The organism is Shewanella sp. 10N.286.52.A9 (assembly GCF_041468985.1).
Lineage (GTDB): Bacteria > Pseudomonadota > Gammaproteobacteria > Enterobacterales > Shewanellaceae > Shewanella > Shewanella japonica.
Genome location: NZ_JBFRJQ010000010.1, coordinates 1 through 57,671, shown reverse-complemented (window position 1 = coordinate 57,671; position 57,671 = coordinate 1). Strand labels below are relative to the sequence as shown.

At 41.3% G+C, this 57,671-nt stretch carries 51 protein-coding genes and 1 other RNA gene (1 of these 52 running past the window's edge); 18 read left to right on the top strand and 34 right to left on the bottom strand.

The features are described 5' to 3' along the window. Nucleotides 1-218: the start of an FAD-binding protein gene (locus tag AB4128_RS09245; protein ID WP_055025565.1), read on the bottom strand. Its footprint begins 1,444 nt before the window's first position; 218 of the gene's 1,662 nt are visible here — the first part of the coding sequence; the start codon lies at nt 216-218; its stop codon lies beyond the left edge, outside the window. Between the two features lie 685 nt (nt 219-903). Here AB4128_RS09245 and AB4128_RS09240 point away from each other — a divergent pair. The 4 genes from AB4128_RS09240 to AB4128_RS09225 all read left to right on the top strand — a co-directional run bounded on the left by AB4128_RS09240 (nt 904) and on the right by AB4128_RS09225 (nt 7,073). Then, on the top strand, nt 904-1,614 hold the full coding sequence (locus AB4128_RS09240) for a FadR/GntR family transcriptional regulator (protein WP_055025566.1): 711 nt from the start codon (nt 904-906) through the stop codon (nt 1,612-1,614). Nucleotides 1,615-1,896: 282 nt separating this feature from the next. Next, the gene (locus AB4128_RS09235) at nt 1,897-2,577 is read left to right on the top strand and encodes a response regulator transcription factor (protein WP_055025567.1); all 681 of its coding nucleotides are present in this window, start codon (nt 1,897-1,899) and stop codon (nt 2,575-2,577) included. Next, nucleotides 2,574-3,965 (top strand): sensor histidine kinase, encoded by a 1,392-nt coding sequence (locus AB4128_RS09230; protein ID WP_372037506.1) that lies wholly within the window; start codon nt 2,574-2,576, stop codon nt 3,963-3,965. Before AB4128_RS09235 ends, AB4128_RS09230 begins: the two co-directional genes overlap by 4 nt. Nucleotides 3,966-4,037: 72 nt before the next feature. Further along, nucleotides 4,038-7,073 carry a DUF1566 domain-containing protein gene (locus tag AB4128_RS09225; protein ID WP_372037505.1) on the top strand — a complete coding sequence of 1,012 codons (3,036 nt, stop codon included), beginning with the start codon at nt 4,038-4,040 and terminating at the stop codon, nt 7,071-7,073. A 161-nt stretch (nt 7,074-7,234) separates the two neighbouring features. On the opposite strand, the gene AB4128_RS09220 is transcribed toward AB4128_RS09225, so the two are convergent. The 5 genes from AB4128_RS09220 to AB4128_RS09200 all read right to left on the bottom strand — a co-directional run bounded on the left by AB4128_RS09220 (nt 7,235) and on the right by AB4128_RS09200 (nt 12,825). Continuing rightward, nucleotides 7,235-8,428 (bottom strand): OmpP1/FadL family transporter, encoded by a 1,194-nt coding sequence (locus AB4128_RS09220; RefSeq protein ID WP_372037504.1) that lies wholly within the window; start codon nt 8,426-8,428, stop codon nt 7,235-7,237. A 71-nt stretch (nt 8,429-8,499) separates the two neighbouring features. Next, on the bottom strand, nt 8,500-9,489 hold the full coding sequence (locus tag AB4128_RS09215; RefSeq protein WP_282167181.1) for an efflux RND transporter periplasmic adaptor subunit: 990 nt from the start codon (nt 9,487-9,489) through the stop codon (nt 8,500-8,502). A 4-nt stretch (nt 9,490-9,493) separates the two neighbouring features. Continuing rightward, nucleotides 9,494-10,000: a hypothetical protein gene (locus AB4128_RS09210; protein ID WP_055025572.1), complete on the bottom strand. Its 507-nt coding sequence runs from the start codon at nt 9,998-10,000 to the stop codon at nt 9,494-9,496. Nucleotides 10,001-10,292: 292 nt separating this feature from the next. Then, nucleotides 10,293-10,790 (bottom strand): hypothetical protein, encoded by a 498-nt coding sequence (locus tag AB4128_RS09205; protein WP_055025573.1) that lies wholly within the window; start codon nt 10,788-10,790, stop codon nt 10,293-10,295. Nucleotides 10,791-10,854: 64 nt separating this feature from the next. Then, nucleotides 10,855-12,825 carry an alkyl sulfatase dimerization domain-containing protein gene (locus AB4128_RS09200; protein ID WP_372037503.1) on the bottom strand — a complete coding sequence of 657 codons (1,971 nt, stop codon included), beginning with the start codon at nt 12,823-12,825 and terminating at the stop codon, nt 10,855-10,857. Between the two features lie 164 nt (nt 12,826-12,989). Here AB4128_RS09200 and AB4128_RS09195 point away from each other — a divergent pair, with 164 nt between their 5' ends. Beyond that, entirely contained in the window at nt 12,990-13,922 is a 933-nt protein-coding gene (locus tag AB4128_RS09195) for a LysR family transcriptional regulator (protein ID WP_055025574.1), read from the top strand. A gap of 95 nt (nt 13,923-14,017) precedes the next feature. Here the strand turns inward: AB4128_RS09195 and AB4128_RS09190 are convergent, their stop codons facing one another. The 7 genes from AB4128_RS09190 to rsmI form a co-directional block, all read right to left on the bottom strand. Further along, nucleotides 14,018-14,758 carry a GDYXXLXY domain-containing protein gene (locus tag AB4128_RS09190; protein ID WP_372037502.1) on the bottom strand — a complete coding sequence of 247 codons (741 nt, stop codon included), beginning with the start codon at nt 14,756-14,758 and terminating at the stop codon, nt 14,018-14,020. Further along, nucleotides 14,751-15,881, bottom strand: a complete 1,131-nt coding sequence (locus tag AB4128_RS09185) for a DUF4401 domain-containing protein (protein WP_372037501.1) — start codon at nt 15,879-15,881, stop codon at nt 14,751-14,753. Before AB4128_RS09185 ends, AB4128_RS09190 begins: the two co-directional genes overlap by 8 nt. Further along, the gene (locus AB4128_RS09180; protein WP_372037499.1) at nt 15,878-16,963 is read right to left on the bottom strand and encodes a DUF2157 domain-containing protein; all 1,086 of its coding nucleotides are present in this window, start codon (nt 16,961-16,963) and stop codon (nt 15,878-15,880) included. The genes AB4128_RS09185 and AB4128_RS09180 overlap by 4 nt, the downstream gene beginning before the upstream one ends. Before the next feature lie 210 nt (nt 16,964-17,173). After that, complete coding sequence (rbsK, locus tag AB4128_RS09175; protein WP_372037498.1) at nt 17,174-18,091, bottom strand: ribokinase; 918 nt, start codon at nt 18,089-18,091, stop codon at nt 17,174-17,176. A gap of 70 nt (nt 18,092-18,161) precedes the next feature. After that, nucleotides 18,162-19,103 (bottom strand): pyrimidine-specific ribonucleoside hydrolase RihA, encoded by a 942-nt coding sequence (gene rihA, locus AB4128_RS09170; protein WP_372037497.1) that lies wholly within the window; start codon nt 19,101-19,103, stop codon nt 18,162-18,164. A gap of 162 nt (nt 19,104-19,265) precedes the next feature. After that, nucleotides 19,266-19,609: RNase P RNA component class A (gene rnpB, locus AB4128_RS09165), an RNA gene on the bottom strand. A gap of 108 nt (nt 19,610-19,717) precedes the next feature. Then, nucleotides 19,718-20,560 carry a 16S rRNA (cytidine(1402)-2'-O)-methyltransferase gene (gene rsmI / locus AB4128_RS09160; RefSeq protein WP_055026213.1) on the bottom strand — a complete coding sequence of 281 codons (843 nt, stop codon included), beginning with the start codon at nt 20,558-20,560 and terminating at the stop codon, nt 19,718-19,720. Between the two features lie 89 nt (nt 20,561-20,649). Between rsmI and AB4128_RS09155 the strand changes: the two genes are divergently transcribed. The 4 genes from AB4128_RS09155 (at nt 20,650) to AB4128_RS09140 (ending at nt 24,063) form a co-directional block, all read left to right on the top strand. Next, the gene (locus AB4128_RS09155; protein ID WP_372037496.1) at nt 20,650-22,473 is read left to right on the top strand and encodes a penicillin-binding protein activator; all 1,824 of its coding nucleotides are present in this window, start codon (nt 20,650-20,652) and stop codon (nt 22,471-22,473) included. Between the two features lie 25 nt (nt 22,474-22,498). After that, complete coding sequence (locus tag AB4128_RS09150) at nt 22,499-22,825, top strand: YraN family protein (protein ID WP_372037546.1); 327 nt, start codon at nt 22,499-22,501, stop codon at nt 22,823-22,825. 78 nt (nt 22,826-22,903) lie between these two features. Then, the gene (locus AB4128_RS09145; RefSeq protein ID WP_055026216.1) at nt 22,904-23,497 is read left to right on the top strand and encodes a phosphoheptose isomerase; all 594 of its coding nucleotides are present in this window, start codon (nt 22,904-22,906) and stop codon (nt 23,495-23,497) included. Beyond that, nucleotides 23,494-24,063: a BON domain-containing protein gene (locus AB4128_RS09140; protein ID WP_055026217.1), complete on the top strand. Its 570-nt coding sequence runs from the start codon at nt 23,494-23,496 to the stop codon at nt 24,061-24,063. The genes AB4128_RS09145 and AB4128_RS09140 overlap by 4 nt, the downstream gene beginning before the upstream one ends. A gap of 101 nt (nt 24,064-24,164) precedes the next feature. Here the strand turns inward: AB4128_RS09140 and AB4128_RS09135 are convergent, their stop codons facing one another. Further along, nucleotides 24,165-25,043, bottom strand: coding sequence for a DMT family transporter (locus AB4128_RS09135; RefSeq protein WP_372037495.1), 879 nt, complete (start codon nt 25,041-25,043; stop codon nt 24,165-24,167). A 120-nt stretch (nt 25,044-25,163) separates the two neighbouring features. On the opposite strand from AB4128_RS09135, the gene AB4128_RS09130 reads away from it, so the two are divergent. Further along, complete coding sequence (locus AB4128_RS09130; protein WP_080917132.1) at nt 25,164-26,072, top strand: LysR substrate-binding domain-containing protein; 909 nt, start codon at nt 25,164-25,166, stop codon at nt 26,070-26,072. Nucleotides 26,073-26,122: 50 nt separating this feature from the next. Here the strand turns inward: AB4128_RS09130 and trpS are convergent, their stop codons facing one another. From trpS to rpe, 3 genes are read right to left on the bottom strand one after another with little or no spacing between them, the layout of a single operon-like run. Continuing rightward, the gene (gene trpS, locus AB4128_RS09125) at nt 26,123-27,124 is read right to left on the bottom strand and encodes a tryptophan--tRNA ligase (RefSeq protein ID WP_065110433.1); all 1,002 of its coding nucleotides are present in this window, start codon (nt 27,122-27,124) and stop codon (nt 26,123-26,125) included. Between the two features lie 5 nt (nt 27,125-27,129). After that, on the bottom strand, nt 27,130-27,846 hold the full coding sequence (locus AB4128_RS09120; protein WP_119969287.1) for a phosphoglycolate phosphatase: 717 nt from the start codon (nt 27,844-27,846) through the stop codon (nt 27,130-27,132). A gap of 1 nt (nt 27,847) precedes the next feature. Then, complete coding sequence (gene rpe, locus AB4128_RS09115) at nt 27,848-28,522, bottom strand: ribulose-phosphate 3-epimerase (protein ID WP_055026222.1); 675 nt, start codon at nt 28,520-28,522, stop codon at nt 27,848-27,850. A 318-nt stretch (nt 28,523-28,840) separates the two neighbouring features. Between rpe and AB4128_RS09110 the strand changes: the two genes are divergently transcribed. Next, nucleotides 28,841-29,209: a hypothetical protein gene (locus tag AB4128_RS09110; RefSeq protein WP_055026223.1), complete on the top strand. Its 369-nt coding sequence runs from the start codon at nt 28,841-28,843 to the stop codon at nt 29,207-29,209. Further along, nucleotides 29,209-29,391 (top strand): DUF2970 domain-containing protein, encoded by a 183-nt coding sequence (locus AB4128_RS09105; RefSeq protein WP_055026224.1) that lies wholly within the window; start codon nt 29,209-29,211, stop codon nt 29,389-29,391. The genes AB4128_RS09110 and AB4128_RS09105 overlap by 1 nt, the downstream gene beginning before the upstream one ends. A gap of 89 nt (nt 29,392-29,480) precedes the next feature. Here AB4128_RS09105 and AB4128_RS09100 read toward each other — a convergent pair whose 3' ends face one another. The 9 genes from AB4128_RS09100 to AB4128_RS09060 form a co-directional block, all read right to left on the bottom strand. Beyond that, nucleotides 29,481-30,320, bottom strand: coding sequence for a Dam family site-specific DNA-(adenine-N6)-methyltransferase (locus tag AB4128_RS09100; RefSeq protein ID WP_192021731.1), 840 nt, complete (start codon nt 30,318-30,320; stop codon nt 29,481-29,483). A gap of 98 nt (nt 30,321-30,418) precedes the next feature. Next, nucleotides 30,419-31,939 carry an AAA family ATPase gene (locus AB4128_RS09095; RefSeq protein WP_372037494.1) on the bottom strand — a complete coding sequence of 507 codons (1,521 nt, stop codon included), beginning with the start codon at nt 31,937-31,939 and terminating at the stop codon, nt 30,419-30,421. Nucleotides 31,940-31,966: 27 nt separating this feature from the next. Beyond that, entirely contained in the window at nt 31,967-33,043 is a 1,077-nt protein-coding gene (gene aroB / locus AB4128_RS09090) for a 3-dehydroquinate synthase (protein WP_372037492.1), read from the bottom strand. An 8-nt stretch (nt 33,044-33,051) separates the two neighbouring features. Then, nucleotides 33,052-33,567, bottom strand: a complete 516-nt coding sequence (aroK, locus tag AB4128_RS09085; RefSeq protein ID WP_055026228.1) for a shikimate kinase AroK — start codon at nt 33,565-33,567, stop codon at nt 33,052-33,054. A gap of 322 nt (nt 33,568-33,889) precedes the next feature. After that, nucleotides 33,890-35,938: a type IV pilus secretin PilQ gene (locus tag AB4128_RS09080; RefSeq protein ID WP_192021733.1), complete on the bottom strand. Its 2,049-nt coding sequence runs from the start codon at nt 35,936-35,938 to the stop codon at nt 33,890-33,892. Nucleotides 35,939-35,959: 21 nt separating this feature from the next. Further along, nucleotides 35,960-36,475, bottom strand: a complete 516-nt coding sequence (locus AB4128_RS09075) for a pilus assembly protein PilP (RefSeq protein WP_119969284.1) — start codon at nt 36,473-36,475, stop codon at nt 35,960-35,962. After that, nucleotides 36,475-37,089: a type 4a pilus biogenesis protein PilO gene (locus AB4128_RS09070; protein WP_119969283.1), complete on the bottom strand. Its 615-nt coding sequence runs from the start codon at nt 37,087-37,089 to the stop codon at nt 36,475-36,477. Before AB4128_RS09070 ends, AB4128_RS09075 begins: the two co-directional genes overlap by 1 nt. Beyond that, nucleotides 37,089-37,661, bottom strand: a complete 573-nt coding sequence (locus tag AB4128_RS09065; protein ID WP_119969282.1) for a PilN domain-containing protein — start codon at nt 37,659-37,661, stop codon at nt 37,089-37,091. Before AB4128_RS09065 ends, AB4128_RS09070 begins: the two co-directional genes overlap by 1 nt. After that, complete coding sequence (locus tag AB4128_RS09060) at nt 37,649-38,728, bottom strand: pilus assembly protein PilM (RefSeq protein WP_055026233.1); 1,080 nt, start codon at nt 38,726-38,728, stop codon at nt 37,649-37,651. The genes AB4128_RS09065 and AB4128_RS09060 overlap by 13 nt, the downstream gene beginning before the upstream one ends. 188 nt (nt 38,729-38,916) lie before the next feature. Between AB4128_RS09060 and AB4128_RS09055 the strand changes: the two genes are divergently transcribed. Next, complete coding sequence (locus AB4128_RS09055; RefSeq protein ID WP_372037491.1) at nt 38,917-41,526, top strand: penicillin-binding protein 1A; 2,610 nt, start codon at nt 38,917-38,919, stop codon at nt 41,524-41,526. Between the two features lie 105 nt (nt 41,527-41,631). On the opposite strand, the gene argH is transcribed toward AB4128_RS09055, so the two are convergent. The 5 genes from argH to argC all read right to left on the bottom strand — a co-directional run bounded on the left by argH (nt 41,632) and on the right by argC (nt 47,072). Continuing rightward, nucleotides 41,632-42,999 (bottom strand): argininosuccinate lyase, encoded by a 1,368-nt coding sequence (gene argH / locus AB4128_RS09050; protein WP_372037490.1) that lies wholly within the window; start codon nt 42,997-42,999, stop codon nt 41,632-41,634. Nucleotides 43,000-43,081: 82 nt separating this feature from the next. Continuing rightward, entirely contained in the window at nt 43,082-44,302 is a 1,221-nt protein-coding gene (locus AB4128_RS09045) for an argininosuccinate synthase (RefSeq protein WP_372037489.1), read from the bottom strand. Between the two features lie 75 nt (nt 44,303-44,377). Further along, on the bottom strand, nt 44,378-45,283 hold the full coding sequence (locus AB4128_RS09040) for an ornithine carbamoyltransferase (RefSeq protein ID WP_055026237.1): 906 nt from the start codon (nt 45,281-45,283) through the stop codon (nt 44,378-44,380). Nucleotides 45,284-45,296: 13 nt separating this feature from the next. After that, nucleotides 45,297-46,079, bottom strand: a complete 783-nt coding sequence (gene argB / locus AB4128_RS09035) for an acetylglutamate kinase (RefSeq protein ID WP_372037488.1) — start codon at nt 46,077-46,079, stop codon at nt 45,297-45,299. Between the two features lie 12 nt (nt 46,080-46,091). Continuing rightward, a complete protein-coding gene (argC, locus tag AB4128_RS09030) occupies nt 46,092-47,072 on the bottom strand; it encodes an N-acetyl-gamma-glutamyl-phosphate reductase (protein ID WP_372037487.1) in 981 nt (326 codons plus the stop codon). A 257-nt stretch (nt 47,073-47,329) separates the two neighbouring features. On the opposite strand from argC, the gene argE reads away from it, so the two are divergent. From argE to AB4128_RS09015, 3 genes are all read left to right on the top strand, one after another. After that, nucleotides 47,330-48,481 (top strand): acetylornithine deacetylase, encoded by a 1,152-nt coding sequence (argE, locus tag AB4128_RS09025; protein ID WP_055026240.1) that lies wholly within the window; start codon nt 47,330-47,332, stop codon nt 48,479-48,481. Between the two features lie 151 nt (nt 48,482-48,632). Continuing rightward, nucleotides 48,633-51,281 (top strand): phosphoenolpyruvate carboxylase, encoded by a 2,649-nt coding sequence (gene ppc / locus AB4128_RS09020; protein WP_372037486.1) that lies wholly within the window; start codon nt 48,633-48,635, stop codon nt 51,279-51,281. After that, nucleotides 51,281-51,817: a DUF1439 domain-containing protein gene (locus tag AB4128_RS09015; protein WP_055026242.1), complete on the top strand. Its 537-nt coding sequence runs from the start codon at nt 51,281-51,283 to the stop codon at nt 51,815-51,817. Before ppc ends, AB4128_RS09015 begins: the two co-directional genes overlap by 1 nt. Nucleotides 51,818-51,865: 48 nt before the next feature. On the opposite strand, the gene AB4128_RS09010 is transcribed toward AB4128_RS09015, so the two are convergent. Both AB4128_RS09010 and AB4128_RS09005 read right to left on the bottom strand, forming a co-directional pair. Then, a complete protein-coding gene (locus AB4128_RS09010) occupies nt 51,866-52,321 on the bottom strand; it encodes an LPP20 family lipoprotein (protein ID WP_055026243.1) in 456 nt (151 codons plus the stop codon). A gap of 60 nt (nt 52,322-52,381) precedes the next feature. After that, nucleotides 52,382-53,149, bottom strand: a complete 768-nt coding sequence (locus AB4128_RS09005; protein WP_055026244.1) for a hypothetical protein — start codon at nt 53,147-53,149, stop codon at nt 52,382-52,384. Between the two features lie 430 nt (nt 53,150-53,579). Here AB4128_RS09005 and AB4128_RS09000 point away from each other — a divergent pair, with 430 nt between their 5' ends. Both AB4128_RS09000 and AB4128_RS08995 read left to right on the top strand, forming a co-directional pair. Further along, nucleotides 53,580-54,305: a flagellar basal body L-ring protein FlgH gene (locus AB4128_RS09000; protein WP_119969274.1), complete on the top strand. Its 726-nt coding sequence runs from the start codon at nt 53,580-53,582 to the stop codon at nt 54,303-54,305. A gap of 3 nt (nt 54,306-54,308) precedes the next feature. Then, a complete protein-coding gene (locus AB4128_RS08995) occupies nt 54,309-55,490 on the top strand; it encodes a flagella assembly protein FlgT middle domain-containing protein (RefSeq protein ID WP_119969273.1) in 1,182 nt (393 codons plus the stop codon). 61 nt (nt 55,491-55,551) lie between these two features. On the opposite strand, the gene AB4128_RS08990 is transcribed toward AB4128_RS08995, so the two are convergent. After that, nucleotides 55,552-56,826, bottom strand: a complete 1,275-nt coding sequence (locus AB4128_RS08990; RefSeq protein ID WP_055026246.1) for a CinA family nicotinamide mononucleotide deamidase-related protein — start codon at nt 56,824-56,826, stop codon at nt 55,552-55,554. Nucleotides 56,827-57,671 lie beyond the last annotated feature (845 nt).

Here is a 57,671-nt window from a genome sequence, read left to right as displayed (position 1 = left end):
GGTTTTGGTTTCGGCATGAAATCTAATGTCGCACCACCGACAGACGCATGAGCTGCTTCAGCTCCTGACTCTGCAGCAGTTGCACTTGCCATCCCCCCTAATCCAGCAAAAGCCACGGCGCCAGTACCTTGTACTGCACGTGTCATAAAACTACGACGAGAAATACCATTTTGAAGCACATTCGCAGTGTACTGATCTATAACGTTGTCTTTACTCATTTTAAAACTCCATTTGCATTCGCCGTAAATGAGAAGCTCCACGCTGCCACCAGCAACAATGAACTCTGTCAAAACAGCAAAGGCTACTTACTTATCAAAGTAGGGTTAGTGTGTTTGCGTCAGAAAAGGAGTAAGCCGCACTTTGATAGAAACGAAATTTGCTATGTCCCACCCCTTTAGGGCTAATGTATGACATATAACATTTAACCAAAAGGATCTAAGGTGACATTTATGCGGTCGATCTCAAAAAAAAGTTATTTTGTGATCCATTAAGTAACAAGGTTGTAAAAGGCTAATATACGTATTAGGCAAGATGATGGGGGCAGTGAGAAAGGAGCATTACAACAAGTGTTTTACCTATTAAAAACAGGGTCATACTTACTATTTATCAAAGGCTTAAAAATAAAAGGTGTATTTTTACATCGCATTATCCTTAACTAAAATGGAGCAAAAAATTCGCTTCTAGCAACCTGGTCAAGTATCCGAAATTATCCTTTTCGTAACAAAGCAAGAAGAAAAAAAAGCCAAAAGATCTCCCATGTTTATAGAAGAAACATAGACTTAAAAACACCAAGCAGATCAGTTTTTTTGCCAATTTACCCCAAAACCAACACGATATCCTGAGGCGATGGCCTATCGCCCATGCTATGATAATTGCCATAGTAAACTTCAGGAAAAATGTGTGATGGATTTTAAGCCAGTCAAACAACTTAAAGCGTCAAATGAAATAAGTAATCAGCTTAAAGATGCCATATTTCAAGGAAAATATATCGCTGGTGACAAGTTACCCTCTGAACGAGAGCTTGTAGAATCTTTTCAAGTCAGTCGCACCGTTGTTCGTGAAGCTATCAGAGGATTAGAAGCAAGCGGGCTTGTTGAAATCAAACAAGGCGCTATGGGCGGCGCATTTGTTAAAAGCATCACCTTCGAGCGTTTAATCAATGTGTGCCAAGAACTTTTTCTGATGGATCAAATGTCTTTTTCAGAAGTGTGTAATGCCAGACAAATGATTGAGCCAATGGTGGCGGGTTTAGCGGCCAAAAATTGTACCCCTGAAATGGCTGAAAAACTGCTTGAAGCCTGTGCTAATGAAACCCAAATACTTAGTTATGAAGAAACAGTCAAATTACGCCAAAATGTGCACTACCTGCTAGCTGACATGTCCAACAACCGCTTCTTAGCGGCTATTGTGAAATCCTTACTCAAAGTGATCAGTAATACCGCACAAGAGTTCGAACCAGACCATGATGAAATGCACCCTGCTGGTTTACATGATCCTATTGTTAAAGCTGTCATCGCAAATGATGAAGAATTAGCAAAAGCAGAAATGCATAAACATTTATTAGATTTCACCTTTAGACTTGATCAAGTTGAAACTAATTTCAGAAATAAATAATTTCAGTTAGCACTCACTTCAACAAACCTTACACATCACCTAACACAGCAGTGATGGTAAGGTTGCCGAGCAAATCCCTTCTTCAACAACAGTGAGGGCTCTCACAACCTAAATAGGCTAAGGATATAGAGTAATTTAAGTAAGATTATTCCGTGTTCACCTTCTGCTCATGTTACCTTTAGTATATTGATTATAATCACCCCTGCTCGAACATTGTGGTAACGGTAAAGACCTAAGTGATTGACTTCATTAATGTCACTTTCATCAATAAGAGAATGTAATATGAAATTATTATTGGTCGAGGACTCAGAAGCCTTACGTCGACCTGTGATCAAAGCGCTTAAAGCATCGGGTTTTGCCGTTGATGCCACAGGTGATGGCCAAGAAGGTTTATGGATGGCGCTTGAGCACGATTATGATGTCATTATTCTCGATATTATGCTGCCAAGTTTAGATGGCCGAGACGTATTAAAGCAGTTACGCGAAGCCAATAATGAATCTCCGGTTTTATTCCTTACCGCTAAAGACGCCATTGAAGATCGTGTTGCAGGTTTGCGCTTGGGCGCCGATGATTACTTAGTCAAATCCTTTGCCATTGAAGAGCTCATCGCACGTGTCGAGGCCCTAGCAAGGCGTAAATACCAAAACCGCTCGCCAAAACTTGTTGTCGCCGATTTGGAATTGGACCGCTCAGCGAAAACCGTAATGCGAGCACAACAATCGATATCATTACCATCGCAGTTATTTGCTTTATTGGAATATTTGATGCTGAACACCAATAAGGTTATTTCTCGAACTCAAATAGAACAACATATCTATGACGAACAAGTCTCACCTAGCAGCAATGTGGTCGATACCGCTGTCTGCGCCTTACGAAAAGCGATTAGTGTATCAAGCAACAGCGCCCCGCTTATCCACACTCGTCGAGGAATGGGCTACATGATCAGTGCAGAAAAACCATGACCAGCATTCGCGCCAAGTTACTATTTTGGCTAGTTCCCTGCTTTGTGATCATCGCCATATTAGCGATATCTGCTCTGTACCTTTCTGAGCAGCGTCGATTGAATGCCAGCCTCACTAATGAGTTGAATGAATTTGCTCGCATCATAAAACTCACGCTTAAAAGACCGCCTAACCGGTTCACTCCACCTGCGGCGTTAAATCAAGATTTTAGCGCTAATATCATGTCAAAACTCGACAATGAAAATAGCAATTACTATCTACAATCTTGGGACAAACAAGGTCAAACACTGCGTAAGTCCATCAGTCTTGGTGATAATCACCTGCCTGCCCCCAGCAGTTTACAACAAACCATTCATTCAGATGATGTCGAATATAACAGTCAGTTAAGTAACGGCGATGCTATTCGTATGTATTCATTTACCGTTCAAGGTGGCCTAAGAAAACCAGCAGCAAACATATCAGTGGCCATAAATCGAGAAGAGATAAATCAACAGTTGTCCACATATGCACTGCAATTGATTGCTGGCGGGTTATTTTTTTGCACCTTATTATCAGTCATGTTGGTATTTGCTATTCGTAAAGCATTAACGCCAATACAGAACTTGTCTGAACAGGTTGCAAAAGTCGAAGCGGGTTCGTTGCACAATCGACTAATTGCAACCAATGTCCCTTCTGAGATCAGCCCATTAGTCGACAGGCTTAACCAACTGCTCGCAAGGCTAGAACAAAGCTTTGCCAGAGAACGTCAATTTAATAATGACTTAGCCCACGAGCTACGCACCCCATTGGCCGCAATGCGAACCACCAGCGAGGTTGCTTTGAAATGGCCAGAGCAATCCTCATCTGAAGATTTTCAGTATATTGCTGAGTCATCAGCTCAATTACAGCAAACCATTGATAGCTTGCTGTCGTTAGCACGAATCGAAAACTCAAGCGCTGAAACATTACTGGAACAAGTCAATATAACCACGCTTATTGAAGAGTGTTTATCATTGCAGACCAACCAAATACAGCAGCGAAATATCACCATCAGTCAATTAGTCATTCAAGATCAATACATAGTGAGTGATCCTCGCTTACTGCGCGTTATTTTTTCAAATTTAATCAGCAATGCCATCGCCTATGCCCCGGTCAATAGTGACGTCATCATTGACAGTGTAAGCCAACAATCAGTCATTCGAGTCAGCAACCATGCACCTCATCTCAATCAAGATGACTTAACAACCATGTTTGATCGCCTCTGGCGAAAAGACAAAGCAAGAACGGATAACCAACATGTCGGTTTAGGCCTATCTATTGCCCATAGTGCTGCCCAAGCGCTATCGCTTGAGTTGCACGCCAAGCTTTATGAAGCGCAATTACACATGTCACTTAACTACGGAAAATAACACTCGCTCATCTTCTGCTCATCTTTGGTTAATTATGCTACCCCTGTATGAACAACTCATAAGGGAAGCACAGTGATAATTAAACTAAAAACAAACCACACGCTGCGTATACTTTGCTCAATGTTAATCAGTCTCATGTTATTGGGTTGCGGCGGCGATAGCACGGATAGCCATCAAGACGAAACAGACATTGGCGAAACCCCCATCGATTCTGGCGGAGATTCTGGCGGCGATGATGATAGTGATGATAATGGTGATGATGGAGACGACGGCGACTCAGGCACCGGTGAAGATGATGACGGTAGCGGCGAAGACGGTGAAACACCCCCAGTGAGTTTCAATCTCGGTACGGCAGCCCTTAACGATACCGGCATTACCTTTGGTGCAGACTACAACCGAAATGGTTTTGACTGCAGTACGACACTCACTGCAAGTGATAACACAACGCTCGCTCAAGATTGTAATCAAGGCCGAAGTGCTAGTACGAGTCAAAGCGGTTTTGATTTTACCCGTATCAATGCAGATGGCACTGAATATAACGGCAGTGGTGACTATCAAACCGCACCTTGGGCATGTGTTAGGGATAATCGCACAGGCTTAATGTGGGAGGTAAAAACTCAGGATGGTGGCATTCACGATGCCAATAAAACCTACCGCTGGGGAGGATTAACTGCGCTCGAAAGAGAGCAGCCCGAACGTCAAGGAGATTACTATGATGATTGGAACAGCTTAATCATTGGCACCAATGAAGCTAACCTTTGTGGCTACAGTGACTGGCGAGTACCGAGTAATCATCAGTTAATGTCAATTGCCCATTTCGGTTCCACCTTTACCGATAGCAATGGCAATCTTGCGTCTAAAATTGACGGGCAATATTTTCCCAATACGGTTAGCGAGTTTTACTGGAGCTCAATGCCTTATTACGGCGAACATCAAGCGTTTTATGCATGGGCGTTTCAATTCGTATTCGGCAATAACAAAAATATTCAGCGTTACCAGCCAGCAGCATTACGTTTAGTGCGAGTGATTGACCCTATCGCCACCACCAATAGTGCGCAGCAAACCCTAGATGAACGTTACACCGTACATGATGACGGTACCGTTACCGATTTAGCCACTGGCCTAATGTGGGCACAATGTGTTGCTGGCCTTAATGGGCTTAACTGCGATAATGGCTCAGCAGAAGCGATGGACTGGGGCCTAGCACTTGAATACGCACAAAATACTCAACTGGCAGGCTACAGCGATTGGCGTTTACCTAATAATAAAGAGCTATTTTCACTGATAGATTTTAGCACTGTCTCCCCTGCCATTAACCTCACCATTTTCCCTTCAACCACCAATGATTACACCTGGAGCTCGTCGCCTATGATCGAGTTCTCACAAGACTCATGGTTTATCAATTTCAAAACAGGGTTAAATTGGTTTAAAGGGCGAAGTGATAACATGTTAGTCAGAGTAGTGCGGGCTGGTACGTCAGACTCGCAACTGGCAGCTATTGATATTCAAGATGGCGAGGCGATAACCTTTGATGACGGTTTAGGTACTATCGAAGGTGATGTTGCGCCAGTAGATGTGCATGCTCAAGTGCTTATTAATGAGCAAGGATTAACGGGTGATCCTACAACTGGTCGCAATTTACCTGATATTAATGATGCTAAAGCCCAGTTAGGTAAAGCGCTGTTTTATTCAAAACGATTAAGCGGTGAATACGATACAGCCTGCGCCTCTTGTCATCATCCAGCGCTCGGTGGTGGTGACAATTTATCATGGCCTGTGGGATATGATGCCGTTGATGTATTTCACGACTTTGCGCCTAACTTACTCGGTTCAGGTCGATACTTTAACGGCAGTGATAGTGATGAACTTGCGGGTTACCCTGTGATAGGTCGCAATGCGCCAACCGTGTTTAATCTAGGTCTGCTAGATCGAGGGCTGTTTTGGGATGGCCGTATCGAGAGTATCAGCGGTACACCGAATGCCCGTGGTACTGATGCAGGCATCATCACCCCTGACTCCGCTAACTTCAGCAGCGCAGATAGTAGCATCCCGTTAGGTGCATCATTGGCCAATGCGCAATCTCGTTTCCCCACTATTACTCATAACGAAATGCGTGGCGACGAGCCGCTAGGTGACAGTCATCAAGCATATCGCTCAATGTTAGCAGCTCGCTTTGAAGGTCATGCAGAATGGGAAGCACTATTCCTAGCGGCCTATGGCAATAACACGGTGACATTTGATCGTATTGCTGAAGCTCTGGCCGCCTTTGAAGAGTCAATGGTCTTTGCAAACAACCCATGGAAAGAGTATGTCGCAGCGCTGCGTGGTGAAGCCAATAACAACATCGATAGTCTCAGCTTTAATCAAAAAGTCGGTGCAGTATTGTTCATGACAGCAGGTGACGAAGGTGGCGCAGCTTGCAGCCAATGCCATACTGGAGATGCGTTTACTGACGGTAAATTCCACGCCATCGGTCTAGGCCAAGTTGGCCCGGGTAATGGTGACAGTAATCAGTTTGTCATCGACAGCGATTTTGGACGCCAAAATATTACAGGTGATATAGGCGATGCTTATCATTTTCGCACCTCGCCATTACTGAACATTGCGGTAACTGGACCATATATGCATAACGGCGCTCTATCTACGTTAGCTCAAGTCATGGATGTTTATGGTAATCCTGGTGGCGCCATGAATGACCTGTTAGGCATTAGCTCAATACTCAATGCCGACTCACAATTTAATGAGCTCAATAATGCCGATTATTGCCAGCTAACCTCTGTAGTCGATTTAATGAACAAGTATGGTGAAAGCTGTGAGCAGGTTTACTACAATATGAACCCATACGCATTTGAAAATACACGCTTCTTGTTCCGTCAAAGCTTTGATGAATCAACTTCCCATTCACCAGCGCCAGAAATCGATATCAATATTGAGCAATCCGATAAAGTCGTTGAATTTATGGAGGCACAAACCGATCCCTGTGTGACCGATAGAGCCTGTTTACAACCATGGATTATCGATAGCAGTAATTGGCAACAACACCCTGATTATGCTGACAACCCTAGTTTGATATTAATCGGTGAGGACAGTCATGGCATAAAGCATTAATGCTTTGGCGCATTTAGCTTTTTAAGTACTTTAGTACATGAAGTCATACTTACACTTCAACAATATACGTTCAGCCCCTTAATGTGCAAAATGCTTGTAAACGGCATTTTCGGCCAAAAAGGGGTTGAACACATATTAATCATCTGGCGATTGACCCACTGCTAAAAACGATAGTTAGTCATCACTCCAAAGAAGTGAATATTGGCATTATATTCACCACGTAATGTTGAATCCGCTAACGCATATTCAATACTCGGTTGACCAACATCAAGGTACTCATAGTACACATTAAAGCGCCAATGATGATTCATCTCATACGTGGCACCTACGGCATACTTCCAAAGTTCGCCCGTTGGCACATCAGGATATTGCATGGTGGGATCATCTTGTGGTGACGTTTCATAAGACACCCCGCCCTCAAGACGCCATTGCTCATTAAGCCGATAATAACCACCGATACTGGCGGTGACTGTATCTTCCCACTGACGTTGAATGTCGAATACGCCAGAATCTAACGTAATATTTGTCGTCTCAACACTGCTAAATTGCATCCAGCCTAAGCTCCATAACAAGCTCGCTTTATCAGTCAGCTGATGAAAACCGCTCATTGTGGCGTTAGCTGGCATGATGATACCGACGCTTGAATCAACCCCTTGGTTAGACAGAGTTAAGTCGCCGTCCATGTCGTGTTCAATTTCAGAACGGTACGAAAATCCCACACGATGCTTGTCATTAAACTCGTATAAAGCACTTGCTGTATAACCAAATTCAAGGCTGCTGCCTGTGGCTTCAATTTGAAATTTATCGGTTCCTGCAAATCGTTGTTCGAGCATGCCATATTCGGCGACGGCCCCAACACCCAAGGACAAATTATCATTCACTTTATACGCGATACTTGGATTTAATTGCGCTGTGATAAGCATGGCATCTTGCAATAAGATAGCGCCAGAAAAGTCAGCGCCATAGTCAATCACCGACCCACCTGCAGACACTAACGCAATACCAGCACTCCACTTATCATTAAGTGGCGCAACATAGTAAACCGATCCCGCAGGCATGGCGCTACCTGCCTGTGTACTTGATTCACCACCAGCAAATAATCCATCCGAACCTGTATCGGTAAATTGAATATCTGACACCATGCCTTGCACATTAAATGCAATGGTTGGCTCGCTCATTTTGGTCATTGCTGCCGAGTTTGCATAAGCAGTTTCAGCGCCTTCTGCGACGGCCTGTGCACCCGCACCAGCGGTACTGATGTTTGCTCCCCCAAGTTCTGGGAACATGTATGCGCCTGCCAAGGCATTGTTTGCGACGAGCAAAGATATAAGCAGCAGGGATAATGTAGTTTTCATATAACACCTTAATAATCATCTTAACAATTAACAAGAGCCGCCCCAGCTATCAGTGAGGCAACTTAATCACGTTAGATTGCGTTTAGGTAAGACTTGTAAGAGTGAAGACGAACCGTTGCGGCGCCAATCACATCGATGAAACCGAAAAATGGGTGTGGCTTATTGGCTGCAATCCAAGCTGAGCCTGTCGCACCAATCGGAATAACCTTGCCTTCTGGTTCAAATATTTCTAGCACGACAGTACGACCATGGCTGCTGGTATTTGAGCCAACATGTTGACGCACACTTTGCGGGCCTTGCATTGGTGAAATCGATGCTTCACCTGTGCCTGTGGTAATACTGTGAACACGTGCACGGAAGACTTCACCAGGGTAAGCATCCACATAAAACTCTGAAAACTGTCCTTTCTCAACATATCTATATGTTTGATCAGGAATGCGCATTTCCAAGAATTTTCGGCTGGTATCGTAGATATGCATATTACCGATACGGCTACCATCAGCGACATTGACCACCGCAACTTGACCGTCAAACTGTGCTCGCACCGTTTTGCGGTTCTGTTCAAAATGGGTTTTATCTAAGTCTGCATGCAGTGAACTCAGTGCAGCTTCTGCAATACGACGTTGTGAGCGGTAATACTCAACATCACGCTTTTTAAAGATATCAGGTGACGCTTTCGCACGTGCTAAGTCGCGATCAATTTGCGCGATATCTTCTTCATTGGTGACAATCGATGCTTTGATTTTTTCGACATCCGCTTTTGACTTAGTATCAACCAAGGTATAAATCACCTCACCTTGTTTAACGGTTTGGTTGTGCCCGACATGAATTTGCTCAATCTCTTCACCTAGCAAAGGAGATAACACTGCATGTGGCGCTTTAATGGTCGAAGAATAAGTAAGATCGACCGGAGCCCAAAGTCGAGACAATATCCCTAGTACAACAAGAATAAATACCCCGCCAGACACAATCCAAAAACCGCTACGTAATGTCCACTTTATTGCCCCTGTCGATACTAAGATCCACATCAGCAAAATATAAGGAATCATGACTTCTTTCATTGTATTACTCCTCTACTTTTTTAATCGCATCATTGGGGGATTTCAACTCATCAATCTTGTTACGACTATTGCGTAACACACCACTCAGCGATTCGCCGATGTGAGCCCAATTTGCAAAGGCAATAATGATTGCTAATACCCACCACGCCTTGTGAATAAACAGGCCACATAAAGACAATGCAAACACCAATTGGACATGTGAGCTGCGCTTTTCTTCTGCACGATGAACGGCAAGTTCATGCACTGTCCAAAGTAGGTATAAAACAAAGACCACCAACGCGATGGTGACCGAGAACAAATAACCACTGAAATACTCTGAATTGAAAATGAGCATCATGGTTTCGTTTGGGGTATTGGTGAAAAGACTCATATCGATATCTTTAGAATTCACCTCGCCCATTGGAGCGAGTAAGTAGGCACCGAATAACATCAATGCCATAAAGGAGATGAACTTGATAAGCACTAATAAAATCGTGCCTATTTTGGATAAAACGGTTTTGAATACGTTCATAACATTCCTCAAAAATGTGATTGGATATTAGGGTCTGTTGATCTTTGCTGATTAGAATTTGTTCGAATTAAAAGCACTTTAATCGCGGCGTGAGCGATGACGTCTAGTCATCTAAACCAACTCGCTCGCAACAAAGAGAAAAGTCCTTTTAAACGAACCTTACAGGCAGCACTTGTTGTCATTTCTACTGCGTTAACGACTTATCATGTGGAATAACCACACATCAAAGTCGTCGCCTTGTATAAATTTTCAACAAGTTGCTGCAAAAACAATCTTGAAAGATCGACAGACCCTAATTAACGCGATCTGATGGAAACAGGTCAGAGAACCATTTATCGAGCATGGCAATGTCTTGTGGCAGTCCATTGATGCGAACTAAACCCTGACTTTTTGCATCTGGCCAGCTCAGTTGTTTGCTAGCCAATGCATCGAGTACGTCTAACTCGGAAATGAGTAACAGGTCGCTAGACGACGGCATTGACGCCCGCTCTTGCACAACAATCATTTCAGAAAATAGTATTTCGCTATAATGTCCTTTAACGGCTTCAAACAGGCTAAATGACATTTGTTGATCGCTTTTAGATAACGCATTGGTGAACGAGTAGAGTTTGAAATGTTCAGGCTTATCCAGGTTACTGAACGTGCCATGTTGCCTTTCATGAATAATGCGTTCAAATATCGGTAGCGAGCCCGGTTCAGATACAAAGCTAAATCCTGCATCTTGATGTACTCCGCAAGCATTAACGTAAAGTGGCATCCCACATAGAAGCAAAAATAAAAGACGAGACATAATGATCACTCCAAACTCTGAGGGACTAAGCTTTTGTCACTTAGTCCCTTGTGGTGTTAACGAATTATCGAACGATTAATTGAAGCTCTTGAGGTGTCATTGGCTTATCAAAGTAGCTCATGAATAATCCAAAGGCTTGCACATCACCATTGGCAAAACTGAACTTACCTGAAGCTAAACTCTCACCAATTACCTGCTGTGAATTAGGGCCAGCAATCAAGATTTGATTTAACACAGCGCGTGTAGTGTTAATTTGAATATCCGCATCGACATATGGCTGCGTATGTAACTGAGCAATACCATTACGAATTTCAATGGTGATTGACTCTTTGGTGTCAGCAAAGTTGTATGTCATCGCCATTTCAACATCGAGCGTTTTTTCAGCGATAAGCGTGGCTGTCATCATGTCAAAGATCTGTTCGCTTGGAAGTGCAGTAAGCACGTCAACTGATGCAAAGCTAATCATGTTAGAGAAGTCACGTGTGCCTTCTAATTCCGCAGCGGCATTCAGTCCCCAGTTACGCCAGTTAATATTGACTTGATTAGCCGACCAGGTTTTATAGGCTTGCGCCTTTAACTCACGTGCTTCAGTATCTTGCTTATTCACTGTGATTGGGTATGACAGGATTTCAGCTGCAAAGGTGTAGTTTTCAGCTTTAATCGCCGCTTTCGCCGTGTTAATAATGTTGTCACGACCGCCCATTAGCTCAACAAATGCTTTAGCACGTTGCTCATATGCCATAGGCTCTAGTTGCCATGGATCTGCTTCAAAAAAGCCAACATATCCCACGTAAATCTGACGAACAGCATGAGCAACGGTGCCGTAGTGCTCACCTAACCAAGGGTGCTCAGCTAAATGCTTAGGTAACTTAACCACCTCAACCAACTCATCAGGTGTCATGCCTTTATTCATGTAGCGAATAGATTGGTCATGGGTGTACTGAATCGCATCACGATAAGCGGTTAATACATTTTCTACCGCGGCTTTACCTTCAACAGGGCGACCGTGAGAGTTAATCATCACTTCGGTGTCAAACTTGCGCATAACATCGATGCCCTTGAACCACATTGCTGGGTCGCGGAATTTAGTACCACGAATGGTGTGCAAGTTAGGGAAGTTCTCACCTTGTAATACTTCAGCTGCGTGAAGGATTTTTTGCTTAGGTAAGTAAACAACCACCTCATCTTTGGTTTCTGATGGCACATTGACAATTTGCAGTTCAACACCTGCAATGGTGATGTCTAAGCGATCTTTTAAGGTGAGGTTTGGCTCAATAAATGAAATATCGCCTTGCATAAAGCGAGGACCTAAACCATCGTTCACGGTACCGTGTTCACCTTCTTCAACGTGCTTAGCACCGGTGTAAGATGTTCTGTGCCCAAACAATGTACCTAGGTTTGAAGACCAGTTAGCCACAGCAGCCGTTAAGCCTTCCTGTGCAATAATGAGTATTTCACCAGAGTCGACTTGTTCGTCAGTCGCCCAAGCACGAACACCTGAGATATGGTCAATATGGTTGTGTGAGTAAATGATGGCTTTAACAGGCTTGTCAGTGATTTTTCTAAACTGCGCCTTAACTGATTCAGCCATTTGCACTGACTCACCGGGATCAACGATGATAATACCGTCATCACCTTCAATCATAACGGGAGTATCAAGACCAAAACCGTAACCAAGGTAGACGTTGTCATCGACTTGGATAATTGCTTGATCCATCTTGCGACTGTGCTTAGTTAGTGCATCATGAACATGCGAAGATGCTTCGACAAAAGCCAGAGTTTCACCTGTGGTAGAAAGCACTTTGATGCGCTCGCCTTTACCCCAGAATAGATTAGATTCATGCTCAAATAACACGCCATTGTTGTAACGTTTATCAAAGTTAATATTTTGGTAATGAGCAGCAGAGCTAGTTTGTAATGCTTGGCCTGTTGTAGATGTAGCTTCAACGGTAGGGGTAGCAAAGGCGGCAGATACAGGAACTAAAGCTGCACTTATCGCTACAGGAAGTAAGAACTTTTTCAACTTAGAAGTCATACGATACCTCAATTTTTGTATTTAAATGAACTTTCCTTTTACTAAATATTAATTCAGGCATAATGATTGATATATAAGCTGTTACGATTTCATAATATCGTAATTACGATATATCATTGGTGATGTGTTAGTGATGATGTGTTAAAAGAGAGAGCTTGAAAAACATGAATAATGATATTCCTAACTTCAATTTACTCGCCGTGTTTTCTAAAGTGATGGAACATGGCAGCTTGAGTAAAGCAGCAGAGCATCTGAACACCAATCAATCAACGGTGAGCACCATGTTAGGCCGACTGAAAGAAGAAGTTGGGCAAGAATTATTTATCAGAAAGGGACGAGGGGTTATTCCCACGAGTTACTCCACTAACTTGTACCAGCAAATACAAGATCCGATACATCAGCTGAATGACGTATTTACCTCATTTGGAAAATTCGATCCTGCTACCTCTCAGCGCCGATACGTGATCACCGCGCCAGAGCATTTACAAGGGGTATTGTTAACGCAGTTTTCACTGCTCGAAAATAAAGAAATCTCGCTAGAAGTCTATGATCAAATGGATAATGACGAAGGCTTTTTCGAAGCATTACAGCAACAAAAATTCGATTTGATGATTGATATTTTACCGTCTGAAAATCCAAGCTTTGAGAGCCTAAAATTATTTGATAGTGAATTTGTGGTGATATGCAGAGAGGGCCACCCGAGAATTAAGGGGAGTATTTCAGAGCAACAATACATGCAAGAGTCCCATGCAGTGTTGGAAAGAACTCGTAACCATCTGTATAGCCTGAGCCACTACACTAATTTAGACCTCACCAAACGCAAAGTCGCATATCACGGACGCTCACTGTTCAGTAACTTATTAATGGTCAGCCAAACCGAGTTTGTCAGCGCCGTACCACTGTCGTTAGCGTTACAGTTTAAAGAACAGCTAAAACTACAGGTGTTTCAACCACCATTTGAATATAAAAAAGTCTCTAATTATCTCATCTGGCTTAAAAAGCAAAACCAAGACCCCGCCCATACTTGGCTTCGTGATGAACTAGTGACGATATCCAATAAAATCGCCCATTATCTTCAAGATAATTTTCCGAAGTAAGCATCAGCAGGTTACCAGTAAGGCAACGATTTCCTGCGCCTATCGGTAAACAACTAGATCACTAATAAGCTGAATCAACAAAGTTCAATCTATTATCAGTTGTTACTTTCTTGCTCGCCGCCTTCCTCTCTATACTCAAGCTTCTTCAAGTCGGCATCATACATGGCCGTTAATAGCGGCTCCCCATTACTGTTAACTCGAAACTCACCGTAATCAGCGGCTTCATATACACTGGCGTGACCTTCTTGAAAGAAGAAAGCGTTGGTGGCAAATTTGATTTGCCCTTGCCTCACTCGATACTGTATCCGTAGCGGATTTGAACTCAGAGTTTGCTCGATATCTTCAGCACTGCTTATACCGCTGCTTTTTGCATTACTCTTGCCGTCATCTGGAGCATCTGCAATAGCCTGAAAATGGGCGATATGATTTTCATCGATTTTGACAATGACATAACCATCACTATTGGGGAGTGATTGCCACTGTTCACTTGTTATCTCAATGTTTTGCTCTTCACTGCTAGCTACTGAATGACTTTGTGTATCTGAAACGCCTTGATTGGATTTCGCAGCTTCAATTGATTGCGCTTGAGCATGCTTTAATGCTGCTCGAATATCATCTGCGATTTTAAACCGCAGCGCCATGTAGTCCCCCTGCATAAGTGAGCGAGGATCAACAGGAGCTAACTCAAGATAGACTTTGGTGCCATGAGCAAGATGTTGCTCTTTTTGATAAATTTGCCAATTCACTAACCCTAATATGATGACTAAGGTGCCAAATAACAGGGTTTTGTGTAAGCGTGTCTGATGATGACTCAACAATTGGATTAACTTATTCACTCGCCGACTCCTTGACAACATTATTGATACTCGCCTCAGCACCGTTTAGCCAACTGGATTTAAGTAAAAACCAACGTATACCTAGCAGGACTAATCCCATCACGATGAGGGTTATCGACTTTTCAAAAAGGGTGTAGTGTAAAAAGTAATAATAAGCAGATATAAAGCTCAGTAGAGCGGTAATCCCTACTCCCATTAATAAGTAATTACTGGCTGAAAAACCTAAAATGAGCAACAAGATACCAACGTTAATTCCTGGCGCTTCAAACGATAGCACCGAAATAATAACGATAACGGCGAATATCCAGTAACGCAGTTTTTGGGATAATTCAGGATGACGACTCAGTATCGTTTGCGCCACATACAGTGACACGAATGCCAATAGTACATTCCCCATCCAAGGAGCGGTGTAAAACCCTTGACTGACCGAAGCGCCGATATCCTTGTACCAATGGTATTGAAATGCCATTAAGCTAGACTGCAAAACTTGTGATAATAACAAGCCATATGCAATGGGACGTTTATGACGTGATAACCCGGCAAACATTGGTTTTTTTGATAGATTGAACTCATTTAATAATAACCAGCACGCAACCATCAGCACCACACCGCCACCAATAAACGGCAGGTGAAACAAGGCTAACGTCACCATCAAACAGCACCCTGCAATAAATGCTGAGCAAAAACGATGAATATCATTCGGCATCATGAACAGTAAACTAAGCTGTAACACTGTGGCCATTAACCAACTAACATCATCGTTAGTATGTTGAATAAAGCCATATACCAATAATATTTGCCCGCAAAAACTCAACGCTAATGCAAGATGCTCTAAAAACTCATTTCGAATTTTTAAAAGTAATACATAGGCCACCAGCACCAACACGGCTCCCATTATGTAAGGGCCTAAATCTTCATCGAAGATAAACTCTAACCCCAATGCGACAAACCCTAAAAAGAATGATGCTGCAAACCAGCCCGCTATTGCGAGTAATAACTTCACAAACCAAGGTGATGTAATTTCAGGTTTTTCTGGCGCTTCCCCCATAACCAATTGATGCTGTATGAGTAATTGCCAAAGCCCATGGATTGGCTTATTAGTATTAGAGAGTGACTGCTTCATGATTGCCACTCCTTATTGATATTTCGTAGCCACATTGCCGACCCCGCCGCCATTCCAATCGTGGTGAACGACATCAACAAAAAGCCCAACTCATGAATATCATTTAGTAGGTGCGTCGTTAAAAAGCTGATAATAATGATGTTGGCCGATAACAAGGTGCCAGCTAGCATAAATAAATCCTGCCGAAAGCGTCGATAGGCGATGTACATTAAGCCAACCCATATTGGCCACACAATCACAGGAACGAGATTTTCACCACTCAAGTCATAGCGACTTACACCTATATAATTGGCATCTACGATAACCAATAATGTCAGCCAAGTAATACTGTAACCACTGACTGACGCTAATACTCTTGGTGCCCAGCGAACAGTTAACCAAGTATATCGGCGGCTCATAAGCTCCCAACACAATAATGCTATGGCATTGATACTAAAGACGCTCCAGAGCGCATTTAAGTCTTTATGCCCAAAAAGTCCTACCCCGCCAAACTCAAGAAAATAAAGTAGTACTGCTAAATTGAGTAAGCCTATCCATACCATCCACAATGCACTTAAGCGACCTATGATGACCCAAGGAATAATCAGCAATGCCCAATTAAAAAATAACTGCCAAGGATCGGCACCTGTTTGATATGTCTGCCCAAATAACGCCAGTAATACCCCGAAGAAAATCGACGCCATTAACAAAGGGATTTTGGCAACGGTATCGCTGACTTTAAATTGGCTTACGATTGAAGAAGGTGCCTTGGAGGGTTCTGATAAAGCGGAGCCTTCAGTTTGCAGAGTTTTTCGCGCTTTTTTATCTAAAAAGTAATAACCAATAACAGATAAAACAATCAGCACTTCAACAAGCATGAATTTGGCGAATCTACCCATTTCATGCCAGTTATAGGCAATAAAAAACAGCACAGAAAACATCAATGCTAACCCGCCAAACCAAGCAAGTAATTGATTCACGAATTGAAACCAGCGTTGAGTATTAGGCGTTACACCACTTAGCTGCAACGCCTGATTGAGATGATGTTCAGCTATTTTGTCTTGCTCGATTAGCTCAATCATTTGAGTACGATTTGAGGTCATATTGAGTCCATTCTCTGTCATTCTTATTTCATTGGTGACAAAACCAAGAGCCTATTCCCTAACTTGCTCTTACTTCAGCTTTAAATAGAGGCTTACAACATAGCGCAACTCTTCAGCTACATATTCAACCACCTCTATAAAGGTGATTGAATACAATAGCATTTATTCTTTATATGCACATTAGTTTAGCGATTTAAGATTATCAATTAGCTACAGCTCAGCTCGATAAGGAATACCTCGTTGAGCGCCATGCCTAGTCACCGCAATCGCCGATGCTTGGTTGGCAAAACTCACCGCTTCAATCATACTAAGCCCTTCATCTAATGCCACCATTAATGCGCCATTAAAAGTGTCACCTGCAGCGACGGTATCAATTGCAGTGACAGGAAAAGCGGCTATTAGTCGATTGTATCGCTCAGAATCAGTTTGCACACTGACATAAGCGCCCTGACTCCCTAGAGTGATAATGACCGTGCCAATGCCATACTGATGCAACTTGTTCGCCGCAAGAGCGGCAGAATGTGTATCAGTAACCGTAATACCCGTAAGCGCTTGTGCTTCAGTTTCATTAGGCGTAATGATGTCTACCAAACTCAGTAATTCTGATGGTAAAGTCGCTGCAGGCGCAGGATTGAGTATGGTGGTGCAATCGTGCTGTTTAGCAAGCCTTAACGCTGTCGCCACAGTATCTATTGGAGTTTCTAGCTGAATGAGTAAATAACTGGCAAGGTCAAACAGTCTTTGTTGCTGCACAATATGCGCAGGCGTTAAGCAAGCATTTGCTCCAGCAACCACACCAATACTATTTTCACCTTTCTCACTGACAAAAATCATTGCTGTACCAGTATTTTGTCCAGCAATATCATAACAGCCAGATAATATCACGCCGTCACTTTGCCAAGCATCCCGCATCAACTTGGCATTACCGTCATCACCCAGCGCACAGATAAATTCAACCTGCTGCTTTGGTGTTTTCAATCTTGTTGCAGCAACAGCTTGATTAGCCCCTTTACCACCAAGTTCTAATCGATATTGCTGGCTCATCAAAGTCTCGCCAGGTTTGGGTAGCGTACTAAACGCTAATACATGATCGGCATTAGCACTGCCCACAACTAATAATGTGTTCATCAAAAGGTTTCCTCAGTGATTGACATGGCAAGTCACTGATCATTGATAAAAAATAGTGACAATATCTTGCCTATTTTTGAGAATATTTACTTAGGCAATTGATAATAAAATCTACAAATGCAAGTCGGTCAATATCAAACATCACTTTCGCGTTGTGTGGATTACTGGTTAAGTGGTAGCGATCTACCACAGTCATTCCTTGGGTGTACTCGCCTTTAGTTTCAATGCCGACCCAACAGTCAGTCGCTGTAAATAATTCAGGTTGTAACATCCAAGCAATGGTACAAGGGTCATGAAGTGGCGCCCCAGTAAACCCCCATTTAGGATCACGGTGGTAAATCATAAAGAAATCTAATAATTCGGCCACGCATTGAGATATCGGGTTACCAATGTCACGAATACGTTCAATATCTTCATCCATGATTTGTGCTTTATGAGTCACATCTAACCCACACATCACGACATGAACGCCAGCTTTAAATACAATATCAGCCGCTTCAGGATCAACAAAAATATTGAACTCGGCAGCAGGCGTCCAATTGCCTTCGCTAGCAGCCCCGCCCATCAATACTATCTCTTTTATGTTTGTGTGCAGCTCTGGGTGCGCCGTTAAAAAAATGGCAATATTGGTCAGAGGACCTGTTGGTACTAAAGTCACTGGCGTTGCTGATTGACGGACTTTTTCAGCCATCAATTCAATGGCGGTTTGCTCAACGGGGGCAAAACTAGGATCGGGTAATACTGGCCCATCTAGCCCTGACTCACCATGAACATTGTCAGCAATAATGAGATTGCGCGCCAATGGCTTAGGTGAACCTGAGGCAACAGGAATATCTTGGCGTCCTAACAAGGTTAAAATGCGTAAGGTATTATTGAGCGTTTTGGCTTGTGTTTGATTACCAGCACTGGTTGTCACTGCGAGCACATCTAATTGGTCTGAACTTAATGCAAGGATCAGCGAGATGGCATCATCATGACCAGGATCGCAATCGAGAATGACGGGACGTTTCATGGGGGGACTCCTCTTTAAGATGTGCTCAAAATTAGCATGAAATAAAAAGAGGATAGGTGACGACTCTCTAAAAACGATAAAGATACTGATGCTAATGAGCCGAGCTAATCTGCGCCCTAAAAAACTAAAGGCCTCACATTGCTGTGAGGCCTTTAGTTAAATTAGGTGAGTTGGCCGATAAGCCGGGTCCTGTCGTGGACAGTTATTCATCTAGGCCTGCAATCGCTCACAGGCTCAAGCGACCTACCCGGTCCCAACGCGAGCAGCGCCATACGGGACCCTATTTGGTCTTGCTTCGGATAGAGTTTACCTTGCAACCAACTGTTACCAGTGGCCCGGTGCGCCCTTACCGCACCCTTTCACCCTTACCAACCGAAGTTGGCGGTCTTCTCTCTGCTGCACTTGTCGTCGGTTTACACCGCCCAGGCGTTACCTGGTATCCTGCTCTTTGAAGCCCGGACTTTCCTCCCCGTTCTTGCGAACGCAGCAACTGTCTGGCCAACTCGGCGCGGATTATAGCCTAAGCATAAACAACACACCAACTAAAAATGGCTGTGTTAACCCATTTGATTAACAGCAGCCATTTTTAAGCAAGTTTTATAAAGTAGCTTTCGTTATAAACCGATTTCTAAACCATGCTTATAAAGAGCGTTTTTCTTAATGTCATAAATTTGCCCTGTTAATGCCGCCGCTTTTTTTAAGGGCAATTCTTGGCAAAGAATTTTAAGGGTATTTATGACAGTGGTTGAAAACTCTGACTCGGCTTCTGTGCGATGGCCATGACACATTAATACAATTTCACCGCGCTGCTGATTAGGATCATCTTTGACGTTCTGCAACACATCGGCTGCTGGGCCGGATAAAAATGTTTCGAATGTTTTAGTGACTTCACGTGCCATCACAATTTCACGCTCGCCGCCTAATGCTGTCACGATTGATTCCAAGCTGTGCACAATACGATGCGGTGATTCGTAAAAAATTAATGTACGCGGATCTTCTTTGAGCGCTGCCAGTTTATCTAATCGCCCCTTTTCTTTTGATGGTAAAAAACCTTCAAATGAAAATCGATCTGACGGAAGTCCTGATGCACTTAATGCAGTTATCGCAGCACAAGGACCTGGAAGTGGGATCACATTAAAACCTGCCTCTCGCACTTGTTTAACTAAGTGGTAACCAGGATCGGATATGAGCGGTGTGCCAGCGTCAGAAATTAATGCAACGGCCTCGCCGTTACCTAATTTTTGAATAATCCACTGAGCTCGGTCACGTTCGTTATGGTCATGCAAGGCTGTTTTACGTGTTTCTATGCCAAAGTGACTTAATAGTTTTCCGCTGTGGCGTGTGTCTTCACAGGCGATTAATGAGACATGATTTAATACCTCAATCGCGCGGTTGCTAATATCCCCTAAGTTACCAATAGGAGTGGGAACGATATAAAGTGCGACCGATAGGTCCATAACTACCTCTGTATTGAATCTCATCTGGACTTTCGCCAAGTGAAAGAGCAGGTTAAACTAGAGACAGCATCTTACCAGAGTGAAGCCCTGTGTTAAAAAGACTGATTACAACAAAATTCGTTTTCGCAGCTATTTTATCAAGTGTATTATTTGGCTGTGCGACTCAAACTACTGAAAATAAACAAGCTATTGATAGTTCGTTAGCAACAGTAACGCAAACGGCTAATACCTATTTATCTGAGGCAAGTAATAGTCAGCAGCCTCAAGAGCGAGATAGGTATTTGCTTTTAGCAGCTCACGCTTACATTAATGACTCTAATGTAAGTGCTGCTGATAAGCTTTTGACTTCAATGAAGCCCAATTTACAACCTGAGCCAACACTTCAGGCTGAGTGGCTTTACTTGTCTGCAAGAGTGGCTGAGCTGACTCGCTCAGATGCTGATGCACTTGCAATATTGAACTATCCTGAACAATGGCAATTACCGAACTGGCAACGTGTTACTTATCATCAATATAAAGCGCGGCTATTTAATCAAACTAAACAACCGATTGATGAATTACGCCAGCTTAGCTCCCTGAGCCTTTATCTTCCGAAAGAGCAAGCCTTTGAAGTCAATGACACCATTTGGCGTACGTTGCAGCCTTTGCATGAAGAAACCATTAAAAGCTTTATGCGAGATGGTAAAAATCCAACCTTTTCGGGTTGGTTACAACTTGCCTATATCGCTAAACATTATGCGGTCGATCCATCCCAGTTAGTGCGTTATTTAGGCCAATGGCAGCAATCTAACCCAAATCACCCTGGGGCGGCAAAATTACCTTCAGATTTAGAAAAAGCGTTGAATGCTCAACCTTATAAACCGCAAAATATTGCAGTGTTACTGCCATTAACCGGGCGCCGCGCCGCAGTTGCCGAACCAATCAGGCAAGGCATACTTGCAAGTTACATGGCTGCTTATGACGATCAAATCACGCTACACTTTTTTGATACTAACTTAGGGGTTGAACAAGCTTATCAAGAGGCCGTTGCCGCCGGTGCAGAATTTGTGATTGGGCCACTGCTACCCAATGCTGTTGAAGAAATGCAGGCATTAAACGAGCAAGGTTTGATGACGATTCCACAACTGTATTTGAATCAAACAGAAACCTTTACACCGAATAACGACCAATTTTATTTTGCGTTGTCGCCAGCCCAAGAAGCCAGTGATGCCGCACAACGCCTATTTGATGACGGAATTAGCTTACCTTTATTACTGGTAAGCAACGATTCAACGGGTAAGCGAATGGCTGCAAGCTTCAATGAAAAGTGGTTAGCGCTAACGGAAGAGAACGCCGAAATCCATTACTATGATGGCGGCGATCAAATGAAAGTCACCGTGCAAGAAGCCTTAGGCGTTAAAGATAGCCAAGCTCGTATAGCAAGAATGAAAGAGCTCATTGGTAATACCTTAGAAGCGGATTTTCGTTCGCGTCGTGATATTGATGCCATTTATATGATTTCGGCAGCTAAAGACTTAGTCCTACTTAAGCCCTTCTTAGATGTTAACTTCAGCGTCTTTGCTGATCCTGTTGCCTTGTATACCACCAGCCGAAGTCGGCTCAGTGGTAACTCGACTCAATCAGCACAAGAACTCAATAATTTAATGATCAGCGATATTCCTTGGTTAATGAGCTCAAATGCTGAAACCACTATGGTTAACACATTATGGAGCCAGTGGAATAATGGTCAAAAGCGTTTATATATCATGGGCTATGACTCATTGGATTTGGTTAATCGTTTAGCCCAAATGCGCGCTTTTCCTGGTTATCAGTTTAATGGTCGAAGTGGCGCATTATCTGTCGACAAAGACGGCGTCATAGAACGTAAATTAAGCTGGGGCAAATACCAGCGAGGAAAGCTACGTCCGCTATGATATCGATGAAAAAACAATGACATTCATCAATCCAGGTCAGCATGCAGAAACACAAGCGCGAACTTACCTTGAGCAACAAGGTCTACAGTTTGTGACTCAAAATCAGCGCTATCGTTTTGGCGAAATTGATTTAATTATGCGTGATAACCAATATTGGGTGTTTATTGAAGTGAAATACCGTTCATCCACTCAGTTTGGAGGTGCTTTAAATGCTGTATCTACAGCTCAAATATCACGCATTAGAAAAGCTGCTGAACATTATTTACAAACACATAAAATCAATGCGCCATGCCGCTTTGATGTGATTGCCATCAATGGAGCCGATATCCAATGGCTCCAAGGGTGTTTTTAACTTATTAAATTTAGCTATAATGCTGCCAGAATCGAGATTATATGTAAGCAGCATCACATTACCGAGTAAGGATTTATCATGTTAGAGCGTATTAAAGACAGTTTCACCGAATCAATTCAAACTAAAATTGATGCAGCTGAAGCCTTACCAGAGTCGATTGAGAAAGCGGCTGAAATGATGGTTCAATGCTTATTAAGCGGTAATAAAATTTTAGCATGTGGTAACGGTGGTAGTGCTGGCGATGCACAACATTTTTCTGCGGAACTATTAAACCGCTACGAAATTGAACGTCCTCCTTTACCGGCAATTGCACTAAGTTGTGACACTTCAACCATCACAGCAATCGCTAATGATTATAGCTATGATGAAATTTACTCAAAGCAGATTATGGCATTAGGCCAACCTGGTGATATTTTATTAGCCATTTCAACAAGTGGTAACTCAGGTAACGTCATTAAAGCCATGGAAGCTGCACTTAGCCGTGATATGACGATTGTTGCACTAACAGGTAAAGATGGTGGTGCAATGGCCGGCTTAATGAGTGCTGGTGATGTAGAAGTACGTGTACCATCTAACGTTACTGCTCGTATTCAAGAAGTGCATTTATTAGTCATTCACTGCCTATGTGACAATATCGACCGCACTCTGTTCCCGCAGGACGAGCAAGCATGATAAAAGCAGTTCTTATCATAGCAACATTATTCCTGCTTCAAGGTTGTGCTGGTGTTGTTATGGTTGGTGCTGTCGGTGGAGCTAAGATGGCCAATGATGAGCGTAGTATGTCTACGCAAATCAGTGATACCAATGCCGACTTTGAAATCACAAGTGCATTAGCTAAGCATCAAGATATTCATAAACAAACCAATATTACTGGCGTAGTATTGAACAGTAATGTATTGATGATTGGCCAGTCACCTAACTCTATGTTGCGTGATAAAGCGGTTAAAGTCGTTCAAGAGCTTGAAATTGGCGGTAAGTTACATAATCAAATTCGGATTGGTAACCCAACCTCATTCACAACTCGCAGCAATGACACTTGGATCACCACCAAGGTAAAAACTCGCATGTTAAATGAAAAAACGTTAGACATGACGAGAGTAAAAGTGGTCACAGAAAATGGGGAGGTATTTCTATTGGGCATCATTCCCCGAGATCAAGCTGATCTTGCAGTGGAAATCACCCGCAATACTTCTGGTGTAAGGAAAGTGATTAAGGTTTTCGAATATATCGACCCTTAAATATGAATTGACTCCTACAACGACAGACCACAATAAAAATCACCGCAAATACATTGCGGTGTTTTTTTATCTATAGGGTAAACCCATTCGATTAATATAGGTTAATTTAATACAGATACCGACTTACGTTGCAGCCTACGAACACAGGCAAGTATTAAAGGTAATAGTACTGTCGGTAGTACAATTAAACTGGCCCCCAGCCAACTCATCCCATCAAGCCATTCATCAAACCATAACCAGCCAAATAGCACGCAAAATAGTAACCCTGAGTATTCAGCTACGGCAATATCACTCGCTTTCGCACTACGGTAAGCAACAATACAGCAAAAGTGATACGCCAATAAAAAGCTGTTACTAATCAGCGATAAGCCAATTAATGCCATCGTCACGTCCCCAAAGCCGATACAGGCTCCCGCCACACACAATACTGGAATAGTCAATAAATTATAAAGCAGTAATGTCACTAATGGTGATTCTTGCTTTGGTAGCTTTCTTAATGCAATTTGATTCATTGAAAACGTCACTGCAGCAACGAGAACTAGCAGGCCTGCCCATTCGATATTTGATGGCCGTAACAAAATCAGCACGCCAATAAATCCCAGTAAAGTAATCCACCATTGGGTCAAACTGATCTGCTCTTTAAGCCAAACATAGCCTAGTACAGTAATCATAATCGGCGCTGAAAAAAATAATGAACTGACGGTAGCTAATGGCAATGAAACTAAGCCAACCACTAAGGTAATTGACGTTATAACCCCTAAGTGAGAACGCACTAACTGTAATTTAAAGTGGCCTGTAACAGGCTTTCTCGCCATGAACCATATTGGCAATAACATCAATACGCTGCCGCATTGTCGTAATAATAAAAAGGTAATGATATCTGCATTATCTGGTAACCACTTGATGGATACGTCATATAACGCGCTAAAGATATTGCCAAGCACCAGTATGATTAGTGCAAAAATGACTGGAGACTTCATCGTCACCTCACCGCTTCTCAAAATGGCATAATAACTAGACCTTTACATGATTAAAAATGATGAATACTAAACAATAATGAATTAAGGTAATAAATAAGATTCAATTTTCTAGCTAAGTAAATGAGAAAACTACCACCATTACGTTCATTGCAAGTGTTTGAATCAGCTGCTCGATTACAACACTTTTCCCGTGCAGCAGAAGAGCTTTGCATCAGTCAAAGTGCGGTATCTCATCAAATTAAACAGTTAGAATCTTATTATGGTGAGCAATTATTCTTACGCAGTACAAGGCAATTACAGCTAACAGACAAAGGAGCCCAATTATCACTACAATTGGAAAGCACCTTTAATGCTCTTGAAGAGGTCAGCTTACAAATTACAGGTGACGGTAACCAGCAGTTACGATTAGCCGTTTACAGCTCGTTTGCCATTAAGTGGCTTATTCCTAGGCTGAGTGAGTTCCGTCAGCAGCACCCGCATATTCAAATCCGTTTGGATATGATCACCAGCGACCCACAACTCAGTGATAATGTCGCTGATATGTTTATTACTGGGCAATCAAATCAAAATGGCTATATGCACCTTACCTTGCATAAAGAGCGATTAATTGCTGTAGCCAGTCCTGATTACCTGCAACAATGGCTAAATAAACCCAATGCATCACCTCAAGAGTTAATCGCCGCTTTACCTTCGGCAACCTTACTCACCGTCGATGAAGGAGAATTAGGCATTGATTGGCAGCGCTGGCATACCGTCAATAAAGTCGACGACAGCGACAAAAAACAACAACATATTTTTAGCCACGTTTTGATGGCCATTGAAGCTGCGATTGCTCATCAAGGAATCGCACTTGCCTCTGACTTTATGGTTAAAGGAGATATTGCAGCAGGAAGGCTTGTTGCATTGGATTTACCAGACATTTTAACGGGTTTTAATTTTAACTTTAGCTGTAAACAACGCAGACAACACGAACCAGCTTTAGCAAGCTTTATTCAATGGCTAAAAAGGCAATCTCACTCTGGTGACTAACCAATAAAAAAGCCAGCATTAAGCTGGCTTTTTTATTAATCGATTGAACGTTACACAATCATTCCGATTTTTTCGTAAACTTTTTTGATTGTTTCTTCAGCTCGAGCCTGCGCTTTTTCAGCTCCCGCTTTAAAGACTGCATTTAGGTAGTCTTCATCCGCTCTGATTTCACGAAAACGTGCTTGAATAGGTTCTAGCATAGCAACAACAGCTTCACCTGTTGCAACTTTCAAGTGTCCATACATTTTGTCTTCAAAGTCTTTTTCAATTGACTCGATTGACTGACCGTTACAACCTGACATCAAGCTCAATAAGTTTGATACACCTGGCTTTTCTTCAACGTCAAAACGAACAACAGGCGGCTCTTCACTATCTGTCATCGCTTTTTTCACTTTCTTCATAATCGCTTTAGGATCATCAAGTAAACCAATCACGTTATTACGGTTTTCGTCTGACTTAGACATTTTTTTCGTTGGCTCTTGCAGCGACATGACACGAGCGCCGGTTTCAGGAATAAATGGCTCAGGCACAACAAATGTGTCGCCATAAGCATTATTGAAACGCGTTGCAATATCACGTGTTAGCTCTAAATGTTGCTTTTGGTCTTGGCCTACAGGCACTTCATTTGCTTGATAAAGCAAGATATCTGCCGCCATTAATACAGGGTAGTCAAACAAACCAACATTAATGTTATTAGCATGCTTTTGCGATTTATCTTTAAACTGTGTCATGCGGTTAAGCTCACCCATTTGGGTGTAACAGTTTAATGCCCAGCTCAACTGCGTATGTTGTGGTACTTGAGATTGTAAAAAGACGGTACTTTTCTCAGGGTCGATACCACAAGCGAGATAAATGGCTAGTGTGTCTAAGCATGCCGCTCGTAACTTTTCAGGATCTTGGCGAACGGTAATCGCATGTAAATCAACAACACAATAAATACAATCGTGGCTGTCTTGCATACCAACCCATTGACGTAGCGCGCCCATGTAATTACCAATACTTAGCTCGCCTGAAGGTTGAGCGCCACTAAACACGATAGGTTTTGCAGTCATTTGTTTTATTGCTCCATTGATTTAGCTGTGAATTCTGCCGAATTAGTTAATAAGGCTAAAATTTCATTGAATTGTTCGCATACCGCAGTGGGTCCGCTCAGACCAATATCTTCACCGTAGTTGTACCCATAGGTCAAGCCTATTGAGGTTACGCCTGCGGCTTTCGCTGCTAATATGTCATTTTTTGAATCCCCTACCATCAACAGCTGTTGAGGTTCGAGCTGCCATTTGTCCAAAATATGCGTTAAAGGCAAAGGATCGGGTTTCATTTTATCCAGCGAGTCGCCACCTAACACCAGACCAAATAAGTCGGCTATACCAAATGCTTCTAACAACGGGATAGTAAACCGATAAGGTTTATTTGTCACAATCGCCAGTGGGTAGCCTGCAGCATTAAGTTTGCTGAGCACGGTTAACACTCCAGCATATAACTTACTGTGTTTTTGTAGGTGTAATTCGTAATGCTTCATAAAAATAGGCATGACATTTTCAAGTTGTACACCTATGTCACACCCTTTTTGTTGCTCAGCATTGAGTAACGCACGCTGCATTAATACTTGAGCACCATTGCCAACCCAGTTTCTCACTTGCTGCTCGGTGCAACTTGGCAATGCTAACTCAGCAAGTGTCGCTTGGGTCGCGGCGGCTAAATCGGGCACACTATCAATTAGCGTGCCGTCTAAGTCAAACGCAATGGCTTTTATGCTAGAAAAATCAGCCATACTACGCGTCTACTTTAGCAAGCTCGGTACGCATTTCATCAACCACGGTTTTATAATCAGGCTGATTAAAAATAGCAGAACCTGCGACAAACATATCTGCGCCTGCCGCTGCAATTTCGGCAATATTATCCACTTTTACGCCACCGTCCACTTCAAGACGAATATCAAATCCACTGGCATCAATTTTTTCGCGAACTTGTTTAAGTTTATCTAACGTAGATGGGATAAATGATTGACCGCCAAAGCCAGGATTGACTGACATAAGCAGAATCACATCTAATTTATCCATTACATGGTCAAGATAATGTAATGGCGTTCCAGGGTTAAATACTAAGCCAGCCTTACAGCCTGATTCTTTAATTAATTGCAAACTACGATCAAGATGTTCCGTCGCTTCTGGATGAAAAGTAATAATTGAAGCACCTGCTTTAGCAAAATCTGGAATGATACGATCTACAGGCTTAACCATTAAGTGCACATCAATATCAGCGGTAATGCCATAATCACGAAGCGCCTGACAAACCATAGGACCGATTGTTAAATTTGGTACATAGTGGTTATCCATTACATCAAAATGAACAACGTCAGCACCGGCATCTAAAACGGCTTTAACATCATCACCTAAACGGGCGAAATCGGCAGATAAAATAGATGGGGCAATCAAAAATGGACGCATAGTCTTCTCGAAGCAATTAAAAGTGACCGTATTTTACCCCCTGAAGCTTATTCGCTCTAGTCGCAAAGCGTAATAAAAGGTTGTTATTGTCAATAAACGTAAATTTTCATAATCTGTAAGTATTAAATTGATCCAGATCACATGAGAGTGATGTTCATTAACTATACAAATTTGCTATAATGCGACCTACGTCACTGTGTTTTTCGCGATGTTATAGTTATAAAGCGACTACCAAGTCAGTTGCTAAGTCTCTATTAGAACGTCACTAAACATTTTTTATTGTGTTAATTCTGAAAGTATAAGACAAGGATAGCCCTTATGATGTGCAGTCAGTCAAAAATGAGCACCCACCAAACAGGTAAGGTGACGCTAAAACCTGTAGTAAGCTTATTTTCAACCAGCGCATTAATGTTAGTTGCCTATTTTGTCATGTCGGATAATAGCAATCCATTGTTGGCTGACAACTGTGCTTGTACAGAAAACGTTACCTACAATTCCAGCCTACCTAGCAGCCACCCTAATAATCGTTGTGCTGTCGAGTCTGACAATGTGAGTTGGGGAGATTGGGTTACGGGTAAGAGTCGCTCAAGCCAGTTTCATTTTTTAGACTTACTCGAGTTACTACACAACAGCGACAAGAGTAAACCGATTAGCGACATGCCCACTAATAATCCGAATAGCATTTAATGTCTTTTTGGCGGGTATTTTCGAGTACTGTTGCAGCTTTCTTTGGAGTGCAGACAGAAGATAATCGCCAGCGAGACTTTCAACAAAGTAATTCACCATTACCTTTTATTTTTATGGGAATTGCTCTGGCGATCATTATGATTCTATCTTTGATTTTTATCGTGAACCAAGTATTAGCGTAATCCTGTTCCAATTACCCTTCATGTCCTTTCTATAGCAATACCATTCCCATGCTATTCATGAATCAATAGCAGAACAATTAATACAATACTTAATCAATCACTTCTTGGTAGTGGTGATCGTACAAGGCCATAATTTCATCCACTTTCTTTCTGCCATTGCCCTTTTGGCTTATATTACGCTGCACCGCAATAGAGGCCAGTTTGGCACCGCGGTATAATTCGCGTGTTAGCGGAATATCATGGTTACTGATTAAAACAGGAATGTCTCTTTCAAGTGCGGTATGACGCGACTCTCTTGCAAGTAAGGCTTGATCATCTAAGCTGAAACCTGGCCCTGCATATGTAGTAAAGCTTGCCGTTGTTGATAATGGCGCATAGGGAGGGTCACAATAAATCACGTCCCCAACAGTCGACATCTCAAAAGCTTTTTCATAACTTACACAATGAAAACTCGCTTTTTGCGCCTTCATTGAAAAATGCCTAAGTTCATCTTCAGGAAAGTATGGTTTTTTATATGAACCAAAAGGTACATTAAAGCCGCCTTTGCGGTTGTAACGACATAAGCCATTAAAACCATGGCGATTCATATACAAAAAATATACTGAACGCTTGAAGGGATCGTTAGTTTGATTGAATTCAGTGCGAATACGGTAATATTGCTCTTTTACATTCATCTCTGGCACAAACATCGCTTTAGCTGCTGCGATATAAGTATCAGGATCATCTTTGACAATATTGTATAAATTAATCAAGTCTTGGTTTATGTCGCAGAGTAAATACTCCTCATAATCAGTATTAAGAAATACTGATCCAGCACCGACGAAAGGTTCGACTAATCTATTACCTTGAGGTAAGTGTTTTGCAAGCTCGTCAACGAGTTTAAATTTTCCACCCGCCCACTTAAGAAAGGCTCTATGCTTTTTAGTCATGAATACCGTTTGCTAGCAAAATTAAAGCAGATGATTGTACTCTTTTTATTGGTAATAATCATCGTTTGAATTATCGAATCTAATGGCTTTTTAAGCGGTTAATCTATTTTGAGTTCATATCCAGTCAAATCACTCCATTTCCGTACCCAGGGCGCGGATAAACCTAGTGACTGTTGTAATTCATCAGCTTGCTGCTGTGCCTGACTTACTGTGTCATACCGCCCAAATAACACAATATGACGCTGTTTATAACGAGCTTGTTGGGCATAAGCAGAGTCTGTTTGAATCCGTTCTAATTTAGATAATATTTTAGTGAGTGACTTAGCCTCTCGGACACTGGCAATTTGCAATGTATAACCAGGTTTTTCTAACAGTGATAAACTCGCCGTATTATCATTGTTAGATAAACCTTCAGCGACTAATTTGTCGCTCTCGACAATCGGTTTGCCTTCTGACACTTCAGATAGCTGGACATCTTGATTTATGTATTGAGAGCGTGCTTCGGGTGATTGATAAGTCTTTGAGTCAGCGGCTAATTCATCTTCACTTATTTCAACGTTTTGCTCATCTTCTGTCTGTGAGATATTGCTGTTTACATTGTACTCATCAGTCACCTTACTGTTATTACCTGCACTGTTTCGCAGCATAATATCCACAAAATTGAATTCGGTAAGAGTAGGCTTGAGCGCATCTAGCCTTAAACCAGCCTCAGCCTGATTCAAGCCAGCCGTGTCGTTAATGACTGGTTGCAGTAATAATTCAGCGTAATTATAAATAGCCCACTGCGCAAGCGTTTCTGGTGGCGAATAAATATTATCAAACTGTACGTTATCTGCTGGCACTTCTGCAGTTTCTTTAAGCATAAACCAGCTTGCTATAACAAGAGTTAATAACAACACAACAGACCCCATGACCCAAGGCAAAAATTTAGGCCACTTTTTGACATCTTCAGGTTGGTCCTCTAATGCTTTATTCAATAAATTGATCACTTCGGTAGGCGTGCCAGATTGTTTTTCAATTTGAGCTTGAATAATTTCACGCGGAATAAACGGGGTTTTATTACTTCTCACCAAAAGTGTGCGATATAAGCCTTCTCGCTCAGCCAAGGATAAAGGCTCTAACTCAACATGTAGCAGCAAAGCTTGCATTGAGTCTGTGAGCTCGTGAGTCAGTTCGGCAAGTGAATCAGTTTCGATGGTAAACGTCATCGAAATGGGCTTGCCCGCACATTGCAACTGAGTCAAAATCAAGCATTCTGCCCAAAGCTCTTTTGGCATGTATTGCGCGTCATCAATAATGATGTGTAAAGGCTTAGTTAAGCTAGATTGTATTCGAAGTAACGTATCAGCTAATGGAAGCGCATCATCAAAGATAGGAGATGAAATGAGTTGAACAAGGATTTTACGTCGAATTTCTGCGCTATCTGCATGCATTGGGCAGATTACGAGTGCAGAATTATAACTATCCAGTTCACTTGCAAGGGCTGTAACTAAGGTTGTTTTGCCAGCTCCTTTAGCACCGGACAAGAGTACCAATTGCTCGCTGTAGCTAGCAATGTGCTGTAATCGCTGTACTAGAGATTCTTGAGAAGGTAACAATAGCGTTTGTTGAATGTCCACAAGCCCACCATTAGACTCACACGTTACTTAGACTTGGCTAATCACTTCTGCCAATAATGAAGTTTCAACATCTGAAAAAACGTCAGCGGAGCCAATTGACGTGGGTAACACTAACCTAATTTGACCAGCAAGGACTTTTTTATCTCGCTGCATATGCGCAATGAATTGTTCAAATGTCATTGAATCTGGTGATGCAACTGGCAAATCAAACGCTTGCAGTAAAGCAACGACCCTATCGAAATCTTGTTGTGAGATTAAATTGAGTTTTAATGACGTGAGTGCCGCCATGACTGTACCAGCAGATACCGCTTCACCATGAAGCCATACGCCATAACCCATTTCAGCTTCAATGGCATGTCCGAAGGTGTGGCCTAAATTAAGCAAAGCTCGTACGCCACGCTCTGTTTCATCTTGTGCAACCACATCAGCCTTAATTTGGCAGCATCGAGCTATAGCATAAGTTAATGCATCATTATCAAGCCCTTTAAGTGACTCTACATTTTGCTCTAACCAACTAAAAAACTCAGCGTCCCAGATAATGCCATACTTAATCACTTCAGCCATACCAGCAGCAAACTCTTTAGCCGGTAAAGTTGATAAGCAATCGGTATCGATGATCACGGCTTGAGGCTGATAAAATGCCCCAATCATGTTTTTCCCTAACGGATGATTGACTGCTGTTTTGCCACCTACAGAAGAGTCAACTTGCGAAAGCAGTGTGGTTGGAATTTGTATAAACTCAACACCTCGCTGGTAGCAAGATGCAGCAAAGCCAGCCATGTCACCAATGACACCGCCACCTAATGCAACTATGACACAATCGCGGGCATAGTTATTTTCAAGCAAAGCTGAAAATATCAAATCCAGATGTGTGAGATCTTTATATTTCTCACCATCAGGAAGCACAACAACACCCACGTCAGCACAACTCGCCATCGCTTGTTGTGCCGTTGTCAGGTACAAGGGAGCGATAGTGTCATTGGTGACTATGAGTGCTTTTTTACCGGAAAGGTAATCGGAAAGGTAAGCATTTTGCTGCAATAAATTCTGGCCAATAAAAATGGGATAACTTCTTATACCTAATTCAACCTGAACTTGTTGCATAAACCTACCTAGAATCCGAGTTGCTCAATAATTTGATTTGCGACTATTTTAGCGCTTTGCTCATCTGTCTTAACAATCACGTCAGCAATCTCTTCGTATAAAGGATTACGAACATCAGCAAGATTCTCTAGCACTTCGCGCGGGTCATCAACCTGCAAAAGAGGTCGACGCTTATCGCGTTGAGTACGAGCGACTTGCTTATCGATTGTCGTCTCAAGGTATACAACGATACCGCGAGCTGACAAATGATTACGTATGTCTTTACTTTGTACAGATCCGCCGCCAGTAGCAAGGACAATACCTTGCTTTTCCGAAAGGTCAGCGATGACCTGAGCTTCGCGACGACGGAAACCTTCTTCGCCTTCAACGTCAAACACCCAGGCAATATCTGCACCTGTGCGTTGCTCAATCTCATGATCTGAATCGTGGAAATCTAAATGCAGCATTTGGGCCAAATGGCGACCAATTGTGCTTTTGCCTGCGCCCATTGGGCCTACCAGAAAAATATTGCGTTTTTCAGCCATTTTATATACGTCTGAATCTTATATGAAAAGTATGCCTTATCGACTTAAACTCAAGCCGACCTATAATTTAACCTTGCTCTAATGAGACTTGACGGAGGATTATCTCAGTTATGCACCAGTTGTTGCAAGTCATGTTGACGAATTAACCTGAGTTTCTTAAAAATAAATTCTACTTCTCCTTATTAATCAGAATAACGTTTCCTGAAGTCTAGTGCAGAAGCTTTATTTTTATAGCATGAAATTAATAACTTAATCGAAGTTAACCTAAAGAACAGGCAAAAAAATACCAGCGATAACGCTGGTATTTTTGATTCGCAATTTTTTACAACTGCTCAGTCACAATCTTAGGTGTGACGAAAATCAGTAACTCTTGACGCTCATTACTATCAGATGTATTTCTGAATAAGAAACCAACTAACGGAATATCACCTAATACTGGTACCTTACTCACACGGCTAATTAAACTTTGTTGGTAAATACCGCCTAATACAATTGTTTCACCGTTATCAACTAGTACTTGAGTACCAATACGTTGAGTATCAATAGAGACAGCTTCGCCTGTACCAGTTTGTACTGTTTCACCACGGGTATCTTGGGTTATTTCTAAATCAAGAATCACACGATCATCAGGTGTAATTTGCGGTGTAACTTTTAAAGAAAGTACCGCTTTTTTAAATGTTACTGTAGTTGCACCACTTGATGCAGACTCTACATAAGGAATTTCTACACCTTGCTCAATATAAGCAGACTTTTGATTAGAGGTGGTAATGCGCGGACTGGCAATAATCTCACCTTTATTCTCTTGCTCAAGTGCACTTAACTCTAAATCAAGCACGGTACCATCGGCCATTTTGGCGACACTAAATGCAATACTCGCAGCGTTAGTTGCCGAAGATGGCAAATTAACATTTAAGCGATCACTTAATGCAGGTACAACACCAGCAACGATATCATTTGCGCCTTCAAGCGAACCAGAGGTTCCTTTATCGCCTTGCTGATCTGTTATGCCCCAGCGAATACCTAAATCTTCAGATACGTTGTCCTTGACTGTCACCATTCGCGCTTCAATCAACACTTGTTTAATTGGAATATCGAGTATTTCAACTAAGCGATGAATTGTTTCTAACGACTCAGCAGTATCTTTCACAAGCAGTGTATTCGTCCGCTCATCAACAGCAACAGTTCCGCGATTTGATAATAAACTAGAATCAGCACTCTTCATTAATTCTGCCATATCCGCAGCTTTGGCATAATTAATTTGAATGTACTCAGAATAAAGTGGAGCCAATTCCTTCACTTCTTGTTGATTCGCTAGATCTTGTTTTTCGCGTATAGCAAGCTCTTCACTAGGCGCCACCATTAAGATATTACCTTCAATACGCTTATCAAGCCCTTTAGTTTGCAAAATAAGATCTAGTGCTTGATCCCACGGTACATCATCTAAACGTAACGTGATATTGCCTTCAACTGTGTCACTTGTCACAAGGTTGAAATCATTGTAATCGGCAATAATTTGCAGCACAGTTCTGACTGAAATATTCTGGAAGTTCAACGAAAGTGAGCGGCCATTGTATTTCTTTTCTTCTGCAGCAACGGCAACACGCTCAACTTTATTAATACTAACCTTAAAAACATTACCTTCTTGCTTATAGTTATAATCGTAGTTGCCATCAACATCGACCATAATGCGTGAAGTTAAATCATCCTTAAAAGTTTCAAAGCTTGTCACTGGTGTATTAAAATCCTGCACATCCATGACATATAATAAATCGTTTTTGATATCAGTGTTATACAGTTTAACTTCTAGTTTAGAGCCAACTTGAGCCACATTTGCCGCAACAGAGCGGTTATTCAAATGAATCAGTAAATCACCACCACCAGTTTTATTGCGTCTAAAATCAATAGTATCAATACCATTAACAAACGGGTTACTGGCATTATCCGGACCCGATACTGTGTCATTCACTGTTAAGCGATAGGTGTTACCCACAACTTTACCTTGATAAGGCTTAACCTCTGCAAGATCGACAACAATATTTAAAGCACCATCAACCTGCGTGGTTTTAAGCCCTTCAACACCTACACGATCAATCGTAATATTTTCTTTTTCAAGGTTTGAAATACTGTCTTCAAAACTTAAAATTATTTGCGCAGGAGAACCTGATAAATCGACTTCAGGCTTATCTAGCGCGGATTCGAATACCAGTTCCAGTTCTAATTGATGATCGACAACAGAATGGTATTTAACATCCATTAACTTATTGGCGGCGAAAGCACTTGGAAGTGCGCCCAACATTAAAACAACACCCAGTACTGTTTTAATTAGTGAGACTTTTTTTGTCGATGTTTGCATCGCGGCAGAAGATTTCATTATTCCCTCATCCTTCGCACATTATTTACCAGATAATTCTAAGTTGCTTGCTCTTTCAGCCCAGCAACCAGAACCATCTGGAATTAATTCTATTATTTCAATATATTGCGGTGTCACTTTACCTATTTTCCCATGGTAAAGACCGAGATACTCACCGACCCCTAAACGATATACATTGGCATCAGAAGACTCGACCAAAGCCCAAATAGTGTCATCTTCTGTTAATGTGCCGCGCATTCTTAAATTGTCTAAAGCATATGTTTCTAATCGACCTTTACGACGTTTTAAGTCAGGCTGTAGACAGTTTCTACTTGTATCAACCACTTCTTCTGTAAGCTCGCGTGAAGGTGGTACAAAAGGACTGCGCATTAATTCTGCTTGATAAGCAAAATGTTCAAACTTAGGAGTTTCTTTTAACGGAGGAATACGAGCAATGTGCTGTGCTTTAGTTGTCGTTACAAACAACTCTAAATCACTGCGATCACCAATACAGCCAGTTAACATTAACACCATCATTAATACAGGGAGGAATCTCATTACTTATTCCCCTTATTCTCAGCAGGCAGCTGTGCACCTTCTTTAAATCGATAGGTTTTCGCTAAAATGTCCATCGACAAACTACCGCTATCATCTCGTGTAATAACAAAATCATGTAAGCTAACAATACGAGGTAATTTTGCTACACCACTGACCATATTACCAAGTTGATGATAATCACCCACTACAGCAATTTTAATTGGAAATTCCAAGTAGAAATCACGTTCAATTTCTGAATCCCAATCTAAACTGTTTATTCTTAAACCTGCGTCAGTTGCTACAAATGTTGTGTCGTCTAATAAGCCCGGCATTTCATTTTCAGAAGGCAACATTTTAAGTAACTCAGCAAATTGCGCTTCCATAACAACCAGCTGTTCACGATATAGTTTTAAGTTTGCGGCTAAACGATATTTAGATTGAAAATCTTCTCGCAAAGTAATTTCTTTTCTTTCTTCATTATCTAATACATTAATTGCATCTGAGACAAATAAATAATAACTCGCCCCCATGACACAAATAGAAAGAAATACCGCGAAAACAATCTTAACTAAAGCAGGCCAACTGCCGATATTTTCAAAATCAATATCATTAAACTGATCTAAGTCTAAATTCATTATCGACCTCCTTCAGTTGTGTCTACTGACTCAGCATCAGATATCGTCACTTTTAATCTAAACTTTTGCAGTTGTCGTAAGTTCTCACTTTGGCTAATAATGGACTGCATACTTGGATCATTTAAGTATTGTGATGTTTTCACCTTACGCATCATATTAGCCACGTTATTATTCGATTCACTGCGGCCTTCAATCCAGAGTAAGCTGCCTTTTTTCTCAATACTTGAAAGGTATATTCCTGGCGGAACAATTCGCACTAATTCATCTAAAACATGTGTCGGCAAGTTTCGAGATTGCTGAAGGTTTAATATAATCTTAGTACGTCTTTCAATATCTTTCTTTCGAGCTGTGATTTTTCTTATTTCGGCAATTTGTGCATCTAGCAGAGATATTTCATTTTGAAGATAAGCATTTCGTTGGCGTTGATCATCAGTAACAACCTCAATAAAGCTGAGTGTTAAAAATACAGCTAAACAGGTCACTAAAAAAACCAATGCTAATATGCCAATATAATCTCGTTTTTGTTTTTCTCTGGCCTCTTCACGCCAAGGAAGTAAATTTATGTTCGCCATTGAGCGTAACTCCTAAGCGCTAAACCACATGCCACCATATATTTACTAATACTTGGCTTAAGCTGGTTTTTAATATCGTCCTCAGCATGCAAACAACCTTGGAACGGGTCTGCGACAATAGAATGTACACCCAATTCATTAGTTAATAATGCAGTCATGCCTTCAAGTTTTGCGGTACCACCACAGAGCACAATATAATCAACTTTATCTTTACCACTGGCAGTACAATAAATTTGAAGTGTACGTTTAATCTGCTGTAATAATTGTGTTTGAAACGGTGATAACACCTCAAACATATAATTACGCGGTAACTCGCCTGTTATTTTGGCGTTCTCAGCTTCGTCATATGGCATGCCATAAAACGATAAAATAGATTGAGTAAATAACTCGCCACCAAACGCTTGCTCACGAATAAAGGTTGTTTCTCCATGCTCAACTACGGCAAATGTCGTCATATTGGCACCGATATCAACCAATACTACAGATTTCTCATTTGCACCTTCGGGTAATTGTGCAAGGATTAATTCTGATGACCGCCCTAGTGCATAAGCTTCAACATCCACCACTTTGGTATCGAGCTCAATCGCATCTAAAGAATCCATACGAGTATCAATATTATCTGTGCGACAAGCACTTAACAGCACATCAACTTTTGTCGGGTCAGTTGTGTTTGCCTGAAGAGTTTCAAAATCGATACTCACTTCATCTAGTGAATAAGGGATAAGGTTATCTGCTTCAATCTCAATTTGTGCTTCCATTTCTTCTTCATTTAATGAAGCGTCCATGTAAATGACTTTTGTCATGACAGCAGAGCCAGAAACCGCGACAGCTGCAGACTTAATACTCTTAGGCAGTCCTCGCTTAATATGTCTTAAAGATTCAATAACAGCTTCTGAATCGCGGATTTCGTGATCGACAACCGCACCTTTACGTAGAGGTGCAGATATATAGTTTTGAATTTTATATCCATCAGCGGTCTTACTTAGCAAAATGGCCTTAATCTCATGAGAACCAATATCGATCCCGACCATTTGCGGAGCTTGACGCTTCCAAAATTTAGAAAGCATATTCCATCATCGCATTTATTTTTTTATATTTTAAAATAGATTAGCACAAAATCAACTCGTTATAAGTATTTGTATTAAATGTTTCTAAATTTTACAACTTGTTTTTTTCTGTTTTCATGTTTTTACTTCACCAAAAACCTTCCCCCTTATATACTAGCGAGCATATTTTTGATTTTTGGAATATTTCGGTGAAGTGGTTTAAACGAATACTTATTGCTATATTTAGCTTAACTTTATTAGGAATCGGCACTATTGTCGCAGCCTATTATTATGTTTTGCCAGATTTACCGGATGTAAATTCCTTAAAAACGGTAAAATTACAAACCCCATTGCGAATATACAGCGATGACGGTTTATTGATTTCTCAATTTGGTGAAAAAAGACGAGTACCCATTGAATACCAAGATGTACCCGAACAATTAATTAATGCAGTTTTAGATACAGAGGATGCTCGTTTCTTTGAACATAAAGGCATTGATCCTATCGGTATTGTGCGTGCTGCTATTATTTTGGTTACCACGGGTAAAAAAAGCCAAGGTGCAAGTACAATCACTCAACAAGTCGCTCGCGGCTTTTTCCTTTCACGTGAAAAAACCTATATTCGTAAAACAAAAGAAATCTTTTTAGCACTCAAAATCGAAAAAGCGCTTTCAAAAGAAGAAATTTTAACTCTTTATCTAAACCGTTCTTTCTTGGGGAATCGTGCCTATGGCGTAGGTGCTGCAGCACAAGTTTATTATGGTAAAGATTTAGAACAACTGAGCCTGCCTGAAATGGCAATGATTGCTGGTTTGCCGCAAGCTCCATCCGCAGCAAATCCGATAAGAAACCCAGAACGAGCCAAAACCCGCCGTAACTGGGTATTAAGCCGGATGCTAGAAAAACGCAATATCACAGAAGCGCAATACCAAGAAGCCATTAACGCCCCGATTACTGCAAGATATCATGGAGCAGAAATTGATCTTTATGCACCATATATTTCTGAAATGGCGCGTGAATACATGGTCAATAAATACGGCGAAGAAGAAGCCTATACTAATGGCTATAACGTCTACACCACGATTTCATCTGACTTACAGTTAAAGGCACAAAGCGCCTTACGCGATAATGTTTTTGCTTACGACCAACGTCATGGTTACCGCGGGCCAATTGCCGAATTATGGACAGATGACCCCATGTCCACCAGCGATATTATCACTAACTTAAAAAGCACTTCTTCGGTACAAGGTATTATGCCAGCAGCTGTACTTGCCATTGAAGAGCAACAAGCTACGGTGATGAATGCTAGAGGGGAAGAAATCACCTTAGAATGGAACGGGCTAAAATGGGCTCGTAAATTTATCACCGATCGCCGTCAAGGCACACCGCCAAAGAAAGCTGAAGATATTTTAGCTGTTGGCCAGAAAGTGTGGATAAGAAACAACGGCAAATATTGGCAGCTTTCTCAAATTCCGCAAGTATCAAGTGCCACAGTATCACTTGAGCCAAGTGATGGCGCTATTCGTACTCTCGTAGGTGGTTTTAGCTTTACCCAAAGCCAATACAACCGTGTGACCCAAGCAAAGCGCCAGCTGGGGTCAAATATCAAACCATTTATATATTCAGCAGCGCTTGAAAAAGACTATACATTGGCAACATTAATTAATAACGCGCCAATTAATAAACCAGATACTCGACAAGGCACCGCTTGGAGACCTAAAAACTCTCCAGATATCTACGGAGGACCGACGCGTCTTCGTATGGGCTTAGCGCAATCTGTGAACGTCATGTCTGTTCGCGCGATGAGACACATTGGGTTAGATAACACTATCGATAAACTTGTGGAGTTCGGGTTTGATCCTAATGATCTACCTCGAAATGAATCAGTGGCACTCGGCTCTCCTTCTGTAACACCTTTGCAAGTTGTTACTGCGTTTAATGTGTTCACCAACGGTGGTTACTTAGTTGAGCCTTACTTTATTAAGCAAGTCACCGACTCTTATGACAATGTAATTGAAGAAGCCAATCCTCTTTTAGCGTGTACGCCATCAGAAAATGATCATAATGGAACTGATGACAATCTAAGTGATACAGAATTAACGTCTAATTCAGACGCAAATGACCCATTCGCAGCAATGGCAGCTGAATTTGCTAGCTCACAACAAGCTGAAGTTAACCAAGCAAATGACACGACTGCTCAATCAAGTGCTATTAGTCAATGTGGCGATGAGAATAGTCGTTATGCACCAAGAATTATCACTGAGCAAACCGCTTTCCTTATCTCTGAGGCATTAAAAAGTGTTATTTGGGGTGGCGGTAATTGGAGTAAAGGCACTGGTTGGAACGGGACGGCATGGCGAGCTTCTCGCCTAATCAAGCGTCATGATATTGCTGGTAAAACAGGAACAACCAATGAATCTCGTGATACCTGGTTTAGTGGGTTCAATCCAACATTAACGTCAACATTCTGGGTCGGCTTTGATGATCACAGCCGCCGTTTAGGTCGTACAAGCTGGGTAGCTGATGGACCTGAAAATCAGATATCAGGGGCAGAAGCAGGCGCCAAGACAGCTGGGCCTGGTTGGAATGATTTTATGAATCAAGCGCTCAAAGGCACTGAGGAAAAGACCACCATTCCGCCTAAAGGCATTATCTCTGCTCGTATTGATTTAGCAACGGGTTTATTAACGCGTAAAACTGATCACACAACTTCTTTTGAGTACTTTGTCGAAGGAACTGAACCGACTGAATATGCGACAGAAGAAACCATTGATGACGATATATTTATTGAAAATCCAACAGATGATTTATTTCAATAAACCCTAAAATGCATCTATAAAATGTGAATGCTAAAAAGCCCTGAGTTAACTTAAACTCAGGGCTTTTTGTTATTACAGTCAAGGCTCAAACAATAAAGTAAGTGGCTACTTACCTTGCTTTGCAGCTAATGCTTGTTTAACTTGCGCTAATGATGTGCCACCTAACGCTTCACGCTTTTCTAAGCAAGACTCAATAGTCAAACACTCATAAACATCATCACTGATAATTGGACTAAATTGCTGTAACTCTGAAATAACCAAGTCTTCTAATGGTGTTTGTTTAGCAATCGCGGCGACGACAACTTCACCGACGACATGATGGGCTTCTCTAAATGGCATACCTTTAGCCACTAGATAATCAGCTAGCTCTGTAGAATTAGCATAACCTTGCTGGGCAGCTGCGAGTGTTCTTTCACGGTTAACTTGTAAACCGCTAAGAACTAACGCGGCCATTTCAAGACAAATTGACCAGCTATCCATCACATCAAATAAGCCTTCTTTGTCTTCCTGCATATCTTTGTTGTACGCCAAAGGTAGTGCTTTCATTGTGGTTAAAATGCCCACCAAGCTGCCATAAACGCGGCCAGTTTTACCACGGATCAGTTCCAATGCATCTGGGTTCTTCTTTTGTGGCATTAATGATGAACCCGAAGTCACTTCATCATCTAAGTCAATAAACCCAGCTTCACCACTATTGAAGAAAATCAAATCTTCCGCCATACGGCTTAAATGCATCATACTAATCGATGCATCACTACAAAGTTCAATCACATGATCACGATCAGATACAGTATCTAGACTGTTTAACGTTGGAGCTGAAAAACCTAAAGACTCTGCAATTGCATGCCTATCCATTGGATAAGCGGTTCCCGCTAATGCACCACAACCCAACGGACAAGTATCTGCACGTTTCAATGCATCTTCAAGGCGACTAATATCACGCTCAAACATTTCAACATAAGCCAAACACCAATGACCAAACAACACGGGTTGTGCTCTTTGTAAATGAGTATAACCAGGCATCACAGCATCAATTTCACGCTCAGCCAAATCAATGAGGGCGTTCTTTAACTTGCGCAGTAATGTAAGTGATTGCTCACCCTCTTTTTTACACCATAACTTGAGATCTGTTGCGACTTGATCGTTACGTGAACGACCAGTGTGTAACTTCTTACCTAAATCACCGACTTTGGCAATTAATGACTGCTCAACAAAGCTATGAATATCTTCTGCTCCTGACGCAATGATAGCCTCAGGTTTATCGGCGACTTCAACCAACAATTCATTTAACGCACCATGCAACTGTTCACATTCTTGTTGCGTTAAAATACCGACAGAAGTAATAGCGCTAGCCCATGCAATTGAGCCCACAATGTCTTCTTCAATTAAGCGATAATCTACTGGTAATGAATCATTAAATAATTTGAATAATGCACTGCTTTCTTGACTGAATCTTCCGCCCCATAACGCCATGTCGATACCCTCTTTTCAATTCTTATCTGTTTACAAAAACGGGGCTTGCTGCCCCGTTTATTTTTCATATTAATTAACAGGTCTACTTACTATTAAGTGCTCTGATGCGACTTGATAAAGAATAAAGACGGATAAAGCCTTCTGCATCTTTTTGATCATAAACATCATCATCACCAAATGTGGCAAATTCTTCAGAATATAGGCTGTTTGGAGAACGCTTTTTCACGACACTCGCTTGACCTTTGTATAACTTAACGACCACTTCACCATTCACTAATTCCGCTAAAGATTCAGATGCAGCTAAAAGTGAATTACATAAAGGGGTAAACCAACGGCCGTCATACACAAGGTGAGCCATTTGAGCGCCAACTTGCTCTCTCCATTCACGACTAGTTTTATCTAATACCAACTCTTCTATCGCACGAAGACCAGCAAACATCACTGTTCCACCTGGCGTTTCATAACAACCACGAGATTTCATGCCCACTAAACGGTTTTCGGTTATATCAATACGACCCACACCGTGTGCCGCCGCAACCTCGTTTAATTGCATTAATGCTGCGTATGGCGATAACGCAACACCGTCAACGTGAGTCACACGACCATTCTCAATATTTAGTGCAACGTATTCTGGCGTATTAGGCGCATCTTCTGGCGCAACTGTCATAGTCCATACTTCTTTACTTGGCTCGTTCCATGGATCTTCTAACTCACCACCTTCATGTGAAATGTGCCAAGCATTAGCATCACGGCTATAAATTTTAGTTGCAGAAGCTGTTGTCTCAATATTTCTTTCAGCTAAGTAATCAAGCAAGTCTTCACGACTTACCATTGACCATTCACGCCACGGCGCTATCACTTTTAAGTCTGGTGCCAGCGCAGCAAAGCATCCTTCAAAACGGACTTGGTCATTACCTTTACCTGTACATCCATGACATACCGCATCAGCACCCACTTTACGTGCAACTTCAACTTGCGCTTTAGCAATAATAGGGCGTGCCATTGACGTACCTAATAGGTAAGTTCCTTCATAAATCGCCCCTGTTGCAATGGTAGGGTAGATATAGTCGGCCACCAGCTCTTCTTTTAAATCAACGATGTAACATTCAGAAGCGCCTGACGCGATGGCTTTTTCATATAAGCCTTCAAGCTCCGCATCGCCTTGACCAACATCGGCACAAAAGGCAACAATTTCACAATTATCATAGGTTTCTTTTAACCAAGGGATAATGGCCGAAGTGTCCAATCCACCTGAATACGCTAATACGACTTTTTTAATGCTTGGTTGTTGTTCAATAGACATCTTTAATATTTCCTAACATAAACTGGGTAAAGCCGATTCACTTACTGTATTAAAGCCAATCGACGAAGTATTTTTTTAACCTAATAGCGTTACCAGTACTGCATTTTGTGCATGCATTCTGTTTTCTGCTTGTTGCAAAATAAGTGAACCTTCACCGTCAACGATTTCTGCAGTCGCTTCCACTTCTCTATATGCAGGTAAACAATGCATGAAGTAATTAGCACCAACTTGGGTCATTAATGCTGTATTGACTTGGTAAGGTTTAAATTTGGCTTCAATCTCTTCCATTGAAGTGTTATCTCCCATAGAGATCCAAGTGTCGGTGTAAACCGCATCTTGCGGGCCCATTTCATTAATATCTGAGGTTAAAATAAGCTTGCCGCCATGCTTTGCAGCTAACGCTTGTGCTTCACACACCACTTGTCCATCAGGGAAATGACCCGGCGGGCAAACCACAGTCATAGTGGCACCTAAAATTGCAGCACCATACATCAATGAATGAGTCACATTATTACCATCACCTAAGTAAGCTAATTTCACGTTACTGATATCATCAAACTTTTCAGATAATGTCAGAAAATCAGCTAAGCCTTGGCATGGGTGGTATAAGTTACATAATGCATTAATCACTGGCACTGACGCATGCTTAGCTAACCCTGCGATAGTCGTATGAGAAAATGTTCTGGCAACAATCGCATCAGCCCAACAAGAAATATTAGTAGCAAAATCAGAAACCGGCTCACGTTTACCTAAGGCCCCATTTTGCTGATCTAAATAAACTGAATGGCCACCTAATTTATTAATGCCGATATCAAAACTCACTCTGGTACGTAAAGAAGGTTTCTCAAACAACATCACCACGCTTTTACCTGCCAAGGCTTGGTTATAATCAGCTGGATTTGCTTTAATCTTCTTAGCAAGCGCTAATAAATCAAGTAACTCTGTTTGCGATAAATCTTTTATAGATAATAAATGTTCCATTAGTATGTTACTCCTATGGCTGAATTTGGGTGCCAACGGATTGTCCGTTTGATAAGGCAATTAATTGTTGAGGCTGTTTCCAAGATGCAACTTGCACCGGCTTCCCCATCCACTGAGCAACTTCTAATGCCGCTTCGACTTTGACTTTCATTCCTTTTTCTATCACGCCTTGCTGAACTAAATCTGAAATTTGTTGTTGATTTAATTGATCAATTAACTCGCCATTACCATCTAATACACCAGGTACATCAGATAGAAGCACTAACTGACCTGTCACTAACTTTGCTAAGGCCGTTGCTGCTTGATCTGCATTAACGTTAAGCATGTCACCTTGTGCTGACACGGCAATTGAACTACAAATTGGCAGCCAGCCTTGTGATAATAAATAAGTTAAGTAACTCGCATCTTTCGGTGTCACCTCACCCACTAGGCCTAAATTTTCATTTTTCACTACTGCATCAACGGTATTACCATCGGCTAAACTCATACCAACGGCCACAATACCCGCCTTAATTGCAGCGGCCTGTAATAACTTGTTTGACGTTCCCGCCAATGCACCTACGACAATCGGAATTTGGTCACTGGGAGTCACTCTTAAACCATCCAGTTTAATGGTTTCTTTACCATTGGCAGTTAATTGCTCATCGACTAAACATCCACCGCCGTGAACAAAAATAACTTTCTGGCCGTCAGACATCATGTTTGCAACAACGCCCATGAGTTCAGCCATTCCTGATTCTGATTGTAATAATGCGCCGCCGACTTTTAGTACAATAACTGGGTTACTCTGTGACATGATGATTCCCCGTTATAGGCCAAAGTGAATTTTAATGCACTGCAGGCCTTGGCTTGCAGCACCTTTCATTAAGTTATCAATCGCACTCGCAACCACCAAGTAATTGCTTTGAGAATCATACTTCCAGCCGACAATGCAGTTAGGTGTATTCACAACATCGTCCACCTTAGGGAATTGATTTTGTAAAACGCTAACTAACGGACTGTCATTGTAAACTTGATAAGCTTTAGCAATATCAGCTTCTGTAGTACCTTTCGCTAACTGAACCGTAATCGTGGCTAAAATACCCCGTTTAAAGTTACCTAGGTGTGGAGTAAAGATAACTTCTTGCCCTAAATGAGTGGCAATTTCAGGCTGGTGACGATGACCTAATACGCCATATGGCGTTAAGCTGACTTCACAAAAGCTAGTATGAAGCTGGGCTTTTCTGCCCGCTCCAGTAACGCCACTAACAGCATTAATGACAGGGTAAGCATCAGTTAGGTATGGCGTTAAAGGTTTCAGTGCAGTTAATGACGCTGTTGGATAACAGCCCGGAACAGCAATCATTTTACTGCCAGCGATTTGTTGATGATTCCACTCTGCTAAGCCATAAACGGCTTCTCCAAGAACATCTTGCTGGGTATGCTCAAACCCATACCATTTAGGGTACTGCTCGATATCAGCAAAACGGTAAGCACCACTTAAATCAAAAACTGCTAAACCTTGCTTATAAAAATAAGCAGCTAATTCTAAACTTACTGCATGATCAGTCGCGAGCACGACGCCATCAGCTTCCTCTACAATTGATTGTTTAGCATCTGCCGTTAGCGGAGATAACGACAACTTGATTTGCTGGTATGCAGGGTATAGCTCAGCAAGTGCCTTTCCTTTATCAAGACTGTTTTCTGATACATAAAGGCCTTGAATAGAAAGCGATGTATCGTTATCAATTAAAGCGGTGATTTGTGCACCGGTATAGCCACTAGCGCCAATTATTGCGATGTTTTTCATTATATTGTCGTCTTTAGGTCAGTAAACTAGAGAAATAATTCGGTATATGAGCAGGGTGCTCGAGATTAAAACTATCGTCGAAGATAGTTTACCTTGGGATCTGTTACAGTGAATTGAATCGCAATTAAATACATATTTATAATCTTTAATCTAATCAAGTTATGGTGAATGCCTTAGCTGTTTGCTAGACTAACACAATAAATTAATTATGCAATAATAATGAATACATATTTATTGCAAGCACTATAAAGGTTGCTATGAATTCATTACCAGATTTAAAAAATGCATTTAAACAGCTAATTGCACTCCCTTCGATCAGTGCATTAGAAGCTGAGCAAGATATGAGTAATCATGCAGTTATTGAGTTACTTCAATCTTGGTTTTCAGATATGGGTTTTAACTGCACTGTTCATACCGTGGCTGACAGCCGAGGCAAACAGAACTTAATCGCAACTATTGGCTCAGGCAGTGGCGGCCTGTTATTGGCTGGACACACTGACACCGTTCCTTTTGATGAAGGACGTTGGAGTCAGAGCCCTTTTGAGTTAACAGAAAAAGATAACCGTTGGTATGGGTTAGGTACTTGCGATATGAAGGGCTTCTTTGCTTTAGTTATGGAAGCGCTGAAGTCGTTACCGCTTGATGAAATAAAACGTCCATTACATATTTTTGCTAGCGCTGATGAAGAAACCACAATGAATGGTGCTAAAGCGTTTGCAGATTCAAAAAGTATCGCGCCTGACTATGCAATCATCGGTGAACCCACCAGCTTAAAACCGGTATATATGCATAAAGGCCATTTAGCACAAGGTATCAGAGTGATTGGTAGAAGTGGTCATTCTTCTGACCCCGCTCGTGGCTTAAACGCGATTGAAATTATGCATCAAGTCATCGGTCAACTGATGAAACTCAAGCAGCATTTAAGTGAAAACTACCGTGAAGATGCATTTAGTGTTCCCTACCCCACAATGAACTTTGGCCATGTTCATGGCGGCGATGCAGCAAACCGTATTTGTGGCTGTTGTGATTTACATCTTGATATTCGCCCGTTACCTGGCATTGAGCTTGCTGATTTAGAGTTGATGGTGATTAATTATCTTGCAGACATCAACAAACAATACCCAGGCAGTATTGAGATATCCACGCTTTACCCAGGATCAGAGTCATTTGCAGGTAAACTTGATGATTATTGGACAAAAATGGTTGCAGATATCGCTAATACCGAGCCTGAGGTTGTTAATTACGCAACTGAAGCCCCTTATATAAAACAATTGGGCTGCCAAACCTTAGTAATGGGCCCTGGTAGTATCAATCAAGCTCATCAGCCAGATGAATACATAGGGTTAGAATATTTAACCCCCACTGTTGAGTTAATGAAAAAGCTTATTTATCAGGCTTGTATTAAATAGTTGTAATAAGTTTCACTATCAGTAACGATTAATCATGGTGCATGATTAATTATTAAAATAACCCATTGACCAACCCCCTCACAGCTAGCTATTGTGCTAGCTGTAGCCCATTAATGGTAGCGGCTAATTAAGTTAAACTTATGGAGTAATTATGGCAGAGCAAACCGCCGACATGTACGCTTCTTTACGTTCTAATGTGAGTAGCTTAGGGCAAATTTTAGGTGATACGATGCGCGATCACCTTGGTGATGCATTTCTTGAAAAAGTAGAGCAAATTCGTATTCTGGCCAAAGAGTCTCGCCAAGGCGATGCCGAATCAAGACAACAAATGCTAGCTCTGCTCAATTCATTACCTGACAATGAACTGGTGCCATTTGCTAAAGCGTTTAATCAATTTTTAAACTTGGCCAATATTGCAGAGCAATTTCATACCATAAGTCGCAACTGTGATGAACTTGTCTGTGTACCAGATCCTGTCGAGCAGTTACTGGGACGAATGCTAAACAGTAATGCCAATGAACAAGAAGTCATCGACTGCTTAAAAACCCTCGATATTGATTTAGTCCTTACTGCTCATCCTACAGAAATATCTCGTCGTACTCTCATTCAAAAATACTCTGCTGTTGTCGACTGTTTAACAGAGCAAGAAAACCAGCAACTCACTGATCGAGAAAAAGGCCAAACACACCTTAGGTTACGTCAACTTATTGCACAGATTTGGCACACCAACGAGATCAGACATGAACGCCCAACTCCCGTAGATGAAGCACGTTGGGGACTAAGCACCATTGAAGCCTCATTATGGCAAGCCGTTCCAGACTTTTTAAGACAACTCAATGACCATGTTGAGTCAAAAACGGGTCAACAAATTCCCGCTGATATTTGTCCTGTTAGATTTTCTAGTTGGATGGGCGGGGATCGAGACGGTAACCCATTTGTGACCTCAAAAGTCACCGAGGAAGTATTACTCCGTAATCGCCATGCAGCAGCCAGATTATATTTAAAAGATATCGTTTCTTTGGTGAATGAATTATCCATGGAAGAAGCTAATGCTGAACTTAAAGCGCAGCTGCCAGACAGTAAAGAACCCTATAGAGACGTACTAAGACAACTTCGTCATAAACTACGCAATACAATTGATTACCTCAACGCCCGCCTAGAAGGTCAGCAAATTGACCTGAACTATGACGATGTTGTATGGCAATTAGATGATTTAAAACAACCTCTTGAATTATTATACCGAAGCTTATCAGAATCTGGCATGCGCTTAATTGCTAATGGACTGCTGCTCGATATCTTACGTCGTTTAGCATGCTTTGGCATTCATATGCTACGTCTCGACATTCGCCAAGATGCTGAGCGACATAGCGATGTGATTGCCGAATTAACTCGTTACCTAGGTATGGGCGATTATGATCATTGGGATGAAAGCGAAAAACAAGCTTTCCTATTAAGAGAGCTTACCAGTCGTCGGCCGCTTATCCCTGCTGATTGGCAACCGTCAGCCGACGTGGAAGAAGTCATCAATACCTGTAAATTAGTCGCCTCTCAACCTGCTACTGCACTAGGTTCTTACGTTATCTCAATGGCCAGTAAGCCATCGGATGTACTTGCAGTGTTGCTATTACTCAAAGAAACTGGCTGTCAACACCCAATGCGTGTTGTGCCACTATTTGAGACTTTGAGTGATTTAAATACCGCTGCTGAATGTATGACACAACTGCTCAATATCGACTGGTACCGTGGATATACAAAAGGTATGCAGGAAGTCATGATTGGCTATTCAGATTCTGCTAAAGATGCTGGCGTAATGGCTGCCGCATGGGCGCAATATCACGCCCAGGAGCAACTCGTTGCCGTTTGTAAGAATGCAGACGTCAAATTAATGCTTTTCCACGGTCGTGGTGGCTCAATTGGCCGTGGCGGCGGGCCAGCTCATAAGGCTATTTTATCGCAGCCACCAGGCTCAGTAGATGGTCGAATTCGAGTCACTGAACAAGGTGAGATGATTCGATTTAAGTTTGGCCTTCCCAAAGTAGCGGTTCAGAGTTTAGCTCTATATACCTCTGCAGTTATGGAAGCGACTTTATTACCACCTCCAGAGCCTAAACAAGCTTGGCGAGATTGCATGCAACGTATCGCTGATGATTCAGTAAAAGCGTATCGTGGTATCGTGCGTGAAGAACCAGACTTCGTCGCGTACTTTAGAGCAGCAACTCCAGAGGTGGAGTTAGGCAAACTTCCACTGGGCAGCCGTCCAGCTAAAAGACGTGTCGATGGTGGCATCGAAAGTCTCCGTGCCATTCCGTGGATTTTTGCATGGTCACAAAACCGTTTAATGCTACCAGCTTGGCTTGGCTCAGGAGAGGCACTAAAAGCTGCCAATGAACGTGGGGAGTCGGCACTGCTGAAGGAAATGGAACAAGAATGGCCATTCTTTGAAACCCGTATCTCTATGCTTGAAATGGTATACATGAAAGCCGAACCTAATCTTGCTCGATACTATGAAAGCACCTTAGTGCCAGAAAACTTGCATCATTTAGGTAAAAAGCTGCGTGAAAGTCTACAATTAGGCACAGAAGCGGTATTGTCGCTTACTGAATCAGAAGAGCTAATGTCCCACACTCCGTGGAACAGAGAGTCAGTCAAGCTACGTAATCCGTATATTGACCCACTGAACTTTCTACAAGCGGAACTTCTGAGTCGTACACGTAATGAGGAGCAAGCATCGAAACAAGTTGAGCTTGCGCTAATGCTGACAATTGCGGGTGTTGCCGCAGGGATGAGAAACACAGGATAATGCCATTATTTAAAATATGTTTATCTTGCTTAATGCTGCTTCTGACTGGCTGTGCTAGTCAGTACAGCATCTCTGAATCTGAAGTTGAAGATTACCTCAATAATGAAATGCATTATGAGGTTTCACAAGGGAATCAAGTTTTTGGATTGCAGTTAAAGCTCAACGATATGGAAGTTGAGTTAGGTCGTAAGCCTAACACTATTTCCGTAACTGCAATTACCAAAATGGCGGTTAAAAACCCCTTTAAATCAATTGCTGCTGATATGGAAACCACATTTGAGGCTGAGCCTTGGTACGATGTAGAGACCAAAAGTATCTTTTTAAAGAAGCTTGACTTGGTCAGTGTGAAATCCGAACCCGCAGATATTGAGCAAATGCTAAAACCCATTACGCCACAATTGATGATGTTTCTAAGAACCTTTTTAGAGTCCCAACCTGTTTATGTGCTGGACACCAAGGATAGTAATCAAGCATTGATGGCATCGATGACTAAAGCAATTGAAGTTGAAAGAGGCAAGATAGTCATAAAATTTTAAACAAAAAAGCGCCGCAAGGCGCTTTTTTATTAGCGTTACCGATTGCCATTAAAAGTTCTTAACGGGCTCTACAATCAAGGTGTTACTATGCACTGGGTTTTCAGACTGCATATATAAATCACGCACTAACTTAAAATCTAACTCTAATTCAGTAACGTAAAATCCATCCACAGGATAGGTCTTAATGACTTTCGCACCTTTTATTACTCCAGAGACTTTGATTTTAGTCGCAATACTATTAAGGCTTGCTCCTTGCACTGACGTATTGGAATTCAACTGTAACCCATAGACTTGTTCAGCTAACTCTCGATAAGCCAAAATTTTTGAAGCTTCCATCGCCATTAAAATTTGTTCTGACTTTAACTCTGCTGGTTGTTGATCAATTGGGGCATAACCAACAGCGTTTAATACTGGAAATTCTGTGGGCTGATAAGGTTCATAATTACTTTGCAAAACCTCACAGCCTGCTAATATCCAGCACAACAAAACAATTAATAATTTCATTCAATACTCATTGGGTAAGATTTAAAATGGATTTGATTTTTTAACAGCCTATAAATAACGCTAAAGGGAATGACCAACCTCACTTTCAGTCAATTCGTCATTATTATTAGAAAGTAAATCGCCAACATCAGTAATATTCATTTCAGGATTACTTTCAGTAAAATATTCCATTGCTAATTTTATTGCTGTCGAACCTACGCCAACATAATCTGAATATAATAAACTACCTGCCAAGGTTGAAGCTGGGCTTATTTTATCGCCCGTTGTTTCTTGGTATATATAAGATAAAATTGGTGTGTGATGTAGAATATTAATAGAATCTATTACATCTTTACTATCAAAACCATCCTCACCAAATGAATAGTAATACACATCATCCACAAGGCTTTCATTTTCTGATGATTGAGCACCAACAATATTATCAGTGGAAGTATTAATTGCTACTCCATCTTCAATATTAACCGAATTTGCACTGATAGCTTGTGTTAGAGCGCTTTCAACAATACTTGTTTGCAGTGATGATAATAAACCCTGTTGCATTTCGCTTACCATGTCATCAGACATACTCAACGAAAGTATCGTCTCATTATCTAAACCTGTACTAGCAAGCATCTGTTGCTGAAGGGTGTCTAGTGAAAACGTTTCAGAAGCCTTTGTTAGCGAAGTTGCTGCAGCAGAGGTATCACTAATTTGGTTCGCCTCATTTAAGATACGACTAAACTGATTCTGCTCACTATTACCATTGAGCTGAAAAATGCTCGTATCGACTTTATTGCCTAGCTTGTCGATAGCCTCATTAACAGTAAGAGCAGATTGACTTTCAGTCATATGTTATAATCCGAATGAATTGAGAGTAAATAATATATTTATCTGTTGAGCTTATTATAGTCCCATGGCTTATTGTAAAGTACAAATAAAAATATCCTTGCAAATATAATTAAGCATTTTTAAAACAAAGATAATGCCATTTAAAATTAACAGCATTTATTTTTCACCCTTTGATACGTAAATGGAATAAATATATCGCCCTATAAAAATTGACACCACCAATTAAAACAACAACAAGTTCCAAATAAAGTAATAATAAAAACAAGCTAAAAACTTTACCAATACAATATATAACAATTATTAAAAACAAATAATACGTAATTAGGTAAAATTGCGTAAAGAGAGTGAAGAAACTGTGCAGGCCATAGATCTATATAGGATATTAAAGATACAATTTAAATAACTACTAAATAAATTTAGATATTTAAAAATGAAACTTCTCCTGCTTATTGTTTTATTTTTATTCACTATTTCAGGCTGCACGACAACTGAAGTAGCTGAAATAAAAATCCCTAACAAAGAAAACACGACTGTAAATGTTGTTGAACCTTCTGATGAAGTGATGAAAGGCGACCCAAATTACCGCCCTGTTAGGAACAACAACATTCAACAAGCTCAGCAGATAACAGGTTCAATTTTTAATCCTGATAATGTCTACAATATTTATCAAAACAACAATCGTTACGAAATTGGCGACATGATTTTGATAAGGCTCAATGAAGAGCTAACGTCCAAAAAATCCATCAGCTACAAGCGTGATAGCTCTAATGAGTTTGATCTGTCACCCAATATCACTGCTGGTAATATCAATATCAATGAAGACAACCTCAGCGCGGATTATTCGCAAGATAAAAGCTTTGATAGTTCATCTGCAAGTAACCACAATAACTCACTCACTGGAACGATTACCGTTGCAGTAAGGGAGAAACTTGCCAATGGAAACTTAATCGTTGCCGGAGAAAAGTGGATAAAATTGAATAAAGGCGATGAATATGTGCGTTTTTCAGGTGAAATTAGGGTGACTGATATTGCGTCAGATCATTCAATTAACTCCAGTATGGTTGGAAACACTGTTATTGAAGTTAGCGGTAAAGGTGAGCAACAAGATAACCAAGATCCTTCTTTGATTAGCAAGCTACTTAACGTATTCGGATAGTCAATGAAACGGTTTTTATGGCTATGTTTACTGGCAGTATTCCCTTCTGTCAGTATGGCACAGTGGTACGTTGGACAAGCATCGTATCCCATAGGTAACGATGATTATAATGATGTGCGCAAATTGGTTGTTGAAAAAGCAATTGAGAATGCGTCATTACAAGCAAGTAGTTTCATCAGCATTGAAAATACCGTTAGGGATGGCATTTTAACGAGCAGTCAAAGCAACGTTCTGTCACAACACCACATTAGTGAAATTGTCATTCTTAATGAATCTATAGAAGGAGGTAAGCTCACCATCAATCTAAAAGTCAGTTTAGAGTCAAAATCTAACTGCATTGAAGATCGTTACCTCAAACAGCTCATTGTTGCTCAATTTCCATTACTCACACCTTCACAGGCCTCAGCTGGCGATATTTCAAATCTCCCCTTTCATATTGGTTCGAGGTTTAAAAATGAATTAACCCATCAACCAAACGTATTCGTCGAAGAAATGATCCCACAAATGGTATATAAGCCAATTACAACGATGGATACAATTAATTTAGAAACCATACAAGGTATCTCTGAAGCCTTAAATAGCCAATATCAAAGCCAATATTTAGTATTTGGTTATATTCGAGATATCAGTTTATACAACGAAAAAAAATCCAACTTACTTGTCGATACTGTTTACCCCAAGCGTAACTTCACGATAAAAGTATTTATGTATGACAGGATCAGTAACAGTATATTACTTGAAGAAGAATATCACGGTGAAGGTGGTTGGAGCTTTGACTCATACAGTCGCGTAGATTTGGCGAACAGCTTATTTTGGCGCAGTGAATATGGGAAAACAATCGTCAATACCTTGTTCAAAGTCTCACAAGAGATTAATCAAACTCTAAAATGCGAGGCGACTAAAGCCATTGTCATTAATCGAGATGATGCCTATATCACCATCAATATTGGAAAATTACATGGTGTTGCTAAAGGAGATATCTTTCAGCATATTAAGCTCAAAAATATCACCTTGGCCAACTCTGTTTTATCGACATTGATGCCACCAGATGAACCTATTCATCTGGAAGTGGTACAAGTTAGTAACAAAATTAGCTTACTAAAAGTACCTAAACATTTAGACAAAAACGGTATGAATCAACATCAAATAGATTTATATGACGTAGTGACAACAGTAGAGTTTTAGTAATTTAAATGCTAACAAAGTAAGCCAGTCTCAGTAAAACTAGCTCACTTGACTATTTTAATTACTTAGCAAATCTGGTTATCGAAGGATAATCAACGATTACAGCTTCACCTAGCAATGCTCTACGTAGCATATCATAGGCTATAGCGGCACTAAGACTTCGTACTAACTGTCTTGATCGGTTAGGGATTTTAACCATTTGACTATACACAACATGTTTAGTCGCTAATGCAATCGCTACGGTACCAACAGGCTTATCTTCAGTACCACCATCTGGACCTGCAATACCACTTGTTGAAAGTGCAAAATCACTATCTAATATTTCACGTGCGCCTCTGGCCATAGCTTCAACAGTAGCAATAGAAACCGCGCCATGATCATCGAGGATCTGTGGATTCACCCCTAATACTTTTACCTTAGATTCGTTACTATAAGTCACTAAACCATGATGTAGATACGACGAGCTACCAGGAAAATCGATTAGCTGACTTGTTAACATTCCCCCAGTGCACGACTCTGCCAAGCTTAAGCTAAAACCAGATTGGAAAAGTCGATGATGTATCTCAGCAGCAAGTGTTGGACGATCTTCAGCTACAATCGCAATCCCTAAAATTGATTTGATTGCTTTCGTCACTTCAGCCAATTGATTAATTGCCTTGTCACCGCGAGCGAATATCTTAATTTCTATGTGTGGCATTGACGAACGGTAGCCTAGGGTAATCCCTGCCGGTAATGTTAATTCTGCTAAATTATCAGCTAAAGAAGACTCCCCATGACCAATGGTCAGTAACTTCTTCAATGCTGTATTTTCGCTAATTCCGAACTCAGATTTAATGAAAGGAATAAACTGCTCTTTAATCATGTGCTTTAGTTCAAAGGGCACACCAGGCGTAAAAAACAACCAAGCTTTATTAAGCTTTACACGAAAACCGCATGCTGTACCTACTGGGTTATCAACCATAACAGCCGATTCAGGTAATAAAGCTTGTTTTAAATTACTCTTAGCCATCTGACGATTATTTTTACTAAACCAGCTAATCAATCGATCTCGCCACTCCTCGTTCTCAATCAAGGACTCGCCCTTAGCTAGCGCCATCGCTTCAGCAGACATATCGTCACTTGTTGGGCCTAGCCCACCATTAACGATAATCACATCGGCATGGTGACTTCTTTCAATAAAGGCATCCCTAAGATCTTCTAAACGATCGCCCACAGTAATCCGATGATGTGTTTCAATACCTAACTCCATTAGCGTGTTGGCTACCCACGCTGCATTGGTATCAATAATCTGGCCAGATAACACCTCTTCACCAGTACATATCATTTCTAATTTCATTTGTGTCCCTAGAAGCTTTTAGTAATGTGTTGTTAAACTTTCCATTATCAATTGCCTATCAAGATAACTGACTAGCGATAAACATCAATCACTAAATGGTATTAGTCTTATCAAAGCAATCATCAATGAGCTAAATAACAAATCTCAAGCTCGAAAAACCAACAAGGTTAATCCCGATTGTGTAAACAACTCTAACTCATCTATAAAATGTAGGTCTATTTATCGCTAATGCCTTCACCGATGAATTTTTTATGGAAAACCAAACCAATTCTAATCAATTTATAAGCCTTATAAGACCAACCGCTTTATACCTGTAGGTCAGTTTCGACAATCTTTTGATATTAAATAATCATGTGGATTTCCTGTTGCACATGAGCATATCGTCCTCACTGTCCGCAGTTGATGTGTCTAAATTTGTTTTAGCTTCGTCTCTGAACATGTTTATCTTAAATTACAGACACAAAAAAGCCCGTTACGTCAGTAACGGGCTATCTGCTCTCTTAAAAGAGAAATTAGGCGCTTGGCGATGACTTATTTTCACATGGGCATATCAATCACACTATCAGCTGTTGATGTGTCTAAACTTTAGCTTTAGCTTTAGCTTCGTTCCTGAACCTGTTTATAACAAACAGACACGAAAAAGCCCGTTACGTCAGTAACGGGCTATCTGCTCTCTTAAAAGAGAAATTAGGCGCTTGGCTATGACCTACTTTCACATGGGCATATCGTCCACACTGTCTTTCGCTGTACTAAATTTTGACTAACTATGCACGAAAAAAGCCCTGACTATTAAGTCAGGGCTTTCTCGACTCTCTTAAAAGAGAAATTAGGCGCTTGGCGATGAC

What these genes read in the sequence shown, in the direction of transcription:
- AB4128_RS09240 (WP_055025566.1), top strand. Translation starts at nt 904, where the DNA reads ATGGATTTTAAGCCAGTCAAACAACTTAAAGCGTCAAATGAAATAAGT.
- AB4128_RS09235 (WP_055025567.1), top strand. Translation starts at nt 1,897, where the DNA reads ATGAAATTATTATTGGTCGAGGACTCAGAAGCCTTACGTCGACCTGTG.
- AB4128_RS09230 (WP_372037506.1), top strand. Translation starts at nt 2,574, where the DNA reads ATGACCAGCATTCGCGCCAAGTTACTATTTTGGCTAGTTCCCTGCTTT.
- AB4128_RS09220 (WP_372037504.1), bottom strand. Translation starts at nt 8,428, where the DNA reads ATGAAAACTACATTATCCCTGCTGCTTATATCTTTGCTCGTCGCAAAC.
- AB4128_RS09215 (WP_282167181.1), bottom strand. Translation starts at nt 9,489, where the DNA reads ATGAAAGAAGTCATGATTCCTTATATTTTGCTGATGTGGATCTTAGTA.
- AB4128_RS09210 (WP_055025572.1), bottom strand. Translation starts at nt 10,000, where the DNA reads ATGAACGTATTCAAAACCGTTTTATCCAAAATAGGCACGATTTTATTA.
- AB4128_RS09205 (WP_055025573.1), bottom strand. Translation starts at nt 10,790, where the DNA reads ATGTCTCGTCTTTTATTTTTGCTTCTATGTGGGATGCCACTTTACGTT.
- AB4128_RS09200 (WP_372037503.1), bottom strand. Translation starts at nt 12,825, where the DNA reads ATGACTTCTAAGTTGAAAAAGTTCTTACTTCCTGTAGCGATAAGTGCA.
- AB4128_RS09195 (WP_055025574.1), top strand. Translation starts at nt 12,990, where the DNA reads ATGAATAATGATATTCCTAACTTCAATTTACTCGCCGTGTTTTCTAAA.
- AB4128_RS09185 (WP_372037501.1), bottom strand. Translation starts at nt 15,881, where the DNA reads ATGAAGCAGTCACTCTCTAATACTAATAAGCCAATCCATGGGCTTTGG.
- AB4128_RS09180 (WP_372037499.1), bottom strand. Translation starts at nt 16,963, where the DNA reads ATGACCTCAAATCGTACTCAAATGATTGAGCTAATCGAGCAAGACAAA.
- rbsK (WP_372037498.1), bottom strand. Translation starts at nt 18,091, where the DNA reads ATGAACACATTATTAGTTGTGGGCAGTGCTAATGCCGATCATGTATTA.
- rihA (WP_372037497.1), bottom strand. Translation starts at nt 19,103, where the DNA reads ATGAAACGTCCCGTCATTCTCGATTGCGATCCTGGTCATGATGATGCC.
- rsmI (WP_055026213.1), bottom strand. Translation starts at nt 20,560, where the DNA reads ATGGACCTATCGGTCGCACTTTATATCGTTCCCACTCCTATTGGTAAC.
- AB4128_RS09145 (WP_055026216.1), top strand. Translation starts at nt 22,904, where the DNA reads ATGTTAGAGCGTATTAAAGACAGTTTCACCGAATCAATTCAAACTAAA.
- AB4128_RS09140 (WP_055026217.1), top strand. Translation starts at nt 23,494, where the DNA reads ATGATAAAAGCAGTTCTTATCATAGCAACATTATTCCTGCTTCAAGGT.
- AB4128_RS09135 (WP_372037495.1), bottom strand. Translation starts at nt 25,043, where the DNA reads ATGAAGTCTCCAGTCATTTTTGCACTAATCATACTGGTGCTTGGCAAT.
- AB4128_RS09130 (WP_080917132.1), top strand. Translation starts at nt 25,164, where the DNA reads ATGAGAAAACTACCACCATTACGTTCATTGCAAGTGTTTGAATCAGCT.
- trpS (WP_065110433.1), bottom strand. Translation starts at nt 27,124, where the DNA reads ATGACTGCAAAACCTATCGTGTTTAGTGGCGCTCAACCTTCAGGCGAG.
- AB4128_RS09120 (WP_119969287.1), bottom strand. Translation starts at nt 27,846, where the DNA reads ATGGCTGATTTTTCTAGCATAAAAGCCATTGCGTTTGACTTAGACGGC.
- rpe (WP_055026222.1), bottom strand. Translation starts at nt 28,522, where the DNA reads ATGCGTCCATTTTTGATTGCCCCATCTATTTTATCTGCCGATTTCGCC.
- AB4128_RS09110 (WP_055026223.1), top strand. Translation starts at nt 28,841, where the DNA reads ATGATGTGCAGTCAGTCAAAAATGAGCACCCACCAAACAGGTAAGGTG.
- AB4128_RS09105 (WP_055026224.1), top strand. Translation starts at nt 29,209, where the DNA reads ATGTCTTTTTGGCGGGTATTTTCGAGTACTGTTGCAGCTTTCTTTGGA.
- AB4128_RS09100 (WP_192021731.1), bottom strand. Translation starts at nt 30,320, where the DNA reads ATGACTAAAAAGCATAGAGCCTTTCTTAAGTGGGCGGGTGGAAAATTT.
- aroB (WP_372037492.1), bottom strand. Translation starts at nt 33,043, where the DNA reads ATGCAACAAGTTCAGGTTGAATTAGGTATAAGAAGTTATCCCATTTTT.
- aroK (WP_055026228.1), bottom strand. Translation starts at nt 33,567, where the DNA reads ATGGCTGAAAAACGCAATATTTTTCTGGTAGGCCCAATGGGCGCAGGC.
- AB4128_RS09080 (WP_192021733.1), bottom strand. Translation starts at nt 35,938, where the DNA reads ATGAAATCTTCTGCCGCGATGCAAACATCGACAAAAAAAGTCTCACTA.
- AB4128_RS09075 (WP_119969284.1), bottom strand. Translation starts at nt 36,475, where the DNA reads ATGAGATTCCTCCCTGTATTAATGATGGTGTTAATGTTAACTGGCTGT.
- AB4128_RS09070 (WP_119969283.1), bottom strand. Translation starts at nt 37,089, where the DNA reads ATGAATTTAGACTTAGATCAGTTTAATGATATTGATTTTGAAAATATC.
- AB4128_RS09065 (WP_119969282.1), bottom strand. Translation starts at nt 37,661, where the DNA reads ATGGCGAACATAAATTTACTTCCTTGGCGTGAAGAGGCCAGAGAAAAA.
- AB4128_RS09060 (WP_055026233.1), bottom strand. Translation starts at nt 38,728, where the DNA reads ATGCTTTCTAAATTTTGGAAGCGTCAAGCTCCGCAAATGGTCGGGATC.
- argH (WP_372037490.1), bottom strand. Translation starts at nt 42,999, where the DNA reads ATGGCGTTATGGGGCGGAAGATTCAGTCAAGAAAGCAGTGCATTATTC.
- AB4128_RS09045 (WP_372037489.1), bottom strand. Translation starts at nt 44,302, where the DNA reads ATGTCTATTGAACAACAACCAAGCATTAAAAAAGTCGTATTAGCGTAT.
- AB4128_RS09040 (WP_055026237.1), bottom strand. Translation starts at nt 45,283, where the DNA reads ATGGAACATTTATTATCTATAAAAGATTTATCGCAAACAGAGTTACTT.
- argB (WP_372037488.1), bottom strand. Translation starts at nt 46,079, where the DNA reads ATGTCACAGAGTAACCCAGTTATTGTACTAAAAGTCGGCGGCGCATTA.
- argC (WP_372037487.1), bottom strand. Translation starts at nt 47,072, where the DNA reads ATGAAAAACATCGCAATAATTGGCGCTAGTGGCTATACCGGTGCACAA.
- argE (WP_055026240.1), top strand. Translation starts at nt 47,330, where the DNA reads ATGAATTCATTACCAGATTTAAAAAATGCATTTAAACAGCTAATTGCA.
- ppc (WP_372037486.1), top strand. Translation starts at nt 48,633, where the DNA reads ATGGCAGAGCAAACCGCCGACATGTACGCTTCTTTACGTTCTAATGTG.
- AB4128_RS09015 (WP_055026242.1), top strand. Translation starts at nt 51,281, where the DNA reads ATGCCATTATTTAAAATATGTTTATCTTGCTTAATGCTGCTTCTGACT.
- AB4128_RS09010 (WP_055026243.1), bottom strand. Translation starts at nt 52,321, where the DNA reads ATGAAATTATTAATTGTTTTGTTGTGCTGGATATTAGCAGGCTGTGAG.
- AB4128_RS09005 (WP_055026244.1), bottom strand. Translation starts at nt 53,149, where the DNA reads ATGACTGAAAGTCAATCTGCTCTTACTGTTAATGAGGCTATCGACAAG.
- AB4128_RS09000 (WP_119969274.1), top strand. Translation starts at nt 53,580, where the DNA reads ATGAAACTTCTCCTGCTTATTGTTTTATTTTTATTCACTATTTCAGGC.
- AB4128_RS08995 (WP_119969273.1), top strand. Translation starts at nt 54,309, where the DNA reads ATGAAACGGTTTTTATGGCTATGTTTACTGGCAGTATTCCCTTCTGTC.
- AB4128_RS08990 (WP_055026246.1), bottom strand. Translation starts at nt 56,826, where the DNA reads ATGAAATTAGAAATGATATGTACTGGTGAAGAGGTGTTATCTGGCCAG.